48 protein-coding genes, 5 tRNA genes, 1 other RNA gene and 1 pseudogene (1 of these 55 cut by a window edge) are annotated in these 48,210 nt (G+C 64.6%); 34 read left to right on the top strand and 21 right to left on the bottom strand.

Annotation, left to right across the window (positions count from 1 at the left end):
- Positions 1 to 473 (bottom strand): annotated as a pseudogene (locus CXQ88_RS16645) (pyruvate dehydrogenase (acetyl-transferring), homodimeric type); the annotation flags it as partial.
- Between the two features lie 428 nt (positions 474 to 901).
- Between CXQ88_RS16645 and CXQ88_RS16640 the strand changes: the two are divergent.
- The 5 genes from CXQ88_RS16640 to CXQ88_RS16620 all read left to right on the top strand — a co-directional run bounded on the left by CXQ88_RS16640 (position 902) and on the right by CXQ88_RS16620 (position 3,317).
- Entirely contained in the window at positions 902 to 1,321 is a 420-nt protein-coding gene (locus tag CXQ88_RS16640) for a DUF3052 domain-containing protein (RefSeq protein ID WP_104045256.1), read from the top strand.
- Positions 1,318 to 1,812, top strand: a complete 495-nt coding sequence (locus CXQ88_RS16635) for a peroxiredoxin (protein ID WP_104045244.1) — start codon at positions 1,318 to 1,320, stop codon at positions 1,810 to 1,812. Before CXQ88_RS16640 ends, CXQ88_RS16635 begins: the two co-directional genes overlap by 4 nt.
- A gap of 6 nt (positions 1,813 to 1,818) precedes the next feature.
- Entirely contained in the window at positions 1,819 to 2,739 is a 921-nt protein-coding gene (locus CXQ88_RS16630) for an NAD-dependent protein deacetylase (protein WP_104045243.1), read from the top strand.
- Positions 2,740 to 2,849: 110 nt separating this feature from the next.
- Positions 2,850 to 2,922, top strand: a tRNA-Val gene (locus CXQ88_RS16625).
- A 104-nt stretch (positions 2,923 to 3,026) separates the two neighbouring features.
- Positions 3,027 to 3,317, top strand: a complete 291-nt coding sequence (locus CXQ88_RS16620) for a hypothetical protein (protein WP_181037572.1) — start codon at positions 3,027 to 3,029, stop codon at positions 3,315 to 3,317.
- Positions 3,318 to 3,527: 210 nt separating this feature from the next.
- Here CXQ88_RS16620 and CXQ88_RS16615 read toward each other — a convergent pair whose 3' ends face one another.
- Positions 3,528 to 4,253, bottom strand: a complete 726-nt coding sequence (locus CXQ88_RS16615) for a FadR/GntR family transcriptional regulator (RefSeq protein WP_104045241.1) — start codon at positions 4,251 to 4,253, stop codon at positions 3,528 to 3,530.
- Positions 4,254 to 4,454: 201 nt separating this feature from the next.
- Here CXQ88_RS16615 and gndA point away from each other — a divergent pair, with 201 nt between their 5' ends.
- Positions 4,455 to 5,891 (top strand): NADP-dependent phosphogluconate dehydrogenase, encoded by a 1,437-nt coding sequence (gene gndA, locus CXQ88_RS16610; RefSeq protein WP_104045240.1) that lies wholly within the window; start codon positions 4,455 to 4,457, stop codon positions 5,889 to 5,891.
- A 91-nt stretch (positions 5,892 to 5,982) separates the two neighbouring features.
- On the opposite strand, the gene epsC is transcribed toward gndA, so the two are convergent.
- The 3 genes from epsC to msrA all read right to left on the bottom strand — a co-directional run bounded on the left by epsC (position 5,983) and on the right by msrA (position 8,133).
- On the bottom strand, positions 5,983 to 6,567 hold the full coding sequence (epsC, locus tag CXQ88_RS16605) for a serine O-acetyltransferase EpsC (protein WP_104045239.1): 585 nt from the start codon (positions 6,565 to 6,567) through the stop codon (positions 5,983 to 5,985).
- 40 nt (positions 6,568 to 6,607) lie between these two features.
- The gene (cysK, locus tag CXQ88_RS16600) at positions 6,608 to 7,543 is read right to left on the bottom strand and encodes a cysteine synthase A (protein WP_104045255.1); all 936 of its coding nucleotides are present in this window, start codon (positions 7,541 to 7,543) and stop codon (positions 6,608 to 6,610) included.
- Positions 7,544 to 7,608: 65 nt separating this feature from the next.
- Positions 7,609 to 8,133 carry a peptide-methionine (S)-S-oxide reductase MsrA gene (gene msrA, locus CXQ88_RS16595; RefSeq protein ID WP_104045254.1) on the bottom strand — a complete coding sequence of 175 codons (525 nt, stop codon included), beginning with the start codon at positions 8,131 to 8,133 and terminating at the stop codon, positions 7,609 to 7,611.
- A gap of 101 nt (positions 8,134 to 8,234) precedes the next feature.
- Between msrA and CXQ88_RS16590 the strand changes: the two genes are divergently transcribed.
- Positions 8,235 to 9,158 (top strand): Nif3-like dinuclear metal center hexameric protein, encoded by a 924-nt coding sequence (locus CXQ88_RS16590; RefSeq protein WP_181037571.1) that lies wholly within the window; start codon positions 8,235 to 8,237, stop codon positions 9,156 to 9,158.
- Positions 9,159 to 9,318: 160 nt separating this feature from the next.
- Positions 9,319 to 10,056, top strand: a complete 738-nt coding sequence (locus CXQ88_RS16585) for a zinc ribbon domain-containing protein (RefSeq protein ID WP_104045237.1) — start codon at positions 9,319 to 9,321, stop codon at positions 10,054 to 10,056.
- A 79-nt stretch (positions 10,057 to 10,135) separates the two neighbouring features.
- On the opposite strand, the gene CXQ88_RS16580 is transcribed toward CXQ88_RS16585, so the two are convergent.
- The gene (locus CXQ88_RS16580; protein ID WP_104045236.1) at positions 10,136 to 10,900 is read right to left on the bottom strand and encodes a YaaA family protein; all 765 of its coding nucleotides are present in this window, start codon (positions 10,898 to 10,900) and stop codon (positions 10,136 to 10,138) included.
- A gap of 56 nt (positions 10,901 to 10,956) precedes the next feature.
- On the opposite strand from CXQ88_RS16580, the gene rnpB reads away from it, so the two are divergent.
- From rnpB to CXQ88_RS16555, 5 genes are all read left to right on the top strand, one after another.
- Positions 10,957 to 11,348, top strand: an RNA gene (gene rnpB, locus CXQ88_RS16575) — RNase P RNA component class A.
- 42 nt (positions 11,349 to 11,390) lie between these two features.
- A complete protein-coding gene (locus CXQ88_RS16570) occupies positions 11,391 to 11,930 on the top strand; it encodes a TspO/MBR family protein (RefSeq protein ID WP_104045253.1) in 540 nt (179 codons plus the stop codon).
- Between the two features lie 267 nt (positions 11,931 to 12,197).
- Positions 12,198 to 13,676 (top strand): glyceraldehyde-3-phosphate dehydrogenase, encoded by a 1,479-nt coding sequence (locus CXQ88_RS16565; RefSeq protein WP_104045235.1) that lies wholly within the window; start codon positions 12,198 to 12,200, stop codon positions 13,674 to 13,676.
- 75 nt (positions 13,677 to 13,751) lie between these two features.
- Positions 13,752 to 13,961 carry a hypothetical protein gene (locus CXQ88_RS16560; RefSeq protein WP_104045234.1) on the top strand — a complete coding sequence of 70 codons (210 nt, stop codon included), beginning with the start codon at positions 13,752 to 13,754 and terminating at the stop codon, positions 13,959 to 13,961.
- A 111-nt stretch (positions 13,962 to 14,072) separates the two neighbouring features.
- The gene (locus tag CXQ88_RS16555) at positions 14,073 to 14,870 is read left to right on the top strand and encodes an HNH endonuclease family protein (protein ID WP_104045233.1); all 798 of its coding nucleotides are present in this window, start codon (positions 14,073 to 14,075) and stop codon (positions 14,868 to 14,870) included.
- Between the two features lie 52 nt (positions 14,871 to 14,922).
- Here CXQ88_RS16555 and def read toward each other — a convergent pair whose 3' ends face one another.
- From def to orn, 3 genes are all read right to left on the bottom strand, one after another.
- Entirely contained in the window at positions 14,923 to 15,495 is a 573-nt protein-coding gene (gene def / locus CXQ88_RS16550) for a peptide deformylase (RefSeq protein ID WP_104045232.1), read from the bottom strand.
- A 102-nt stretch (positions 15,496 to 15,597) separates the two neighbouring features.
- Positions 15,598 to 15,670: transfer RNA gene (locus tag CXQ88_RS16545), tRNA-His, on the bottom strand.
- Positions 15,671 to 15,799: 129 nt separating this feature from the next.
- A complete protein-coding gene (gene orn / locus CXQ88_RS16540) occupies positions 15,800 to 16,429 on the bottom strand; it encodes an oligoribonuclease (protein WP_104045231.1) in 630 nt (209 codons plus the stop codon).
- A gap of 167 nt (positions 16,430 to 16,596) precedes the next feature.
- Here orn and mptB point away from each other — a divergent pair, with 167 nt between their 5' ends.
- Positions 16,597 to 18,153, top strand: coding sequence for a polyprenol phosphomannose-dependent alpha 1,6 mannosyltransferase MptB (mptB, locus tag CXQ88_RS16535; protein ID WP_181037575.1), 1,557 nt, complete (start codon positions 16,597 to 16,599; stop codon positions 18,151 to 18,153).
- On the opposite strand, the gene CXQ88_RS16530 is transcribed toward mptB, so the two are convergent.
- The 3 genes from CXQ88_RS16530 to CXQ88_RS16520 are packed head-to-tail and all read right to left on the bottom strand — an operon-like array spanning position 18,146 to position 20,744.
- Positions 18,146 to 18,829 (bottom strand): DNA alkylation repair protein, encoded by a 684-nt coding sequence (locus tag CXQ88_RS16530; protein ID WP_104045251.1) that lies wholly within the window; start codon positions 18,827 to 18,829, stop codon positions 18,146 to 18,148. The genes mptB and CXQ88_RS16530 overlap by 8 nt on opposite strands.
- Positions 18,830 to 18,837: 8 nt before the next feature.
- Positions 18,838 to 19,587 (bottom strand): alpha/beta hydrolase, encoded by a 750-nt coding sequence (locus tag CXQ88_RS16525; RefSeq protein WP_104045230.1) that lies wholly within the window; start codon positions 19,585 to 19,587, stop codon positions 18,838 to 18,840.
- Positions 19,588 to 19,589: 2 nt separating this feature from the next.
- Positions 19,590 to 20,744: a LacI family DNA-binding transcriptional regulator gene (locus CXQ88_RS16520; RefSeq protein ID WP_104045229.1), complete on the bottom strand. Its 1,155-nt coding sequence runs from the start codon at positions 20,742 to 20,744 to the stop codon at positions 19,590 to 19,592.
- A gap of 172 nt (positions 20,745 to 20,916) precedes the next feature.
- On the opposite strand from CXQ88_RS16520, the gene CXQ88_RS16515 reads away from it, so the two are divergent.
- From CXQ88_RS16515 to CXQ88_RS16505, 3 genes are read left to right on the top strand one after another with little or no spacing between them, the layout of a single operon-like run.
- Positions 20,917 to 22,086: a Gfo/Idh/MocA family protein gene (locus CXQ88_RS16515; RefSeq protein WP_104045228.1), complete on the top strand. Its 1,170-nt coding sequence runs from the start codon at positions 20,917 to 20,919 to the stop codon at positions 22,084 to 22,086.
- Entirely contained in the window at positions 22,086 to 23,300 is a 1,215-nt protein-coding gene (locus tag CXQ88_RS16510; protein WP_104045227.1) for a dihydrodipicolinate synthase family protein, read from the top strand. The genes CXQ88_RS16515 and CXQ88_RS16510 overlap by 1 nt, the downstream gene beginning before the upstream one ends.
- Positions 23,297 to 24,136 (top strand): sugar phosphate isomerase/epimerase family protein, encoded by an 840-nt coding sequence (locus CXQ88_RS16505; protein ID WP_104045226.1) that lies wholly within the window; start codon positions 23,297 to 23,299, stop codon positions 24,134 to 24,136. The genes CXQ88_RS16510 and CXQ88_RS16505 overlap by 4 nt, the downstream gene beginning before the upstream one ends.
- A gap of 120 nt (positions 24,137 to 24,256) precedes the next feature.
- Here CXQ88_RS16505 and xylB read toward each other — a convergent pair whose 3' ends face one another.
- The gene (gene xylB / locus CXQ88_RS16500) at positions 24,257 to 25,675 is read right to left on the bottom strand and encodes a xylulokinase (RefSeq protein WP_104045225.1); all 1,419 of its coding nucleotides are present in this window, start codon (positions 25,673 to 25,675) and stop codon (positions 24,257 to 24,259) included.
- A 3-nt stretch (positions 25,676 to 25,678) separates the two neighbouring features.
- Positions 25,679 to 26,866: a xylose isomerase gene (xylA, locus tag CXQ88_RS16495; protein ID WP_104045224.1), complete on the bottom strand. Its 1,188-nt coding sequence runs from the start codon at positions 26,864 to 26,866 to the stop codon at positions 25,679 to 25,681.
- Positions 26,867 to 27,004: 138 nt separating this feature from the next.
- Here xylA and CXQ88_RS16490 point away from each other — a divergent pair, with 138 nt between their 5' ends.
- The 3 genes from CXQ88_RS16490 (at position 27,005) to CXQ88_RS16480 (ending at position 29,865) form a co-directional block, all read left to right on the top strand.
- Positions 27,005 to 28,234: an ROK family protein gene (locus CXQ88_RS16490; protein ID WP_104045223.1), complete on the top strand. Its 1,230-nt coding sequence runs from the start codon at positions 27,005 to 27,007 to the stop codon at positions 28,232 to 28,234.
- Positions 28,235 to 28,423: 189 nt separating this feature from the next.
- On the top strand, positions 28,424 to 29,131 hold the full coding sequence (locus CXQ88_RS16485) for a CPBP family intramembrane glutamic endopeptidase (protein WP_181037570.1): 708 nt from the start codon (positions 28,424 to 28,426) through the stop codon (positions 29,129 to 29,131).
- 89 nt (positions 29,132 to 29,220) lie between these two features.
- Positions 29,221 to 29,865: a hypothetical protein gene (locus tag CXQ88_RS16480; protein WP_104045221.1), complete on the top strand. Its 645-nt coding sequence runs from the start codon at positions 29,221 to 29,223 to the stop codon at positions 29,863 to 29,865.
- A gap of 60 nt (positions 29,866 to 29,925) precedes the next feature.
- Here the strand turns inward: CXQ88_RS16480 and CXQ88_RS16475 are convergent.
- Positions 29,926 to 29,998: transfer RNA gene (locus CXQ88_RS16475), tRNA-Arg, on the bottom strand.
- A gap of 208 nt (positions 29,999 to 30,206) precedes the next feature.
- Between CXQ88_RS16475 and CXQ88_RS16470 the strand changes: the two genes are divergently transcribed.
- The 3 genes from CXQ88_RS16470 (at position 30,207) to ettA (ending at position 33,217) form a co-directional block, all read left to right on the top strand.
- Positions 30,207 to 30,770 (top strand): single-stranded DNA-binding protein, encoded by a 564-nt coding sequence (locus tag CXQ88_RS16470; protein WP_104045220.1) that lies wholly within the window; start codon positions 30,207 to 30,209, stop codon positions 30,768 to 30,770.
- A 121-nt stretch (positions 30,771 to 30,891) separates the two neighbouring features.
- Complete coding sequence (locus tag CXQ88_RS16465) at positions 30,892 to 31,482, top strand: DUF6993 domain-containing protein (RefSeq protein WP_104045219.1); 591 nt, start codon at positions 30,892 to 30,894, stop codon at positions 31,480 to 31,482.
- Positions 31,483 to 31,534: 52 nt separating this feature from the next.
- The gene (gene ettA / locus CXQ88_RS16460; RefSeq protein WP_104045218.1) at positions 31,535 to 33,217 is read left to right on the top strand and encodes an energy-dependent translational throttle protein EttA; all 1,683 of its coding nucleotides are present in this window, start codon (positions 31,535 to 31,537) and stop codon (positions 33,215 to 33,217) included.
- A 137-nt stretch (positions 33,218 to 33,354) separates the two neighbouring features.
- Here the strand turns inward: ettA and CXQ88_RS16455 are convergent, their stop codons facing one another.
- A complete protein-coding gene (locus CXQ88_RS16455) occupies positions 33,355 to 34,335 on the bottom strand; it encodes an acyl-CoA thioesterase (RefSeq protein ID WP_104045217.1) in 981 nt (326 codons plus the stop codon).
- Positions 34,336 to 34,398: 63 nt separating this feature from the next.
- On the opposite strand from CXQ88_RS16455, the gene CXQ88_RS16450 reads away from it, so the two are divergent.
- Positions 34,399 to 35,058 (top strand): hypothetical protein, encoded by a 660-nt coding sequence (locus tag CXQ88_RS16450; RefSeq protein ID WP_104045216.1) that lies wholly within the window; start codon positions 34,399 to 34,401, stop codon positions 35,056 to 35,058.
- Positions 35,059 to 35,109: 51 nt separating this feature from the next.
- Here CXQ88_RS16450 and CXQ88_RS16445 read toward each other — a convergent pair whose 3' ends face one another.
- Together CXQ88_RS16445 and CXQ88_RS16440 are read right to left on the bottom strand one after the other, a co-directional pair.
- The gene (locus tag CXQ88_RS16445; protein WP_104045215.1) at positions 35,110 to 35,559 is read right to left on the bottom strand and encodes a globin; all 450 of its coding nucleotides are present in this window, start codon (positions 35,557 to 35,559) and stop codon (positions 35,110 to 35,112) included.
- 2 nt (positions 35,560 to 35,561) lie between these two features.
- Entirely contained in the window at positions 35,562 to 36,248 is a 687-nt protein-coding gene (locus CXQ88_RS16440) for a mechanosensitive ion channel family protein (RefSeq protein WP_104045214.1), read from the bottom strand.
- 119 nt (positions 36,249 to 36,367) lie between these two features.
- On the opposite strand from CXQ88_RS16440, the gene CXQ88_RS16435 reads away from it, so the two are divergent.
- Positions 36,368 to 37,363 (top strand): epimerase, encoded by a 996-nt coding sequence (locus tag CXQ88_RS16435; protein ID WP_104045213.1) that lies wholly within the window; start codon positions 36,368 to 36,370, stop codon positions 37,361 to 37,363.
- A 33-nt stretch (positions 37,364 to 37,396) separates the two neighbouring features.
- Here CXQ88_RS16435 and CXQ88_RS16430 read toward each other — a convergent pair whose 3' ends face one another.
- Complete coding sequence (locus tag CXQ88_RS16430; RefSeq protein WP_104045212.1) at positions 37,397 to 37,870, bottom strand: OsmC family protein; 474 nt, start codon at positions 37,868 to 37,870, stop codon at positions 37,397 to 37,399.
- On the bottom strand, positions 37,867 to 40,446 hold the full coding sequence (gene pepN, locus CXQ88_RS16425) for an aminopeptidase N (protein ID WP_104045211.1): 2,580 nt from the start codon (positions 40,444 to 40,446) through the stop codon (positions 37,867 to 37,869). Before pepN ends, CXQ88_RS16430 begins: the two co-directional genes overlap by 4 nt.
- 168 nt (positions 40,447 to 40,614) lie before the next feature.
- Here pepN and CXQ88_RS16420 point away from each other — a divergent pair, with 168 nt between their 5' ends.
- The 3 genes from CXQ88_RS16420 to CXQ88_RS16410 all read left to right on the top strand — a co-directional run bounded on the left by CXQ88_RS16420 (position 40,615) and on the right by CXQ88_RS16410 (position 43,147).
- The gene (locus CXQ88_RS16420) at positions 40,615 to 41,631 is read left to right on the top strand and encodes a hypothetical protein (protein WP_104045210.1); all 1,017 of its coding nucleotides are present in this window, start codon (positions 40,615 to 40,617) and stop codon (positions 41,629 to 41,631) included.
- Positions 41,632 to 41,708: 77 nt separating this feature from the next.
- Complete coding sequence (locus tag CXQ88_RS16415; protein WP_104045250.1) at positions 41,709 to 42,203, top strand: ribose-5-phosphate isomerase; 495 nt, start codon at positions 41,709 to 41,711, stop codon at positions 42,201 to 42,203.
- Complete coding sequence (locus tag CXQ88_RS16410) at positions 42,203 to 43,147, top strand: Fpg/Nei family DNA glycosylase (RefSeq protein WP_104045209.1); 945 nt, start codon at positions 42,203 to 42,205, stop codon at positions 43,145 to 43,147. The genes CXQ88_RS16415 and CXQ88_RS16410 overlap by 1 nt, the downstream gene beginning before the upstream one ends.
- 76 nt (positions 43,148 to 43,223) lie before the next feature.
- Here the strand turns inward: CXQ88_RS16410 and CXQ88_RS16405 are convergent.
- Positions 43,224 to 43,297 (bottom strand) — tRNA-Gly (locus CXQ88_RS16405).
- A 152-nt stretch (positions 43,298 to 43,449) separates the two neighbouring features.
- On the opposite strand from CXQ88_RS16405, the gene CXQ88_RS16400 reads away from it, so the two are divergent.
- The 6 genes from CXQ88_RS16400 to CXQ88_RS16375 form a co-directional block, all read left to right on the top strand.
- A tRNA-Pro gene (locus CXQ88_RS16400) sits at positions 43,450 to 43,524 on the top strand.
- Between the two features lie 82 nt (positions 43,525 to 43,606).
- A complete protein-coding gene (gene tig / locus CXQ88_RS16395) occupies positions 43,607 to 44,989 on the top strand; it encodes a trigger factor (protein ID WP_104045208.1) in 1,383 nt (460 codons plus the stop codon).
- Positions 44,990 to 45,248: 259 nt separating this feature from the next.
- Positions 45,249 to 45,872 carry an ATP-dependent Clp protease proteolytic subunit gene (locus CXQ88_RS16390; RefSeq protein ID WP_104045207.1) on the top strand — a complete coding sequence of 208 codons (624 nt, stop codon included), beginning with the start codon at positions 45,249 to 45,251 and terminating at the stop codon, positions 45,870 to 45,872.
- Between the two features lie 36 nt (positions 45,873 to 45,908).
- The gene (locus tag CXQ88_RS16385; protein ID WP_104045206.1) at positions 45,909 to 46,568 is read left to right on the top strand and encodes an ATP-dependent Clp protease proteolytic subunit; all 660 of its coding nucleotides are present in this window, start codon (positions 45,909 to 45,911) and stop codon (positions 46,566 to 46,568) included.
- Positions 46,569 to 46,743: 175 nt separating this feature from the next.
- Positions 46,744 to 48,024: an ATP-dependent Clp protease ATP-binding subunit ClpX gene (gene clpX / locus CXQ88_RS16380; protein ID WP_104045205.1), complete on the top strand. Its 1,281-nt coding sequence runs from the start codon at positions 46,744 to 46,746 to the stop codon at positions 48,022 to 48,024.
- A gap of 94 nt (positions 48,025 to 48,118) precedes the next feature.
- Positions 48,119 to 48,210, top strand: partial view of a mycothiol-dependent nitroreductase Rv2466c family protein gene (locus tag CXQ88_RS16375; protein ID WP_104045204.1) — the start only. It continues 541 nt past the right edge of the window; only the first 92 of its 633 coding nucleotides appear in the window; the start codon lies at positions 48,119 to 48,121; the stop codon falls past the right edge of the window.

Here is a 48,210-nt window from a genome sequence, read left to right as displayed (position 1 = left end):
CCGGGGGAGGCGTGGCCCTGGAAGAAGACCTGGTCCCCGCCGCCCGGGTGGTCCTTGCCGCGGAAGAAGTGGTTGAAACCCACTTCATAAAGGGTGGCAGCGCCGGCATAGGTGGAGATGTGCCCGCCCACCCCGATATTCGCCTTCTGCGCCCGGTGCACCATGATCGCGGCGTTCCACCGCATGTAGGCCCGGTAACGGCGCTCATATTCCTCGTTGCCGGGGAACGGCGCTTCCTGGTCCACCGGGATGGTGTTCACGTAATCGGTGGTGGTCACCATCGGCACCCCGACGCTCTGCGCACCGGCACGCTGCAGCAGGCTCCGCATGATGTATTGGGCACGCTCGGTGCCCTGTTCCCTGATCAAAGAATCCAGGGACTCAACCCACTCGGCGGTCTCTTCCGGATCACGATCAGGCAGCTGGTTAGTCAACCCGCTGAGGATATGGGAGGTATCTTCTCCTGCAGCCACGTCCAACCTCTCTTTGCGCGCATTTGATGGCGCACTCAGGCCGGGCAGGGTGACCGCCCGGCGTATATACGCCGTGTGCGACGTATCGGTTACAACAGCCCGGTCATGTGTGCCGGGCAGGGTCCTAGCATTCCTACATCTGCATTGGAGTTACAGGGTTGTTGCCCCGCAGGCATAGTTGTCACCTGCCACTCTAACTCTCACGCCAGCGCGATGCGTAGCCGCGGCTTTGGCGGCTCTGCTGTATTTCGCCGTCATACTGGTTGTGTGACGAAAAGCCGCTGCGCGGCGGGCTGGTCTCATCAGGTGTGACGCAGAATATGCGCCATGCCAGGGGCGTCAGCTTGAAGCGCAGGCACAAAGGGTGTTGGCTTGGGAGTAATGGAAATCACTATGCGCATTGCATGTACTAGGCATTGGAGGAACACGTGAGCGAGGCCGACGCCGCCACTTCGGTAAATGTGGCGGAAAAATTGGGTTTCAAGAACGGGGATCTGATTCAGGAGTTCGGTTACGACGACGACGTCGATTTCGACTTGCGTGACGACATTGAAGACTTCACGGGTTCAGAGCTGCTGGATGAGGACGACCACGAGGTGGCGGATGCCGTTATCCTCTGGTGGCGTGACGGCGACGGTGACCTGGTGGACAGCCTGATGGATTCACTGACCACGCTGAGCGAAACCGGTGTTGTCTGGGTCCTGACTCCGAAGTCCGGAAGGACCGGGTACGTATCACCGGCTGACATCCAGGAGGCCGCACCGACGGCCGGCCTGCACGTCACAACCTCGGCAGGCGTCTCCAAGGACTGGAGCGCAGCCCGTCTGGTGAGCAGGAAAAACAAGTGACGGCAGCGCTTGACGCTGCCACTCACGCTGTGCCCGCGGTCGGCGGGCAGGCACCTGACTTTGAACTCGCCAACCAGTTCGGCGAACCGGTCCGGCTGTCCTCCTTCCGCGGCCAGAATGTGGTCTTGGTGTTTTATCCGTTCGCTTTCTCCGGCATCTGCACGGGTGAGCTGTGCGAGATTCGGGACAACCTGGCCATGTTCGAGGACGCCAATGCCACCGTTCTGGCTGTCTCCGTTGACAGCAAGTTCAGCCTTCGCGCGTACGCCACCCAGGAAGGGTACGGCTTTGACCTGCTGGCTGACTTCTGGCCGCACGGTGCGGTAGCTGCCGCCTACGGCGTCTTTGATGCGGACAGCGGCATGGCAGAGCGGGGCACATTTATCATCGATGCCGCCGGAACTGTCCGGTATTCCGTGGTGAACCCGCGCGGCCAGGCCCGGGACCTTCAGGAATACCGCGCGGCTTTGGCCGGCCTCGGGCAGCCCTGACCGCCCATGGAACAGCGGCGGGCGGGTGTTGGCCTGACAGGCTTCGCCAGCATGCCGCCCGTGGCCGCAGCGCGGCCTTCCCCGGACGAGCTTGAGGTCCTGCTCCGGATTAGGGGCGTTCTCGCCGGCAACCGCTTTGCCCTGCTGACGGGCGCTGGGCTGAGTACTGATTCGGGTATCCCGGACTACCGTGGACCGGGGTCGCCTCCGCGGACTCCCATGACGTACCAGGAGTTCATCAAGGACGCTGCCAACAGGCAGCGTTATTGGGCCCGGAACCACATCGGCTGGTCCCACCTCCGCCACGCCGATCCCAACCAGGGCCATCACGCTTCCGCGGAACTTGAGCGGCGGGGCTACCTCACCGGCTTGATCACGCAGAACGTTGACCGCCTGCATGAGGACGCCGGGAGTGTCAACGTTGTTGACCTGCACGGCAGGTATGACCAGGTGGTGTGCCTGGACTGCCGCCGAACGTATTCCAGGCGCCTGCTGGCGGGAGTGCTGGAGGAGCTGAACCCGGACTTCCTGTCCCGGGCAGCGGAAACAGGCCTGGTGGAAATGGCGCCGGACGCGGACGCCACGGTTGAAGACCAGGCGCTGATCAGCAGCTTTGTGGTTGCTGTCTGCCCTGCGTGCGGCGGAACGTTAAAGCCCGACTTCGTGTATTTCGGTGAGAACGTGCCCAAAGAGCGGGTTGAACGCTCGTACGCGATGGTTGACGACGCCGGTGCGCTGGTTGTGGCGGGATCGTCACTGACGGTAATGAGCGGACTGCGTTTCGTTCGGCACGCTGCCAGGGACGGGAAGCCGGTGATCATCATCAACCGGGGGCAGACGCGCGGCGATGACAAAGCCACGATAAAGCTTGAAGCGGGCGTCAGTGAAGCCCTGAACTGGCTTGCCGCTGAGCTCCCGCCCCTCTGACAGGACGCTGCACAGGGGCGCCGGCAGCGCCGATTCGCGTTTCTCGGCCTGCGTCCGGTAGAGTCTATGTTCGTTGGTTGCGGCGCTCATGCGCCGGATTCAGCGGTTAAGGGTCTTTAGCTCAGCTGGTAGAGCGCCACGTTTACACCGTGGATGTCATCGGTTCGATCCCGGTAGGACCCACAAGGAAACCCTGTTGTTTTCGCCTCAAGGCGGAAACAACAGGGTTTTTGCGTTGCCCGGCATTCGCCGGCCGAATTGTCGGTGCCCCGCCGTAGGTTGCAGGCATGGAACACGTAATGGTGCGGACGGGAAGCAATGGCACGCCGTCGGCGGTAGTGAGCAACGGCAGGGAATGGACTGTGGGTGCCGAGCCAGTCCGCTGGTTTGAGCGGGTCAACTGGTGGGAAGTCAACCGGAGGATGCCGAAGGGCCACAGCCGGGTGGACGTCGAAGTCCTGCAGGTGCAAGTGAGGCTTGGGGGCAATAACGGCTCCGCGCTGACCACAATGCTGCTGGAAAGGGACGGTGCGGGCGGCGGGTGGCGCCTGCGCGAAGCAGTCGCGGACGCTGCCTGACAGGCCGTTTTAAGGTGGAGCCGGGCATTGGAAAACCCTCCACCGCGACTATTGGGGGATGCCGCGGTGGAGGGCCTGAGATGAATATACCGTGAACTGCCGGAAACAGGAAAGTTGTCCCCGGCGCGTGTCGGCGCTCTGCCGCGGAAACCTCTGGCGACTCAATCGACAAGGGTCCGGCCCGGGCAGTGCGTCCTGGCCGGGCGGTGTTCAGTGGCGAACCGGAATAAAAACGCGCGGCTGCTCCGTCCAGGTATCCGACATCTGGGACATGGTCCGGCGCATGATCCGGTCCGAGGCATCCCGCGCCGCGGCAGCGTCGCCTCTGGCAATGGCCTCCGCCACGTCGACGTGCCACTGCAGGGCGGCCTCGTGCGGGTGGTCCGGCATCAGGCCATGGACGGTACGTCCGGTGAGGGTCTCGGCCACCTGCCCCATCAGGTTGGCGAACATCTCGTTGCCCGAGCCGGAGAGCAAGAGGGAATGGAACTGGATGTCCAACTCCAGGAAACGGGGCACCTCGCCGTTGTGTCCGGCGTCGCGCATTGCGTAGGCGACGTCCACGAGTTCCAGACGCAGCGGCGCGGGGGCGTTCTCGGCCGCGAGTTCCGCAGCGGCGGGCTCGACGGCGGCACGCAGCTCCGCGAGTGAGCGCAGCTGCGCGCCACGTGCGTCGCTGGCCAGGCGCCACCTGATCACCTGTGGGTCGAAAGGGTTCCAGCGGCTGGGCGGCAGGACCCTGATGCCCACCCGCTTGGTGGTTTCCACCAGGCCCAGCGACTGCAGGACGCGGACGGCCTCGCGGATGACCGACCGGGACACCTTCAGCTCATCCTCCAACTGCTCCGCCAGCATCACGTGGCCGGCGGGCAGGTTGCCCCCGACGATTCGGGTGCCAAGATTCTCGATGGCACGGTGGTGCAGGCTGGTGGTCATGCTGCTAAGCCTAGTGCTGGCCGGTGCCCTGCCTGCCTCCCGTCCTGGACGGGCAGCGACACAAAGGGTTCCAATAGGTGGGCGTTACTTTCCCGTGACCCGTCGAATATATATGCTTTAATCGGACCCTCGGTCTGCAACCGTGCTTCCGCGCAAAGGGAGCCACTGCACATCCAACGCACAGTATGAATTGGAGTTTTGATGTCTGCACACATCGGTGTCACCGGCCTCGCGGTCATGGGTGCCAACCTGGCTCGCAACCTCGCGCGGAACGGCTTCACGGTCGCACTGCACAACAGGTCGGTGGAGAAGACCGACGCCCTGCTCGAAAAGCACGGCACGGACGGCGACTTTGTCCGGACCGAAACCCTCCAGGAACTGGTGGACTCCCTGGAAAAGCCCCGCCGCGTCCTTATCATGGTGAAGGCCGGCAAGCCCGTTGACTCCGTCATCGAGCAGCTGGAACCGCTGCTGGAAGCCGGCGACATCATCATCGACGCCGGAAACTCCCACTACGAGGACACCCGCCGCCGCGAAGCCGCACTGGCCAAGAAGGACCTGCACTTCGTGGGTGTCGGTGTATCCGGCGGTGAAGAAGGCGCCCTGAACGGCCCCTCCATCATGCCCGGCGGTTCCAAGGAGTCCTACGAGGCACTCGGCCCGCTGCTGGAAAAGATCTCCGCGAAGGTCGACGGCGAACCGTGCTGCGCCTGGGTGGGAACTGACGGCGCCGGCCACTTCGTCAAGATGGTCCACAACGGAATTGAATACGCGGACATGCAGGTCATCGGTGAGGCGTTCGACCTGCTGCGCTCCGGTGCAGGCATCGAGCCCGCAGAGCAGTCCAAGATCTTCTCCGAGTGGAACAAGGGCGAGCTCTCCTCCTTCCTGATCGAAATCTCCGCTGAGGTCCTGGGCCACGTTGACGCCAAGACCGGCAAGCCGTTCGTCGACGTCGTGGTGGACGCCGCGGGCCAGAAGGGCACCGGCCGCTGGACGGTCATCTCCGCACTGGAATTGGGTTCCCCGGTCTCCGGCATCGCCGAATCCGTGTTCGCACGGGCTCTCTCCTCCCAGGCAGGCCAGCGCAAGCTCGGTCAGGAGCTCCTGGCCGGCAACGAGGCTTCGGTGGAAATCCCGGAGACCTTTGTCGAGGACGTCCGGCAGGCTCTCTACGCCTCCAAGCTGGTCTCCTACTCCCAGGGCCTGGACATGCTTACGTCCGCAGCCAAGGAATACGGCTGGGACCTGAAGCTGGACGAGATCGCTTCCCTGTGGCGCGCCGGCTGCATCATTCGTGCCGAGCTGCTCAAGGACATCACCAAGGCCTACGCTGCGGATGAGAAGCCCGCCAACCTGCTCTTCGCCCCGGCCTTCACCAAGGCCATCGCGGAGGCTGTTCCCGCGTGGCGCCGCGTGGTTGCCACGGCTGTCCAGCTGGGTATTCCGGTGCCCGTGTTCTCCTCCTCGCTGGCCTACTACGACGGCCTGCGCCGCAAGCGCGTTGCTGCCGCCCTGATCCAGGGCCAGCGCGACCTCTTCGGCGCCCACACCTACGGGCGCGTCGACGCCGAGGGCACTTTCCACACCCTCTGGGGCGAGGACAAGTCCGAGATCGAGGCAGTGGACACCCACTAGCAGCCGCCATCAGGTAAGCGAAAGGCCGGCAGTTCCAGGATTCACCTGGAACTGCCGGCCTTTCGCGTGTCCGGCTTGTGACCTTGCGGGGTCAGATCCGGTATTCGATATCGTATTCAGCCGGATCCACTGCGGGCTTGGTTTCCCGCTGTGCGTCACGGTGGCGCCATTTGGCGGGAACGCCGGTGACAATCGATTCCGGCGGGGCGTCCTTGACCACCACGGCGTTGGCGCCCACGGCGCTGTCCCGTCCGATAGTGATCGGTCCAAGGATTTTGGCGCCCGCGCCGATGGTTACGCGGTCGCCGATGGTGGGGTGCCGTTTTATCCTGGCCAGGGAGCGGCCGCCGAGCGTAACGCCGTGGTAGATCATCACGTCCTCGCCAATCTCGGCGGTCTCACCAATGACCACACCCATGCCGTGGTCAATAAAGAACCTGCGGCCGATGGTGGCACCTGGATGGATCTCGATTCCGGTCAGGAAACGGCCCGCCTGGGAAATCAGACGTGCCGGGAAGCGCATGCCTGGAGTTTCCCACAGCCGGTGTGTCAGGCGGTGGATCCAGATGGCATGGAGGCCGGAATAGGCGAAAAAGTTCTCAAAAGAACCTCGAGCCGCCGGGTCGTGGGACCGGGCAGCGTCGAGGTCTTCCTTCAGTCTTGCAATAAAGCCCACAAAGTTCTTTCTACAGGAAACGGGCGGACGGCGGTTCTAATCAGCCGCGGATGTCGTCATAGAGCACCGTGGAGATGTAACGCTCACCAAAGTCGCACACCACGGCAACGATCAGCTTGCCGGCGTTCTCCGGGCGCTTTGCCAGTTCCAACGCGGCCCATACGATGGCGCCGGAGGAGATGCCGCCCAGGATGCCTTCCTTGACACCGAGCTCGCGGGCTACACGGACAGAGTCTTCAAGGGTGGCGTCCAGGACTTCGTCATAGACGTTGGTGTCCAAGATTTCGGGGACGAAGTTCGCGCCGATTCCCTGGATCTTGTGCGGGCCGGGTGCGCCGCCGTTGAGGATCGCGGAGTCCTTGGGCTCCACGGCCACGATCTGGACGCCGGGCTTGCGTTCCTTCAGGACCTGTCCGACGCCGGTGACGGTTCCGCCGGTGCCGACGCCGGCGACGAAGATGTCCACGGCGCCGTCGGTGTCAGCCCAGATTTCTTCGGCCGTGGTGTTGCGGTGGACCTCCGGGTTGGCCTCATTGGCGAACTGCTGGGCCCAGATGGAGTTCTCGGTGTTGGCGACGATTTCCTGGGCCTTCTCGACGGCGCCGCGCATGCCCTCCGAGCCGGGCGTCAGGACGATTTCCGCGCCGAAAGCACGCAGCATGACCCGGCGCTCGGTGGACATGGTCTCCGGCATAGTGAGGATGACCTTGTAGCCGCGGGCAGCGCCCACCATGGCGAGGGCGATGCCGGTGTTGCCGGACGTGCCTTCAACGATGGTTCCGCCGGGCTTGAGGGCGCCGGACTTTTCCGCTGCGTCCACGATGGCCACGCCGATGCGGTCCTTGACACTGTTGGCCGGATTGTAGAACTCGAGCTTGACGGCAACGGTTGCGTCCAGCCCCTCGCTGAGCCGGTTGAGCTTGACCAGCGGTGTGCCGCCGACAAGCTGGGTTACATCGTCATAGATCCGTGCCATGTACATACGCCTATTCTTTGAGGGGTGAATACTGAGGTCAGCCTAACGAGGCCGCGTAACACCCGCTAAGCGTTAAGCCATGCAGAGTAATATTTCCTGGCCTTGGCGAGCTTCGGGTTGATGATCACCTGGCAGTACCCCTGCTCCGGATGCTTGGCGTAGTAGTTCTGGTGGAATTCCTCGGCAACGTAGAACCGGGGGAACCGGCTGACCTCAGTGACAATGGGGTTCGCCCACAGGGCCTGGTTCCGGTCGATGGCTTCCTCAAACAGGATCTTCTCTTCGGTGGTCTCGTAGAACATGGACGAGCGGTACTGAGTGCCGACGTCGTATCCCTGCCGGTTAGGCGTGGTGGGATCGTGCAGGGCGAAGAACATGTCCAGGATGACCTCCGCCGGAATCACGTCCTCGTCAAAGGTCACCGCCACCACCTCGGCGTGTCCGGTGGTCCCGTTGCAGACCGAGTAGTAGTCCGGGTGGGGATCGTGGCCCCCGGTGTAGCCGGACACCACTGAGGTGACGCCCTTGGTCTTCTGGTAGACGGCGTCGAGGCACCAGAAGCAGCCTCCGCCTAAAACAAAAGTTTTCATGACCTCTTCAATGGTTCGCGGCATGGGATGATTCCCCGGCCAGTTTGCTGCGCCGCTTCAAACATGGGGTCCCGGCGGCGTGATGGGGTAAAACTAAGACTATGGAACCTGTGGACACTGACGTTACCGGCCATAAGAATCAAGATGCCGACGCCCCCTCCGGCGAGGAGGACGCGGGCGGCCGGCCCCAGGCTCCCACCCTCGGCGAGCTGCTCCTGGCAGTTGAGGAATTGTGGCCCGAGTCCCTGGCCGAGGAGTGGGACGAGGTGGGACTGGTGGCAGGGCACCCCTCCGCTCCGGTGGCCCGTGTGATGTTTGCCGTGGATCCCACGCTCGAGGTCATCGAAGAAGCAGTGGAATGGGGCGCAGAACTCCTGATTACCCATCACCCACTGCTCCTGAAGGGCGTCACCACTGTCGCTGCCACCACGCCTAAGGGCCGGGCCGTCCACCGGCTCATTGAGTCCGGCACCGCCCTCCTGACCGTACACACCAACGGTGACTCCGCCGTCGGGGGCGTATCCGATGTACTTGCCGACGCCTTGGGCCTGCAGGACGTCGCCCCGCTCACGGTGGCCGCTAACGGGCTCCCGGAAGAGGGGATCGGGCGCGTAGGTGACCTGGCAGATGCCATGACCCTCGGGGATTTCGCAGCGCGTGTCTTCGGCATCCTGCCCTCCGTGGCGGGGGGAGTGCGGGTCTCCGGGGACAAGGACGGGCTGGTGCGCAGGATTGCAGTCTGCGGCGGTGCAGGGGATTCGTTGTTCAACGAGGTGCGTGCCAGTAACGCGGACGTCTATGTCACCGCTGACCTGCGCCACCACCCGGCGTCCGAGGCGCGGGAGGCGTCCCTGAACGGCCGGCCCTACCTGGTGGACGTATCGCACTTTGCCAGCGAGTGGCTGTGGTTGCCGGCAGCTGCCGCAGCACTGGGCAACGTCCTCGCCGACCAGGGCCACGACGTCGAAATCCAGGTCAGCACCACCAACAGCGATCCCTGGGACTTCATCTTGACTCCGGGGTAAGCCTGGCGTGCGAGGTCCGTCGCAGGACCCACGCCGAGCGCAGCGAGGTTTGGGAGCCGGTGGGGACGGAGCGAGGCAGGGGAGCAGGCCAGGCGCTAGAGTCGAGGAAGCGCCGTTCAGGTGCCCGGCCCCGGCCGGAAGGGATCAAACGGAGGTAACAGTGGCGAAGGCAGCACCGGCGGAACAGTTGAAGTTGCTTGACCTGCAGGGGCTTGACGCCCGCCTCAGGTCACTCGCCAACCGCCGCCGCTTGCTGGAGAACGATCCCAGGATCAAGGACCTCGAAGCTGCGCTTTCCGTAGCGAACGGCGAGCTGGGCTCCGCTAAGGTGGCTGTGCACGATGCCGAGGCCGAACTGAAGCGCGCCGAGGCGGACGTGGAGCAGGTGGCCTCGCGCATCGAACGGGATGAGGCAAAGCTCAACAGCGGGACGGGCCTGTCCAAGGACCTCGTCGCATTGCAGAAAGACATCGCCTCCCTGAACAAGCGGCGCTCGGACCTGGAGGACGTGGAACTTGAGGTTCTGGAGCGGCTCGACTCGCTCCGGGCACGGCAGGCGAAACAGCAGGCGATCGTGGACGATATCCAGGGATCCTTCGGCAGCATCAGGGCCGAGCTGGATGCAGCCCTGGCCGAAGTTGAGGCGGAAGCCGGCGGGCTCCGTACCCAGCGCGCCGAATTCGCCGCCGCGCTCGACGCCGGGATGCTGGCCGTGTACGAAAAGACCCTGGCCAAGCGCGGAGTAGGCGCCGCGAGGCTGTTCCACGGCACGTCCGAAGCCTCCGGAATGAAGCTGAGCCCAGGCGACCTCGCCGAAATCAAAGCAGCTTCCGCCGACGACATCGTGTTCTGCCCGGACTCCGGCGCCATCCTGGTCCGCTCCGACGAGTGGGCCTGACCCAACTGACTGGCACTTAACGTCGCCAAATCGCGTTTTTGGCTGCGTTATCTGCGAGTCAGTTGGGGAACGCGGGGTGTCAGCCCGGCAGGATGATGTTCAGCGCGTGCGGCTTCCGCGCTGAACCCGCCACGAGTTCGGCCTCCCACTTTTCGCGGCTGGCCTTGAGGAGCTGCGACGGCGTCTCCGGAGCTTTGCCCCGCCGGGACACGAGGTGCCGCGCCAGCTCACCGCGGGTGTGCTTGGCGAAGTGGCTGACCACCTTCCGGACTCCGTTGACTTCGGTAAATACGTTGACGGCAACAGTTTGCTCAGCCGGGGGAGCCCACGCTGCCGCGTAAGAGCTCGACCGGCAGTCCACCAGCAGATGCCCGGACGCGGCTTCCGCCAGCGCCTCGGCGAGCTGCGGCTTCCAGAAAGAGGCGAGGCGGCCGACGTCGGGCAGTGCAGTTCCCATGGACAGCCGGTACGCCGGCACGCTGTCCCCGAAGCGGATGGCGCCCCAAAGTGCCGAAATGACGAGTACCGACTCGTCCGCCCTGCGGCGTTGAACGGCGGTAAGTGTTTTGTAGCCCAGGGCGTCGTAAAGCACCCCTGAATAAATCCGGTGCGCCGGAGCCGCAGGTTCTGCATGGAGCCGGGTGTTGCGGTCGACGTCGTCCTTCAGGGACGCCCCAACCCCCAGCAACGCGAGGGCGTCCTCGTGCGCGCTCACTGAACCCAACGCGTCCAGGACTTTCGCCCGGTAGGAGTTCAGCTGCGGGAAGCTCAGGGAAGGCCAGTCGACGGCGGAACCGCGGACCGCGGGCGTCTTGCCTTCAGAGGGGGGAAGCAGAATCAGCACCGTCCGATCCTACCGGCGGCGTGAAAGCGGCACGGCGCCGGTAGACTGGAGCCGGATGGGTTGACCAGGCGGTCGCGCGTCACGCAAGTGGCTCGAGGAACGTCCGGGCTCCGCAGGGCAGGGTGGTGGGTAACGCCCACTCGGGGTAACCCGCAGGCCAGTGCCACAGAGAACAGACCGCCCGGGTCGCGCCGTTTTGAAAGCGGCACGAACCAGGTAAGGGTGAAACGGTGGTGTAAGAGACCACCAGCTTCCCGGGTGACCGGGAAGGCTAGGTAAACCCCACCCGGAGCAAGGCCAGACAGGACACGTTTGAGGGCTGCCCGCCCGAGTGTCCGGGTAGGCCGCTGGAGGGCGCCGGCAACGGCGTTCGTAGATGGATGGCCGCTACTCCCGCACTGGCAACGGAGCGGGAACACAGAACCCGGCGTATCGGTCAACCCATCCACTAAACCCGTTTGACCTTGACGCTGCGTTGGGATGCTGGACCGTGCCCGCTGATACTGATGGACAATCTGCCCCGAACGCCGCGTGGCGGATTCCTTCCCCGGGCAGGCAAGTGGCTGCCCTTGTTGGTTTCCTTGCTCTTTCGTATGCCGTGTGCATGCTTGCCTCCGTCCCGATCATCCTCAATTCCAACGGTTGGTTTGCCACCTCCACCAAGGCTCCGTGGATGCCCGAAGGCTGGATGTTCCGGAGTGTGTGGATCGCGCTCTACGCCTGCAGTGCAGCGGCTGCGTGGCTGGTCTGGCGCAAAGGTGCCCTGGCTGGCCGGGCCGGAAGGACCTACGGCCTGCAGTTGCTGCTGAACCTGGCATGGCCGTTCACGTTTTTTGCGTTGTACCCCCTGCTCGGCACCGCTGCGCTGTGGATTGCCTTCGCCGTCATCTGTGCCCTGGCAATTGTTTTGATGCTGCTAATCCTGGAGTTCGGGCCGGTTCACACGGGGGCCGGGCTGCTGGTGCTGCCCTACTTCTCGTGGGTGGTTTTCTCCGCGAGCCTCAACCTCTACTCCGCCATTCACAACTGAAGCGGCCACACAGGCGAATCGACCGGAAACTGCTATGTGAGTGATTTCACGCAGCCCAAGCATCCCCGGGGCAGTCTGCCAATTTAGAATGGATAACGGACGCAGGAGTTCTTCCGCCGGAGTTGCGTTCGCGACCGGCGGTTTTCTTTTGCACACATCCAGGCGCCTGGGGGCCAAATCCCGCAGGTGCCGGCGCCCCTGGACATCATCAGGTGGCCGACATTCGTGTACGAGGACGTACGCGGCTGAACCGAGGAAGGTATTTCTGTGAGCCAGACGTCAGATTCTTGTCTTGATACGTGGATGGGCCGGGAGGCCCTCGCCGAGGCCATGATTCCGGTGATCGGCCGGCTGTACCGCGAAAACAACGTGGTGACCAGCATCCATGGCCGGAGCCTGATCAATAAGTCGACCATGAACATCCTCAAGGCGCACCGCTTCGCGCGCAGGATGAGCAAGGACGAACTGCTGCTGGAAGAAACTGCCCCGCTCCTGAACACCCTGGCGGGACTGGAGCTCGGCGCGGCAGCGATCGACATCGCCCGGCTGAACCAGAAGTTCAAGGAAGAAGGCGGCGACGCCACCCTGGAGGAATTCCTTCGCGCCGAACTGGCGGACGTGGTGGGCAAGCGCGGAGGCGACGACCGGACCAGCACCGACGTCGTGCTGTATGGCTTTGGCCGCATCGGCCGGCTCCTGGCCCGGCTCCTGATCGAAAAGGCCGGTGGAGGCCATGGCCTGCGGCTGCGGGCCATCGTGGTGCGGCGGGGTTCGGACAATGACCTGGCCAAGCGTGCCAGCCTGCTGCGCCGGGACTCCGTGCACGGTTCGTTCGAAGGCACCATCCGCGTCGATGAGGCTGCCAACACCATCACCGCCAACGGTGTCCAGGTGCAGGTCATCTACTCGGACAACCCCGCCACCATCGACTACACCGCCTATGGCATCAACAACGCCCTGGTGGTGGACAACACCGGCCGCTGGCGCGACGCTGAAGGGCTCTCCCAGCACCTGCAGAGCAAGGGCGTGGCGCGGGTGCTGCTGACCGCCCCCGGCAAGGGCGAACTGAAGAACATCGTCCACGGCATCAACCACCGCACCATCGAGGACACCGACCAGATCGTGTCCGCTGCCTCCTGCACCACCAACGCCATCACTCCGGTGCTGAAGGCCATCAACGACAAGTTCGGGGTAGTCCACGGCCACGTCGAGACCGTGCACTCGTTCACGAACGACCAGAACCTGATCGACAACTTCCACAAAGGCGACCGCCGTGGCCGTTCGGCAGCGCTCAACATGGTGATCACCGAGACCGGTGCGGCCAAGGCCGTGGCGAAGGCCCTGCCGGAACTGCTGGGCAAGCTCACCGGCAGCTCCATCCGGGTCCCCACCCCGGACGTTTCGCTGGCCATCCTGAACCTGAGCCTGGAAAACGGGACCACCAAGGACGAGGTCAACGAATACCTGCGGGAGATGTCGCTGCACTCGGACCTGCGCAAGCAGATTGACTACATCGACTCACCCGAGGTGGTCTCCACGGACTTCGTGGGCTCCCGCCGTGCGGGGATCGTTGACGGCCTGGCCACGATCTCCAACGAGAAGAACCTGGTGCTCTACGTCTGGTATGACAACGAGTTCGGTTACAGCTGCCAGGTGGTCCGCGTTATGGAGGAAATGGCCGGTGTGAACCCGCCGTCCTTCCCCGCCAAGGAAACGGCTTCCGCCCTGGCCGCAATTTCCGTCTGATCCAAGCACAGTCCCCTCCGGATTTCCCGGCTGATTTCTCTGGAATCAGCCGGGAAACGGGACCACACTTGTGCCATGGATAAAGATTCGACGCTCCAGCACGAAACCACCCTGGAACACGCCCTGGACCTGGCAAAGGCCAACCACAAGGAGGCCGTACGGCTGCTTGAGGGCGCCCGCGCCGGCTACCAGACGGGCGACGTCTCCCAAGACCGGGTGCGGCAGCTTGAGGGACTCCTGGCCATTGCCGAGGAGGACCTCCGGCGGGTGATGCGGGAGCAATAGCCCCCGGTGTTACCTTTCACTCGCCCTCCACAGTGTGGATATCGGCGGGCATGACAGGCGGCTGTCCTAGGCTCTTCTGGTGCATGACATTACCGGAAGGCCAGGAACTCCATGACCGTGAGCTGGTCCGCGTACCGGCGCGCCCGCCGTCGTTCCCGTCAGGCGTGGGGAGTCCTGGCGGTTGCCGCCGTCTCGGCACTCGGTGCGCTGTTTTGGTTCTTTACCGCCGGCCAGTTTGCGGTAGCGGAGCCCACCGCTGCCGGGCCCACAGAAGCTCCCGTTTTCGATCCCGCGTGGATGAAGCCCGTAGTGCCGGTGCACCCGGTGCCTTCAGGCACCGCCCTCTCCGCACTGGACGGACTTGCCGTGAAGGGGCGGGCCGCCAAGGATAACTACGACCGTGAGGCTTTCGGCCAGGCCTGGCAGGACGCGGACCGCAACGGCTGCGATACCCGCAACGACATCCTGCGGCGTGACCTCACCGGCGTGGTCTTTATGGAAGGCTCCAAGTGCCGGGTGGCCGGCGGTTCCTTCCATGAGCCCTACCTCGGACAGCTCCTGGACTTCCGCAGGGGCGCCGAAAGCAGCCGGGCGGTCCAGATAGACCACGTGGTTCCCTTGGCGGACGCGTGGCAGAAAGGTGCCCAGGCGCTTACGGTGGCACAGCGTCAGCGCCTCGCCAACGACCCGCTGAACCTCATTGCTGCGGATGGGCCGGTTAATGGCGAGAAGGGCGCGAGCGACGCCGCCACCTGGCTCCCCAAAAACAAATCAATCCGCTGCCACTACGTGGCGCGCCAAATCTCCGTCAAGGCCTCGTACGGCCTATGGGTCACCGAGGCGGAGAAGGAGGCCATGAAACGTGTACTCGGGTCCTGCCCGGACCAGCAGACCATTTCAGCCAACTGATCTTCACGGCGGTGCCGCATGAAGGCAGTCCGGCAGCGTACCGCCGTCGGACCTAGTGGCCGAAGGGGTCCGGGTCCACGCCCGGCATCCACGTCAGCCCGGGAACGCCCCAGCCGTTTTTCTTGGCCTGCTTCATGGCCTTGCGCGCGTAGCGGTCCATCAGCCGGTTGACATAGAGCTTGCCGTCAAGGTGGTCGTACTCATGCTGCAGTACGCGGGCGAACCAGCCCGTCGCCTCGAACTTGACCGGTTGCCCAAAGCCGTCAAAGCCTTCCACACGGGCCCACTCGGCGCGCTTCAGCGGGTACTGCCCGCTGGGGAACGACAGGCAGCCTTCCTCTTCCTCGTCGGGGTCGGGGACAGCCCCGGAAATTTTCGACAGAGTGAGGACCGGGTTAACCAGCACACCGGTGGGGGGAGCGCCGTCGTCGTTGGCGTACTTGTAAACAAAGATCCGCTTGCCAACGCCCACTTGCGGGGCGGCGAGGCCCACGCCGTTGGCTGCGTCGTTCGTTTCGAACATGTCGGCTATAAGGGTCCGCAATTCGTCGTCGAACACTTCTACCTCGGTTGCCCTGCGGTGCAGGACGGGCTCTCCCCAGATGGTGATTGGCAGAACAGTCATCTCACGGTCCTTCGGCGATATCTTTGTGCAAAACAAAGGAGGCCGCACCGGGTAATCCGGTGCGGCCTCCTTGCTGGACGGCTGTCAATACCATCCTGTGAGGGTGAGCTACGGGGGTTGAACCCGCGACCTCCTGGACCACAACCAGGCGCTCTGCCAACTGAGCTAAGCCCACCATGCGCCCTGCAGATTTACCGGCGAACCGGCTCTCTGGAAAGGCAACTCAAATAGCTTACCTGCTCTTGAGGGGTGCTTCGTCCACTTTTACGGATTTCATTGAAATTTCCCGCAAACGTGGCGCAAATTACTCTTTCGGCTGCTGCGCATCGCCAGCCGCGGCGATGCGCTTAGCGATCTGCTGTGCTGTGGCGCTGTCCGGGCCCGGCGTCGGGACAAACACAGCCGCACGGTAGTAGCGGAGCTCATCGATGGAATCCTTGATGTCTCCCAGGGCGCGGTGGCCACCCTTTTTGGCCGGCGACTGGAAGTAGGCCCTGGCGAACCAGCGGCGGGAAAGCTCCTTGATGGTGCTCACGTCAATCACGCGGTAATGCAAGTGCTCCACCACGGAAGGCATGTCGCGCGAAAGGAACACGCGGTCGGTGCCTACCGAGTTGCCTCCCAGGGGTGCCTTGCGCGGATCCGGTACCCACTTTTCGATGTACTCCATGACTGCGGCTTCTGCTTCGGCCATGGTGATGCCGTGCGGGAGTTCCTTGAGCAGCCCCGACTTGGTGTGCATGTCCCGGACGAAGTCGTTCATCTGGGCCAGGGCGGCATCGTCGGGTTTGATCACTACGTCCACCCCGTCTCCGAGGATGTTCAGTTCGGAGTCCGTCACCAGGGCTGCCACCTCGATCAAGGCGTCATTCTTGATGTCCAGACCAGTCATTTCACAGTCGATCCAGACGATTCGTTCGTTAGATATAGGCACCGGACCAGCCTACCGTTACACCTCCCGGCTGCTTGCCGGTGCTAGGATTTCGGGTACGCGGCGGGACAAATTGCTGTCGTTGTAACCGCCCTGGCCTGCCATGCAGCCCACCGGGCGGAACCGCGCAAACCCAAGAGCGCAGACCCAAGAGATTGGACGATCCTGAGATGACGGCGCGTGTGCCTGCAGCCAGGGAACTGGCGGCCGCGGACACTGCTGCAGCAGTGGGGGCCGAAGTCGACAATCCCCGCTCGCCGCTCCTGGCCGGATTTGCGGGCTCAATGTTTATGCTGATCGGCTCCCTGGGAGTGGGGTGGCTGGCCCCTGTCTCGGAACTCCGCCGGATGCCGCTGTTCATCTGGATGCGGGCGGAAGCGGCGGGCGTAGCCCTGTCCATCGTTCTGCTGGCCGTAGGCGGGATGCTCCTGGTCCGCGCCTGGCTCCGGCTGGGCCAGCGTGTCCGCGTCTGGGGAGAAGAGGCCCGAAAGGCCACCCTGATGGCAGTGGTCGCCTGGGGGCTGCCCATGATGTTCAGCGTGCCGCTGTTCAGCCGCGACGTCTATGCGTACATCGGCCAGGGCCGCCTGATGGTGGAGGGCTTCAACCCGTACGAAAACGGCATTTCGGCGTTATCCAACTACTTCCAGCTGGGCGCGGACAAAATGTGGACCGAGGCCCCCGTTCCGTACGGACAGTTGTTCCTTTGGATCGAACAGTTCATCGTGTGGGCCACCAACGTCCAACCTGAAGCAAGCGTGATGCTGTTCCGGCTGGTGGCGCTGGCCGGAGTGGTCCTCTGCGTGATCTATGTGCCCAAACTTGCCGAACTGCACGGGGTCAACCCCAACCGGGCCCTGTGGCTGACGGCGGCCAACCCCCTCTTCCTGACCAACTTCATCGCCAGCGTCCACAACGATGCCCTCATGATTGGGCTGGCCCTGGCCGGCCTCTACTACTCAGCGACCCACCGCGTGGTACGTGGCATCGTCCTGGTGACACTCTCCATCGCCGTCAAACCCATCACCATTGTTTTCCTGCCCTTCATCGGGCTGCTGTGGGCCGGAAAAAACGCAAGCTGGCTGCGCAAGTTCTCCTACTGGGGCCTGACGGCAGCTTTGAGCCTGGGGCTCCTGGTTCTCATGAGTCTGGTTAACGGTTTTGGGTTCGGCTGGATCAGCGGGCTCTCGGCCCCGGGCAGCATCTTCATCTGGTATGCGCCGGTGGGGCTTATCGGACTGGTGGTCGCCTCACTGGCCAACTCGTTCGGGCTGGACGGCTGGACCCTCGCCGGCTGGGTGTTCGACGCCGGGAAGCTGCTGGCGGTGGGCATCGTCGCCTGGCTGATTTTCAGGGGTGAGCACGACCGCCTGATCCGCCGGCTGACTCTTGCGTTCGCGACGATCGTCGTGCTGGCGCCCATGATCCAGTCCTGGTACGTGGTGTGGCTCATTCCGCTGTTTGCCGTGACCGGCATCCGCAATGACTGGCAGGTCAAGGCACTCTACTTCGTGGTCTCGTTCTTTATGATTTACGCAATTTCCGACCAACTGGAGGTTTTCCCGTACCTGCAGACCGCTGACCTTGGCCTGGCGCTGGTCCTGGCCAGGGTCGCCGCTGCCGTTACGGGCCTGCTGTTCGGCCTCTACCTGATTTTCTGGGATCCCCGCACGAGGAGCCTCTTCCGGAAGAGTCCCGAACCGGTAGTTGAACGGCCGGTCATTTAGCCAGGTTTTTCAGCGCCTCCCGGCGTGACAGCGGGCTGATTCTGTCCTCGTGCGCGGCAACAAAAGCCGCCACCCATTCCGGCGCTGTCTTCGCGTACTCCCGCAGGGCCCAGCCGACCGCTTTCCTGATGAAAAACTCGGGGTCTGCAAGGTTCGCCTCGATCACGCGGCGCAGGAGCTCTGTGTCGGTGTCCGCCTTGGCCTTGATCTGCGCGGTGATTGAAGCCCGCCTGACCCAAAAGTCCGGGTCGGTGCTCCACCGCAGAATGACCGCTGACATTTCTGCACGGTGTGCCTGAAGGAGTGCGCAGATGCGGCCGGCAACCCCGTCAGCAAAGTCCCACCAGGCACCCTGGCGAATCATTTCCTCATAGACCGGGAGCATGGTGAGATCCGCCGCCACCAGCCTGCCGCCGGTCAGGTCGATTGCCGCATACCGCTCCTCGCGGAACTCCGCAGTGCGCCACAGTTCAAGCACGCTGGCCCGCAGCTGGTCCGGGGAGTCAAACGGATACCTGGTAACCACCGCCGCCGCCAGCCGTCGCACCTCCGGTACCCGGACGCCCAGGGACGGTATGGCGGATTTCATGTACGCCTGGGCACCGGCAGCACGCACCGGGTCCGCCAGCTCACGCAGCCCGGTGCGGATGGCATGGATCGCTTTCCGGTTCACCATGCTCAGGGTCAGGACGGTCCCGGTGCGGGGTGTGTCCAGCCCGCACGATCCAGCCAGGCCGCACACAGCGAGCTCCACTGATCGGGCCCGGGCTCGCCGTCGGCAAGGCCCAAACCGTGGCGTCCGTTGGGGAAGACGTGCAGCTCAGCGGGAACGCCTGCGCTGAGCAGCGCGCCCGCGTAGCCCAGGCTATGGCTCACCGGTACGGCGGCGTCGTCGGCCGTGTGCCAAAGGAACGCCGGGGGCGTTTCGGCGGTAACCTGCTGTTCCGCTGACAGTTCCGCCAGGATGTCCGACGGCGGCGCGTCGCCCAGGAGGTTGTCCACCGAGCCCTGGTGCACCTCCCGGGTGTAGGACACCACCGGATAGCACAGCACGGTGAGGTCAGGGACCGCCTGGGGGACATCGAGGTCAACGCTGCCGGTGGCCACCGCGGTGGAGAGCGTCGCTGCAAGGTGACCGCCTGCGGAGAAGCCCAGTACCCCCACGCGTCCGTGGTCAACTGCGAGGCCGTGCGCACTGCTGCGGATGTGGAGCATGGCCTGTTTCGCATCCTCGAGGGGCGCCGGGTGCCGGTCCGGCGCAACCCGGTACCGCAGGACAAAAGCGTGAATCCCCAACCCGGCGAGCCATTCGGCAACAGGCTCCGCCTCGTGGTCAGCCTGCCGGGCGTATCCGCCCCCGGGGAGGACCAGGACCGCGGGCCGGTCTCCGGGCGAGCCGGTACGGGACGGGACGGCTGTCAGCCGGGGCGCCACGGTCAGGCAGCCGTCTCGGTGCTGCGCCGAAGCGTAACTTCGCCGGTGATCGGATGCGGCCCCACGCCGTCGGCCGCTGCCTCTTCCGCATCTGCGCCGCGGATTCCTGAAGCGTTGGATTCGGCGCCGTCCGGTCCTTCCCCGGCGGAAGCAGTTCCCGGCGCCGTTGCGCGGGTGGCGAGGCGCCCGATCTCTTCGAGCGGGAGGCGGACCGTGGAGAGCGCCGGGCGGAAGTCACGGAGCGTTTCGATGTCGTCAAACCCGGCGATGATGGCATCGCGCGGAATGCGGAGCCCCTCTGAACGCAGTGCCGCGGTCGCACCAATGGCCATCACGTCGTTGACGGCAAAGATGCACAGCTTCCTGCCGGCAGGCCCTTCCGCGGCCTCCGCCTGGCGGGCCTTAATCAGGCCGGCGAGCTTGAGGCCGGCCTCGTAGCCGCCGGCGCGGTTGAAGGTGGTGCGTACGATGTCTGCAGGTTCACGCCCGGCGGCCGCGAGGCCCTCCTGGAAGCCGCGGACCCTGTCGTCGGAAGTGAAAAGTCCCTTGGGACCGCCGATGATCACAAAGTCACCGTTCCAGCCCGATGCGAGTTTGCCCGCCAGCGCTGCGGCGAGTTCCTGGTTCGGCACGGCCACCACGTAGTAGCCCTCCGGCGCCTCCGCACCCACCACGGGGTGGCCCACTACCGCCACTCTGCCGCCGTTGCGGCAGTACCTGTCCAGCTCGGCGGCCAGTTCAGCGTTGCCTTCCTGGTTTTCCGGCTGGGCAGAGCGGGAGCCGGCAATCACGATTGAATCGGCCCGTCGGGCGGCGAATGCAGCAACTGCTTCCTTTTCCTCTGCCGGAGCTCCGCCGGTGGTGGCCAGCAGGACCATTTTGCGCTGCTCGCGTGCAGCTTCCTGTACGCCCCTGGCGATGGCAGCGAAGTAGGGGTCCGCGATGTCGTGGACGATCAGGCCGATCAGGCCTGAGCTGGACTTTGCAAGGCCCTGGGCCTGGGCGTTCGGAATGTATCCCAGCGAGTCGGCGGCCTGGCGGACCCTGTCCGCTATGTCTTGGCCGGGCTTGCGGGCGCTGCCATTCAAGACGCGCGAGGCTGTAGCCGGTGATACGCCGGCCAGCCGCGCCACCTCAGTAAGGGTACTTGCAGCCACAGCGTCTCCTGGTTGGCTTTGTAGGTCATTAAGCGTAAGCACAGTATGGCAGTTATGGGTTGCTTTCGGAAAGCGCTTGCCAACTCGGTGTGGCCGGTGCATCATTGACGTAGTGGGAATGCGCTTTCCCGATTCAGCTTGAGTAAAACTGCTCACTCACCGTGGAGGACACATGGGCTTCGAAACAAAAACGATCCGTATCGCCATGAACGGCATCACCGGCCGGATGGGTTACCGCCAGCACTTGCTGCGCTCCATCCTTCCCATCCGGGACGCCGGCGGCTTCACCCTGGAGGACGGCACCCGCATCCAGGTTGAGCCCATCCTGGTAGGCCGCAACGAAGCCAAGATCCGGGAACTCGCCGAAAAGCACAAGGTCGCTGAATGGAGCACCGACCTTGACGCCGTGATCAACGATCCCACCGTCGACATCATTTTTGACGCCTCCATGACCAGCCTTCGCGCAGCCACCCTCAAGAAGGCCATGCTCGCCGGCAAGCACATCTTCACGGAGAAGCCCACGGCTGAGACCCTCGAGGAAGCCATCGAGCTGGCCCGCATCGGCAAGGAAGCCGGCGTGACCGCAGGCGTCGTCCACGACAAGCTGTACTTGCCCGGCCTGGTCAAGCTCCGCCGCCTGGTGGACGAAGGCTTCTTCGGCCGCATCCTCTCCATCCGCGGCGAATTCGGCTACTGGGTCTTCGAGGGCGATGTCCAGGCTGCCCAGCGCCCGTCCTGGAACTACCGCAAGGAAGACGGCGGTGGAATGACCACGGACATGTTCTGCCACTGGAACTACGTCCTTGAGGGCATCATCGGCAAGGTCAAGAGCGTCAACGCCAAGACCGCCACCCACATCCCTGCCCGCTGGGACGAGGCAGGCAAGGAATACAAGGCCACCGCCGACGACGCCTCCTACGGCATCTTCGAACTCGAGACCCCGGCCGGGGAGCAGGTCATCGGCCAGATCAACTCCTCCTGGGCCGTCCGCGTCTACCGCGACGAGCTGGTGGAGTTCCAGATCGACGGCACGCACGGCTCCGCCGTTGCCGGGCTGAACAAGTGCGTTGCCCAGCAGCGCGCACACACCCCCAAGCCGGTCTGGAACCCTGACCTGCCCGTCACCGAATCCTTCCGTGACCAGTGGCAGGAAGTCCCCGCCAACGCTGAGCTGGACAACGGCTTCAAGCTGCAGTGGGAAGAATTCCTCCGCGACGTTGTTGCCGGCCGCGAGCACCGCTTTGGCCTGCTGTCCGCCGCCCGCGGCGTCCAGCTCGCCGAGCTGGGCCTGCAGTCCAACGACGAACGCCGCACCATCGACATCCCGGAGATCACGCTCTAATGACCTCTCTTATCCTTCCCTCCCATGACGGTGGCACCAGGGAATACCGGCTCCAGGGTGCTATGTCCTGGGCCCGCCCCACCGCCCCGCTGACAGCCCGCCGCGCCTACGCGGCAGCCCACGTCATCCCCGAGGTCCTGGCAGACAACACCCCCGGTGCGCCTGCCCGGCTCGACTGGGAAGCCACCATGGCCTACCGCCACGAGCTGTGGTCCTATGGCCTCGGTGTTGCCGATGCCATGGATACCGCCCAGCGCGGGATGGGCCTGGACTGGGCCGCCACGCAGCAGCTCATCAAGCGCACCGGCGTCGAAGCCGCCTCCGTGGTTTCGGCCGGCAACGCAGCCACTGCGGGCAAGACCGTCCGGGACCTCGTGTCCTGCGGAGCGGGCACTGACCAGCTGGACATCGACTCACTTCCCGTCGGCGAAGCCGGCCTCAAGGCCGTCCTCGAGGCGTACCGCGAGCAGATTGCCGTGATCACCGAGGCCGGACCCAAGGTCATCATCATGGCCTCGCGTGCCCTGGCCAAGGTGGCCAGCGGCCCCGAGGACTACCTGAAGGTGTACTCCACCCTGCTGCAGGAAGTGGACCAGCCGGTAATCCTGCACTGGCTCGGCACCATGTTCGATCCTGCCCTCGCCGGTTACTGGGGTTCGGATGACGTCGCGACGGCCACCGATACCTTCCTGGGGCTCATCAAGGACAATGCGGCCAAGGTGGACGGCGTCAAGGTCTCCCTGCTCGATGCCAGCCATGAAGTTGCCCTCCGTGCTGCCCTGCCCGAAGGCGTCCGCCTCTACACCGGCGACGACTTCAACTACCCGGAACTGATCGACGGTGACAGCAGTCACCACTCTGACGCCCTGCTGGGCATTTTCGCCGCCATCTACCCGGCAGCTTCGGTGGCCCTGCAGAACTACGACGCCGGCAACGCAGCCAGGGCACGGGAAATCCTGGACTCCACCCGGGAACTGGGCAAGCACATATTCAGTGCCCCCACGTTTTACTACAAGACCGGGATCGCGTTTATGTCCTGGCTCAACGGCAAGCAGCAGGGCTTCCAGATGGTGGGCGGCCTGCACTCCGGCCGCTCGGTGTGCCACCTGGCCAAGACGTTCGAACTGGCAGATCAGGCCGGACTGCTCCGGGACCCGGCACTCGCCGCCTTCCGGATGTCCGACTACCTGCGCATCAACGGGGTAGGGGTATGAGCGACTTTTCCCGCCTCGCGATCAACAGCGCCACCACCAAGAAGTGGACCCTGGCCCAGGTTGTCGAGGGCTGCGTCAACGCGGGGATCCCGTCCATGGGGCCGTGGCGTGACCGGGTGGAGGAAGCCGGCCTGGACAAGGCTGCCCGCCTGATCAAGGATGCGGGCCTGCGGGTCTCCTCCCTGTGCCGTGGTGGGTTCCTCACCGCTGCCGACGCCGAAGGGCAGGCCGCCGCACTGGCTGACAACCGCGCGGCCATCCTGGAGGCGGTGGCCCTTGGTACCAGGGAACTGTTCCTCGTTGTTGGCGGGTTGGCGCCGGGGGAGAAGGACGTAGTGGCCGCACGCCGGCGCGTCGCGGACCGCCTCGCCGACTTGGTCCCCTTCGCCGAGGAAAACGGTGTCCGCCTGGTCCTTGAGCCGCTGCACCCGATGTACGCCGCCGACCGTGCCCTGATTTCGACCCTGGGGCAGGCCCTCGACCTCGCAGCGCCGTTCGACGCATCCACGGTGGGTGTCGCCGTCGATACCTTCCATGTCTGGTGGGACCCCGAGCTCAAGGCGCAGATCGAACGTGCCGGCCGCGAAAACCGCATCGCCTCTTACCAGGTGTGCGACTTCAACATGCCCATCGCTGCTGATCCGCTGCTGTCCCGCGGATACATGGGCGACGGCGTGGTGGACTTCGCCACCATCGGCACCTGGGTGCGCGACGCCGGGTACACCGGGGACATTGAGGTTGAAATCTTCAATCAGGACATCTGGGATACGGACGGCAACACCGTCCTTGCCACAGTGAAGGAGCGCTACGCGGAGCTCGTCCTCCCGTACGCCTGACCTGATCCAGGCCGCGGGCTCCCGCCACGCTTTCCCAACATGGCTGCCGGGAGCCCGCGCACCACATACAGAAGGACCCGGACCGCAATGGCGGTCCGGGTCCTTCTGTCTAAAGGATGCCTAGGCGTACAGCGCAGCGCACCGGCGGTAGCGGGAGAGCACTCCGGCGTCGTCTTGCCCCGCTGCAAGGTCGACGGCGTCCAGCGCCCACTGCGGAAATGTTCCGGTGAGGGCAGCGGCGGCCTGCCGGGCGGCACCGTCGGCCACGTACTCGCCGGGACGCGGCACGGTGACCTCCTTTCCCAACAGCTGGGCCGCTGCCTCCTGCACAGCCCTGGACTGGGCTCCGCCGCCCACCAGGATGATCCGTCTGGCGTCGACTCCCTGTTCCTGAAGGGCTGCGAGTCCATCCGCCAGGGAACAGACCACGCCCTCGACGGCGGCCCGCGCCAGGTTCGCCGGCGTGTAGTTCCCGCGGGTGATGCCGTGCAGGGAACCCGTGGCGTCGGGCAGGTTTGGGGTGCGCTCGCCATCAAAGTACGGCACCAGGGTCAAGCCGCCGGCGCCGCTTTCGGCTGACAGCGCCAGCTCGCTGAACTCCGCCAGGCTGACGTCCAGAAGTGCCGCGGTGGCGTCAAAAACCCGGGTTGCGTTCAGTGTGCAGACCAGCGGGAGGTAATTCCCGGCGGCGTCGGCGAACCCTGCCACCAGCCCGGACGGATCGGCGGCCGGAGTGCCGGACACAGCGAAGACCGTTCCGGAGGTGCCCAGCGACATCACCACATCACCGATGCCGGCCCCCACGCCCAGCGCCGCTGCCGCGTTGTCCCCGGCGCCTGCGGCCACCAGGGCACCGGCAGGAGTCTTCCCGGCGGCATCCAGCGGACCCAGTACATCGGGCAACAGCGGGACGTGCCCGAGCGATGACACCAGGACGTCCGGCAGGTACGTACCGGCCGCCGCCGAGTAGTAGCCCGTTCCGGACGCGTCCGAACGGTCTGTGGTCAGGGCCTCGAGGTTTCCGGGGCCGCTATTCTCGCCGTAGCCCAGGAGCCGCCACGTCAGCCAGTCGTGCGGCAGGCAGACGGCCGCCACCGCCGCCGCGTTCTCCGGCTCATTGGCTGCCAGCCAGTGCAGCTTCGTGAGGGTCAGCGATGCTACCGGGACGGTGCCTGTGGCACCGGCCCAGTAGCGGGCACCGGCAGCAGTGTCGCCGTCGCCCGCGGTCCTGATGAGCTCCAGGGCGGCACCGGAACTGCGGGTGTCATTCCACAGGAGTGCCGGCCTGATGACCCGGCCGTCGGCGTCCAGGCAGACCATGCCGTGTTGCTGGCCCCCGACAGATATTGCTGCCACATCATTCAGGCCGCCGGCCTGTTGTATTGCTTCCTGAAGGGCAGTCCACCAGTGGTCCGGATGGATTTCGCTGCCCTCCGGGTGGTTTGCCCGCCCGGAGCGCACCAGTGCTCCGGTGTCCGCATCGCGGACCACCACTTTGCAGGACTGGGTAGAGCTGTCGATGCCTGCTACGAGTGCCATGGGTCAGCGGGCGTTGAGGAGGTGTTCGATGGCGAGTTGGTTGAGGCGGATGAACGCGAAGGAGCGTTCGGCTGCCTTGTTGGCGTCGAAGTCCTCGAAGGCGGTGGTGTCTTTGAGCAGGTCGGTGGCGGTTTCGCCGGCGGTGAGGGTGGTTTCGCCGAGTTCGAAGACGCCGGAGGCGGCGAGGGCTTCCTGGACCTGGGGGTCGGCGCGGAAGGCCAGGGCGCGTTCCTTCAGGAGCAGGTACATGCTCATGTTGGCTTTGGCTGATTCCCAGACGCCGTCGTAGCCGTCGGTGCGGGAGGGCTTGTAGTCGAAGTGGCGCGGTCCTTCGTAGCGGGGTCCGCCGTTGGGGAACCCGTTTTCGAGCAGGTCGACGGTGAAAAAGGCGCTGGTGAGGTCGCCGTGGCCGAAAACGAGGTCCTGGTCGTACTTGATGCCGCGCTGGCCGTTGAGGTCGATGTGGAAGAGTTTGCCGGCCCAGAGGGCCTGGGCGATGCCGTGGGTGAAGTTCAGCCCGGCCATTTGCTCGTGCCCGGTTTCGGGGTTCAGGCCCACGATGTCGCCGTGCTCGAGCTGGGCGATGAACGCCAGGGCGTGGCCGATAGTGGGCAGGAAGATGTCGCCGCGGGGTTCGTTGGGCTTGGGTTCGAGCGCGATACGCAGGTTGTAGCCCTTGTCCTTGATGTACGCCGCAGCGGTGTCCACGCCTTCGCGCATCCGGTCCAGAGCCGCGGCGAGGTCCTTGGAGCCGTCGTATTCGCTGCCTTCGCGTCCGCCCCACATCACAAAGGTTTCGGCACCGAACTCGGCGGCGGAATCGATGTTGCGCAGGACCTTGGACAGGGCGAAGCGGCGGATGGAGCGGTCGTTGGAGGTAAAACCGCCGTCCTTGAACACCGGGTGGCTGAACAGGTTCGTGGTGACCATCGGGACCTTCAGGCCGGTCTCGGCCAGGGCTGCCTTGAAGTTCTTCAGGATCAGGTCCCGCTCCGAGGCCGTGGCATCGAAGGGGATCAGGTCGTTGTCGTGGAACGTGATGCCGTACGCGCCAAGCTCGGCCAGCCGGTGCACCGCCTCCACCGGGTCCAGCTCCGCGCGGGTGGCGACACCAAACGGGTCAGCGCCGGTCCAGCCAACAGTCCAAAGACCAAACGTGAACTTATCAGCGGGCGTGGGGGAAAGAGTCATGATGCGTCCTTGCACTAGTCTTTTGCGGCTGGTCGGGCTAGTTAGTTTATTGCTTGAACTATATAAGCGTGACTAGGCTAGGGTCAAGAGCAAGGGGAACGCAAGAACGGTCCCGCACCGACTACGAGGAGACCGGCCATGGCGTACACGGCAGGCGCACCTGCCCAGACCGACGCCGGCACACCGGGGAGTATGGGGGATGTGCGCAGGAGCAACCTTGCGCTCGTCCTGGGCACGGTGGCACAGTCTCCAGCTGGTATCCACCTGACCCGCGCGCAGATTGCCGCTTCCACCGGGCTGACCAAGGCGTCGGTATCGAGCATCGTCCTGGACCTCCTTGACGCAGGCATTCTGCGTGAACTCGGCCTGAACCCCCAAGGGGAGCGCGGCCGGCCGGGGATGGGCTTGGAAATGAATCCGGCGCGCGGCGTGATGGGCATGGAAATCAACGTCGACTACATTGCTGCAGGCGTGACTGATCTTTCCGGCACCGTGGTGGTGCAGGAAATTCTTGAACGGGACAATCGGGACAGTGCCAGTGCGCCGGTGATGACCGCCCTTTCCGCGTTGGCCGCCGAGGTGCGGGCGGCGGCCGCGGCGAAAGGTGTTGAAATCCTGGGCGGAGGGCTCGCTGTTCCTGGACTTGTGGATGACGGCAGCTCAACTGTCATCACTGCCCCCAACCTGGGCTGGCGGGACGTAAAGCTTGACGTCACCGGTCTGCTCCCCGGCCTGCCGTTGGGGGTCACACTCTTCAACGAAGCCAATGCGGCGGCCCTGGCGGAACTGGCCCGCGGACCCAGCGGCGGAAAGGACTTCCTCTTCATTTCCGGCGAGGTGGGCGTCGGTGGCGGACTCGTCATCAAGTCGGAACTCTTCACCGGCCCCGAAGGCCATGCGGGGGAGGTGGGCCACGTCGTTGTCGACCCCGACGGCCGCCCCTGCTCCTGCGGCGGAACGGGCTGCCTGGAGACGATCGCCGGGCAGGACGCCATCTTTTCTGCCGCCGGAGTGGCAGACAAGCGGCAAACGAGATCGGAAAGCATGTCCGCCCTAACAAGCGCGCTCACCGACGAGGAACCTGCCTCGCTGCTCGCCGTCCAGCGGGCTGGTCGGTCCTTGGGCGTGGCGGTTGCGTCCACGTCCCGGATAGTGGACATCAAAACGGTGGTGCTCGGCGGGCACTTCGCCGTCCTCGAACGTTGGCTGCGCCCGCCCTTGCTGGACAGCCTCAGCAGGTACGCGCCGGGAAAGTTCCTGCCTGAGCACATCACCACCGCTGTCGCCGGAGAAAACGGCGCCCTGCTGGGGGCTGCCGGCAGCGTGCTCCGGTCGCTGGTGGAAGCACCCCACCGGCTGCACTCTTAGCGTCCTGCGGCAGCACTGGCGCGGACGCTTCCAGGGGCGGACAATTGAAGCACCTTGCAGTGTCTGTTTGGAGCCATCATGCGTTCCACCGGCTGGCTAAAACGTCACAGGCTACAGGCCTTCTTCATTCTGACCTACGCGATTTCCTGGGCATCGTGGCCTGCTTACGCATCAGGGCTTATTCCGCGCATGGAATTTCTGCCCATAGGCCCGCTTGCTGCAGCAATTATCGTCATCGCCCTGACCGAAGGCCGGGCAGGCTTCCGCGCCTGGGGACGACGACTTATCCGGTGGCGCGTCGGATGGATCTGGTACGCCGTCGCGATTCTCCTCCCGGTCCTCCTTGTCCTGGTCTCGGGGGTTATCACCATGGTGCTCGGGGCCGCCGCCCCGGGCCTCGCACAGCTGACGTGGAGCGGCATGCTGACCGTCTTCGCCGTGCGGCTGGTCAATCCGCTGGACGGGCCGCTGGGCGAGGAGCCCGGTTTCCGCGGCTATGCCCTCCCGCTGCTTCAGACGTCCCGCTCTCCGCTGGTGTCCGCGGCTATCCTCGGCGTCCTCGTGGCCCTGTGGCACCTGCCGCTGGTCCTTTTTGGCGGGCTTAGCGTGACCGGCCTGCCGACGACGTTCGCCATCACCTTCCTCTACGTCTGGCTTTTCAACCGCACGGACGGCAGCGTCCTGCTGACGCTCCTGTTCCACAACAGCCAGGGCACCTTCACCATGGGTTCCTTTGGCTTCACCGGCGCCGACGCCGTCCGCGTGGAGCTGGTCTACTTCATGGTCGTGGTCCTCGCCGTCCTGGGCACTATTGCCCTGGACCGGCAGGCCTGGCAGAAGGCACCCCGCCGGGCCACCGCCGTCGCAGCATTTTCCTTCGGGAGGCTTCCCCTGTGAACGACGGCGGCAGGGAAGCCGCCGGGCGAGCGGCGCCCTGGCTTCCGGTGAAGGAGCCGCCGTCAACCCCATCCACGTCAGGAGGAAAAGTGACCTCACCACTGGCTAAAGCTGCCGGCCCCATCGCGATGGTGTCAGGCATCGTCTTCGCCGCCGTGGATGTGGCGCGCCTGCTCGCGGCCGACCGGAGCCTCGACCGGATAGAGATGATGAGGCAGGTGCCTTTCCAGGTAACAAACGCCCTGTACTGGGTGGTGTTCACCGGGCTTGTCCTTGCCTTGGTGTCCGTGTACTTCAGGCTCGGCGGCCGGGCCGGAGCGCTTGGCGCAGTGGCATTCTGTTTCGCGCTCGCAGGCACCCTGGACATGGCCGGCAACATGTGGTTCGACGGCTTCGCCGGCCCCTGGATCGCCGATGTGGCCCCCGGCGCCATCCTTGCCGGCGGGTCCGGCATGCTGGCGATCGGAGGGCTGTCCAGTTACGTGCTTTTCGCCCTCGGCTGGATGGTCTTTGGCATCGCCGGCTGGCGTTCACGCATGTTCCCCGCATGGCTCGGCGTGCTGTTCGTGGTGGCAGGCGTCCTCGGCTACAACGCGGGCCTGCCGCCGTACGGGATCCCTATAGGTCTGGTGGTGGCAACACTTGGCTGGTGGGTCATCCGCACTGGAGCCCCGGCGGCGCATCCCGCCACATCAGGTGTATCCAGGCAGTCATCAGGTCCGCCGGAAACATAGCCTGAAGGCCTGGAAGCGGCTTTGGCCTGCATCCCGCATACCAAAGCCGCCTCTCCAAAGTGCCCCAGGAGGGAATCGAACCCCCGACCGGCGGATTAGAAGGCCGCTGCTCTATCCCCTGAGCTACTGAGGCAATGGCCTCCGGACCTGAATTCCGGCGCCTCAAAAAGTTTACATTGCCGGAAGTGCGGGCGCTTTCACCGACGTGCAGCGGCTTTTCCTCCACAGGCACATCAAGGTGCCCGTTGTGCACATAGCGAAAGCGCTGCCTACCCAGCGGAAGGCCGGGGCGTGATGCTGGTCTTGCCTGCTAGGGCATCACTAGAAGACAGGACGTAAAGATGAGCGACATGATAACGATCCGGGGATTCGTTGCCACCGAGATCAAGAGCTCCACCACAACAGGGGGAGTGGCCACCGCTTCCTTCCGCATCGGATCCAATTCCCGCCGGTACGACAAGGAATCCGGCACGTGGTCGGACGGCCACACGAACTGGTTCTCGGTCCAGGGCTACCGGCACCTGGCGGGAAGCATGGGCTGCAGCATCAGGAAAGGCCAGCCTGTCATCGTGGTGGGCAAGCTGAAGATCCGCAGTTGGGAAAAGGACGGCAGGGTCTACTACTCACACACCATCGATGCCGACGCCGTGGGTCATGACCTCACATGGGGCACCGCCAACTTCACCAGATCCTCCACCAAACCACTCCTCTCGCTCGTGGAGCAGGAACCGGGCCTCGACGGAGATCCCGGTGCCGGCATCAATGGACCTCTCGACGACCCGGAGGACAACGAAGAAGACCTGCCCGGCGACGGCGATCCAGCCGCAGCCTACGTCGAGGACAGCAACGGCAACCTTGTCGCCCTGGACCTGGAGACGGGGGAACTCGCCGAATCCGGAGTCTAGGAATCCCCAATATCAACGTCCCCTGGTTTCCTGGGCGGGCAGGACCGCGGCACCCCCCCCGGCCGCGCCCTGACCGCCCAGGTTGTGAGGCCGCTACCGGACCACATGGCAGAATGACACCATGCGGACCACCCCTGACCACCGGCAGAACCTTACGGCCGGGGCATCATCGGCTGCTCCTTCAGCGTCCGGCCGGGCTGCACGCCGCTTCGTGGCAGCCGTGGCCGGAGCCGCCCTGGCGGCCGCTTTGTCAGGATGCATGGGCGGGATGCCGTCGGTTGTCCAGCCGGGGGCAACCGAGCCCGCAACTGCAGCCTCATCCGCAATCGGCGCGGGGACAAACCCGGTCACAGCGGAAACGCGTCCGGGAGGACCGCTGGTGAATCCATCCGCAGGGCAATCGACAGCTGGCCCCGAGGCCGCCGCCACTAAAACGGTCCGGAAGACTGTGACGGACGCCCTACGACGACTGGCCGCAGGATCGCCCAAGCCCGCCACGGCGCAGGTGACAGAGGCCCTGATCGGAGCGGGCATCGCACCGTCAGCATTGCAGGTATCTCAGAGCCGGACCCCCACCGGTCTGGAAGCCGATGCCATCGAAGCCTCCGTGCTCCAGGGCAGTGACTGTGTCATCGGCCAGGTCCGCGACGGTGCCGTAGCAGTGACGGTCCTTCCGGTACTGGCCACCGGCACGTGCTTTGTAGGCTCCTGATCCGGGCGCACCGAATGTGAGTTATGCCCGCCAACCCACTAGATTTGGAACCATGGCGGAATTTATCTACACAATGACCAAGGCCCGCAAGGCCGTTGGCGAAAAACTCATTCTTGACGACGTAAGCATGTCCTTCTTTCCTGGCGCCAAGATCGGTGTTGTGGGCCCGAACGGTGCCGGTAAGTCCACCATCCTGAAAATCATGGCCGGACTGGACACCCCCTCCAACGGCGAGGCCCGGCTCAGCCCCGGCTACACAGTGGGAATCCTCCTGCAGGAACCACCCCTGAACGAAGAAAAAACGGTCCTGGGCAACGTCCAGGAAGGTGTAGGCGAGATCTACGGCAAGATCCAGCGCTTCAACGAAATTTCCGAGGAAATGGCCAGCCCCGATGCTGACTACGACACCCTCCTCGAGGAAATGGGACACCTGCAGGAAGCCATCGACGCTGCAGACGCCTGGGACCTCGATTCCCAGCTGGAGCAGGCCATGGACGCGCTCCGCTGCCCGCCGGCAGACGCCGACGTCACCAACCTCTCCGGTGGTGAGCGCCGCCGCGTGGCCCTCTGCAAGCTGCTCCTGCAGAAGCCGGACCTGCTGCTTTTGGACGAGCCCACCAACCACCTGGACGCCGAGAGCGTGCTGTGGCTGGAGCAGCACCTCTCCAGCTACGCCGGCGCAGTCCTGGCCGTCACCCACGACCGCTACTTCCTGGACCACGTGGCCCAATGGATCGCGGAAGTGGACCGCGGCCACCTGTACCCCTACGAGGGCAACTACTCCACCTATCTGGAGAAGAAGCGGGCGCGCCTGGAAGTCCAGGGCAAAAAGGACGCCAAGCAGGCCAAGCGCCTCAGCGAGGAACTGGAATGGGTCCGCTCCAACGCCAAGGGCCGCCAGACCAAGTCCAAGGCCCGCCTCGCCCGTTATGAGGAAATGGCCGCAGAGGCAGACCGCACCCGCAAGCTTGACTTCGAGGAAATCCAGATCCCGCCGGGACCCCGCCTGGGTGGCCTGGTGCTGGAAGCCAAGAACCTGCAGAAGGGCTTCGAGGACCGGACACTGATCGACGGACTGTCCTTCACCCTGCCCCGCAACGGCATCGTGGGTGTTATCGGCCCTAACGGCGTCGGCAAGACCACGCTGTTCAAGACCATCGTCGGGCTGGAGCCGCTCGACGGCGGCGACCTGAAGATCGGCGACTCCGTCAAGATCTCCTACGCGGATCAGAGCCGCGGCGGCATCGACCCCAACAAGACCCTGTGGGAAGTTGTCTCGGACGGCCTGGACTTCATCCAGGTGGGCCACGTGGAAATGCCCTCCAGGGCCTATGTTGCGGCCTTCGGGTTCAAGGGCCCGGACCAGCAGAAGAAGGCAGGTGTGCTCTCCGGTGGTGAACGCAACCGCCTGAACCTGGCCTTGACCCTCAAGCAGGGCGGCAACCTGCTGCTCCTCGATGAGCCCACCAACGACCTCGACGTCGAAACCCTCAGCAGCCTGGAAAACGCGCTGCTGGAGTTCCCGGGCTGCGCCGTGGTGGTCTCGCACGACCGCTGGTTCCTGGACCGGGTGGCCACGCACATCCTGGCCTACGAAGGCGACGAGGAAAACCCCTCCAAGTGGTACTGGTTCGAGGGCAACTTCGAATCGTACGAGGAGAACAAGGTGGAGCGGCTGGGTCCGGATGCGGCCAAGCCGCACCGCGTCACGCACCGTCGCCTGACCCGCGACTGATACCGCGGACGCCGCGGACGCAACAACGTTAGCGGCGACAAGCAAAAACAGGCCGGCACCCTTGGGGTGCCGGCCTGTTGGCGTTCATGCCCGGGACACAGCCCTGGACCCAGCCCGGGGGGACACCCCCCGGAAGGCTAGTCCCGGCCGGCCTTGCGGATCTGATGCTCCATCACCTTCGACTGGAAAGCACCTACCACCTTGTTCTTCAGGTCGGTGGGCACACGAACCATGCCTTCCTGCGCCACGGAGGCCACGTGCTGGCCTGCCTGGTTGAAGATTTTGCCGGTCGCCAGCCCGCGGGCACCCTGGGCGCTCGGCGACTCCTGGACGTACAGCAGCCACTCGTCAACCCGGGCGGGACGGTGCCACCACATGGCGTGGTCCAGGCTGGCAACATTCATCCCGGGAGTGATCCAGCTCAGCCCGTGGCGCCGAAGGATCGACTCCAGCAGGGTGTAGTCGCTGGCGTACGCCAGGGCCGCACGGTGCAGGTTGGGATTGTCCGGCATGGGGCCGAAGGTCTTCATCCATACGGCATTGCGTGCTTCCCGTTCACCTTTTGCCGAGACGTACAGCGGCGGATCAACGTGCCGGATGTCGAAGGGCCGCTCGTAGGCCCAGTGCCGCGCCACGGGGTGGTCGAACTCTCCCAGCAGGTCCGCAGTGCTGGGCAGCGACTCGGGGTCGGGTATTCCGCTGGGCATCACGGACTCGTGCTCTACGCCCTCGTCCTCGCCCTGGAAGGAGGCGATCATCGACAGGATGGGCACGCCTTCCTGGTAGGCATGGACGCGCCGGGCGGAAAAGGACCTGCCGTCACGGAGTCGCTGCACACCGAAGGTGATGGGCTTGTTCGCATCACCCGGGCGGAGGAAGTAGCCGTGCATGGAGTGGACAAAACGGCCCGGGTCCACCGTCCTGATGGAGGCAATCAGTGACTGCGCCAGCACCTGGCCGCCGAACACGCGGTGGTGGGGCTGCTGCTGCGACGGACCCAGGAAGATGTCCTCGTCAGTCCGGGCTCCCTCCAGCTCACCAAGATCAAGAAGGGAGATGAGCGATGAGGTGGGGTCTTCGGTGGGGAGCGCCAGGATTTCCGCGTCGGCTTCAGTCATGGTTCGACTTTAGACGGCGCCCCGGCACTGCTCAACAAAGGTGCAGCCGGTAGTGTTCTTGGTGTGTCTGATCTACTCACCTCGTCCTTCCGTTTCGCCGATCCGCAGGATCTCGCCGACCTGAAAACCTTCGCCACGCGCGCCAAAACAATTGACGACGGCGCCATTCGGCTTCAGGCGGCAGGTTCCGTTCTCGCCGCGTACGTCTGCGTGCTGCGGCCACGGGTGCTGGGTGAATCGACGCCCACCATCCTGGGGCTGCGCACCATGGCACTGGCGAAGCCGTCCGGGACGGACGTCACCGTTCCGCTGGCGGCGGTGCTGGACCGGCTAGCACGGGCGGGTGAGGACGACGTCGAACTGCCGGTACCGCCGTCCACCGTCACCGAGTCATGGACCGGCGTCGGCGCCCCAAGGAGCGGATGGGAACTGCTGGGTTCGCGGAGCGACGCAGCGCTGCGGGAGGCCGCAGAGGCCGGCATCGCTGAGGTGGCCGGAATTGTGCCGGACAAGCCCGGCGCGCTGATCGTGAACAACGCCCGGGCCGCCGTGTGGGGCAGGGAACTTGATGAATCCGGCCTTCCGGCAGGCGCCGCCTTCGCCGCACTGGCCCTTGGATTCCTCGCGGACGGCGATCAGAAGCTTTACCGTGCCGGCCGCTGGTTCCGCCTGACCGGTCCGCGCGGACACGTCCTTGCGCGGACGGGAAGCGGACTTCTCTAACGGCAGGCCGCTGCCCTTAGGGCAGCCGCCGCTGAGTCAGCCCGCAACGGGCTAACCGGCCGGGCTGTTTACCATCGAGAGGGCTGCGCGCTCCATGTAGTCCCAGAGGGTTCCCTCATACAGGGGCGGGAGTTCCAACGCGTCCACAGCCGTCCGCATGTGGAAGAGCCAGCGGTCCTTGGCCTCCGGCGTCACCGTGAAGGGCATGTGGCGCATGCGCAGCCGGGGATGGCCGCGCTCTTCCCCGTAGGTGGTGGGGCCGCCCCAGTACTGCTCCAGGAACATCAGGAAGCGCCGCTTGGCGGGTGCCAGGTCCTCTTCCGGGTACATCGGCCGCAGCAGCGGATCCGTTGCCACGCCGTCGTAAAAGACATCAATCAGCTTGACGAACGTTTCGTGGCCACCCACAGCGTCATAGAAGTTGTCGGTGTAACCGGGCTGGCTGAACGGATCATTCTGCATCAGCTGCCGGGGCTTCTGCGGTTCGATGGGGATAGTCATTGCTAGTCTCCGGCCTTTTGGTCAGTCTTTTTGGTTTCGGCACCGTGATCGCTCGCCTGGTCCGTTGTCCCGTCCGGTGACTCGTGCAGGGGCACGTAATTGCCCTGCGAACGGTTGCCTACGCGGAGGATCTCGCCGTTTCGGAGGTACCAGATGGCGCCGTCGTCGGACCGTACGCGGGTGATCCGCAGCCCCATGGACTCCACGACACCAACAACCTCGCTGGTTTCGATCACATCGCCGATTCCGTACTGGTCTTCAATGGTAATAAAAATTCCGGCCAGGAAGTCGCGGATCAGCTGCTGGGCACCGAAACCGATGGCTACACCCAAAATACCCACACTGGTCAGGAGCGGCGCGATGTTGATGTCCAGGTTCTGCAGAACGTACATGCTGGTGATGACCACCACTAGCACGCCGACGATGCTGTTCAGCAGCGAACCGATGGTTTCCGCGCGCTGGACCCGCCGTTCGTGGTCCAAGGCGCGCAGCGCCGGTGCCGCCCATTTGAAGGTGGGCCGCTTGAAAAAGTTGCTGCCTGCCGCCACGCGGCTGGTGATGCGCGAGATAGCGAAGGTGGCAGCGAGCCAAATGGCAACGCCCACGCCGAGGCTGATCACGATGCCCGTGATGCTGATGCCGTCCGGCTCGGTGGCGGCGGAAGGAAGGATCGACAACATGCTGACCATAAAGGGGGATTACTCCTGGGGTTCCCCGGCAGCGCCGGGATACGGGGGGCCGGAGCGCCGGTTACGCCCGGCGCGGAAGGCTCTGTTCTCCTTCAACCCTAGCGCCGTAGCGTTGCGTCATGCGCATTCTCGTCCTGGGCGGAACCGCCTTCCTGTCCGCAGAAATCGTCCGCCAGGCAGTCGCCGAAGGGCATAAGGTCACCTGCCTTGCCCGTGGCTCCGCCGATGACCCGCCAGCGGGTGCCGTGTGGCTGAGAGCGGACCGCTCGCTGGGCGCAACGGCTTACGACGGCGTTGAGGGGGAGTGGGACGAGGTCGTCGACGTCGCCCGCGATCCGGTGCCCGCAACCGAGGCGCTGGACGCCCTCGCGCACCGCACCGCCCACTGGACCTTCGTCTCCAGCTGCTCCGTTTATGCCGATGCCTCCCTTCCCGGAGCCACTGAGGACGCCGACCTCCTCCCGGCGCTTGCACCGGGTACTCCTTCGACGCCGGAAAACTACGGCGAATCCAAAGTCGCCATCGAGGAGGCAACCCTCAAAGCGGCGGGCGGGAAGGCCCACCTGTGCCGTGCCGGCCTGATCGGCGGACCAGGGGACGGCTCGGACCGCTACGGGTACTGGCCGGCCCGCTTTGCCAGGGACAACAGCCCCGCCATCGTTCCCACTATCGATAGCCACGCCAGCCAGGTCATTGATGTACGGGACCTGGCCGCCTGGATCCTGCTGGCGGCAGAGCAGGGAACCACCGGGGCATTGAATGCGCTGGGGGACCAGGTACCGTTCGGGGAGTACATCAGCGCGTCCCGGCAGGCGGCAGATCATCACGGCGAAGTGGTCCCTGCGGCCGAGGACTGGCTTGCGGACCAGGGCGTCGGCTACTGGGCGGGGCGCGATTCGCTGCCGCTGTGGCTCCCACCCGGGCATGACGGATTTATGGCCAGAAGCAACAAGGCCGCCGTGAATGCGGGCCTGCGGATCCTACCGTGGCAGGAAACGCTGGCCGACACGCTGGCTGACGAACGTCGCCGCGGACTGGACCGGCCCCGCAAAGCCGGGCTGACGCCGGAGACGGAGGCGCGGCTGGTCGCCATGCTGGAAGACGGAACGAACTGACCCGCCGCGGCACCTGAGGCAGCAGCCACAGGGCTAGGCAACCACCGTCACCGGAACGTGTTCCACCGGGAAGTTCACGCTGCGGGCGATAAAGCACACTTGGTTGGCCTCGTGGTGCAGCTGCGCGGCCAGCGCCACGTGCTGTTCGTCCGCCACCGTCACCCGGGGGCGCAGCGTCACACGTTCGAACTGGCCGCTGCCGTCCCGGTTGAGCTTCAGCAGCCCGGTGGCCTCGTCCCGGTAGTCCGTTACCACCACGCCGTGCTTCACCGCCACATGCAGGAAGGAAAGCATGTGGCACTGGGCAAGGGCAGCCAGAAGCAGCTGCTCCGGGTTGTAGCGCTCCCGGTCGCCATGGAAGGTTGGATCAGCCGAGCCCTTGAGGACCGGCAGCCCGGGAATCAGGATGTCGTGGTCCCGCGAGAAGCCGCGGTACGACGACGTCCCTCCGCCCAGGTTGCCCGTCCACTCCACCGTCAGGGCATAGCGGTGCTCACCCAGGGTCACAACCCGGGCCCTGCTTCACCGGGAAGGACGTCAGCGGCGCGCGCCCGCAACGCCCGGGCAACGCCGTCGCGGTTTTCCAGCATCATCCGCCCCAGCGCGGCACTTTGCGGCGGGAGCGCCGCCAGGAAACCGTCCGTGCGGTCGACTGTGGCCTGGGTGGTCAGCAATGCCGGGTAGAGCCCGACGACGATCTGCTGGGCAAGTGCGTTCGTCCGGGTCTCCACAATGGCCCGTACCGCCTGGAAGTACTTCTCCGCGTACGGCTCCAGCAGGGACCGGTCCAGTACGCGCATAAAGCCGTTGACGGCCGACCCCTGGAGGGCGTTGGAGAGCTCGCCCTTCACCACAATCGCTTCCCAGGCTGCCGCTTTTGCCTCGGGGGTGGGAATGGCCGCCTTTGCCTGGGCAGCGGCGTTCTGTCCACTGGAGGTGTGGTCCCGTGCAAGCTCGGCATCGATGCCGAGCTGCGCCAGCCGGCCGCCCACCACCAGCGAAGTGACAAGCTCCCAGCGCAGGTCCTGGTCAACAGCCAGCCCGTCCAGGACCATTGAACCATCAAGGAGGTCCGCCACTGTGTCCAGCTGAGCTCCACTCGTCGCCAACAAGGCGAACGACTTAACGAACTGCAGCTGGGCGTCAGAGCCGCCGGGCACCTCGGAGGCCAGCTCCCACAGCCGGTCGGCCGCGGCCACGGCCGTCGTTTCCCGGTGCTCCTCGGCCACGTAGAAGTTCAAGGTGGTGGCCAGTTGGCGGAGCTGGACCAGGATCACCGAGGAATCGGACTCGGCAGCCACGTTGGCCAGGATCAGTTCCACGTACCGCCGGGCAGGCGTCTCGCCATCGCGGGCGGCGTCCCACGCGGAGTTCCACACCAGGGTCCGCGGCAGGCTCTGGCTGAAGTCCTTCAGGTGTGCCGTGGCGGTAGCAAGCGACTTCTCATCCAGCCGGACCTTGGCGTAGGCGAGGTCGTCGTCGTTCACCAGGATAAGGTCCGGCTGCGACATCCCTGCCAAGGCGGGTACCTCCGTGCGGACGCCGTCGACGTCGAGTTCTTCGCGGTGCACCCGCTCAAGCTTCCCGGCGTCGTTCAGGTTGTAGAACCCCACCGCCAGCCGGTGCGGACGGAGGGTGGGCCACTCCTCGACGGCGGACTGCAGAATCGCGAACGAGGTCAGCCGGCCGTCGCTGCCCACTTCCAGCTCCGGCTTGAGGGTGTTGACCCCCGCGGTCTCCAGCCATTGCCGGCCCCATTCGTCCAGGTCGCGGCCGCTGGCCTTCTCCAGTTCCACCATGAGGTCGCTCAGCTCTGTGTTCTGCCAGGAATGCTTCGCGAAGTACTCCCGCACGCCGGACATGAACTGGTCCGGTCCCACCCACGCCACCAGCTGGCGGAGGACAGAGGCCCCCTTGGCGTACGTGATGCCGTCGAAGTTCACCTCCACGTCCTGGAGATCGTTGATCTCGGCGAAAATCGGATGGGTAGTGGGCAGCTGGTCCTGGCGGTACGCCCAGGATTTTTCCACCGACGCGAAGGTGGTCCAGGCGCTGGTGAAGTCCGTTGCCTCGACGGCGGCAAGGTGGGACATGTACTCGGCGAAGGACTCGTTGAGCCACAGGTCGTTCCACCAGCGCATGGTTACCAGGTCCCCGAACCACATGTGCGCGAGCTCGTGGAGGACAGTGATGGCCCGGCGTTCGATCTGCGCGCCTGTGACCTTGCTGCGGAAAACATAACCCTCGAGGATGGTTACCGCTCCGGCATTTTCCATGGCGCCGGCATTGAATTCCGGCACGAAGAGCTGGTCGTATTTCTCGAACGGGTAGGGGCAGCCGAACTGCGCCTCGAAAAATTCAAAACCCTGCCGGGTCAGCTCGAAGATGTTCTCGGCGTCGAGGTACTGCATCAGCGACTTCCTGGCGAAGACCCCCAGCGGAATGACCCGGCCGTCGGAGCTCTTTACCTCGCTGCGCACGGACTGGTAGGGGCCGGCGATCAGGGCGGTGACATAGGAGGACAGCCGCGGAGTGGGGGAGAAGGACCAAACGGAGCGGGCGCCGCCGTCGTCCCCGGGAGTGGTTTCCACGGGCAGCGGGGTGGGGGAGTTGGAGATGACGTCCCAGTGCGAGGGCGCAGTGACCGTGAACGTAAAGGCAGCCTTCAGGTCCGGCTGCTCGAACACCGCGAACATCCTGCGTGAATCGGGGACCTCGAACTGCGTGTAGAGGTAGACCTCGTTGTCCACCGGGTCCACGAAGCGGTGCAGGCCTTCGCCGGTATTCATGTAGGGAGCATCCGCCACGATAGTGACCTCGTTGTCCTCCCCAAGCTCCTGCAGCTGAATCCTGACGCCGTCAGCCACGGTGTCCGGCTCAAGGCTGCGGCCGTTGAGCGTGACACTGTGAACGGCGGCAGTGACGGCGTCAATGAAGGTGGAGGATCCGGGCTTCGCGCTGAATTTTACTGTGGTGGTGCTGCCGAACACCTTCCCGCCGCGCGTCAGGTCCAGGCTGACATCGTAGGACTCGACGGTGATCAGTTCGGCACGTTCGCGGGCTTCAGCGCGCGTCAGATTCATACCTGGCAAAGTGGGGCCTCCAGAATAATTGCGTCTGCCGGCTGGCGATGCCCAGCGGCGGCACTGATCATTCTTGCATTCCTTTACCCCGGAACAAGTAGCGCAGCTCACAGTGGGTATGGAGACAGGTACCAAGTCACTGACCGGCGGCGGGAGTAGCGTTAAATCATGGGGAAGTTCATGGAGTCGGTGGACACGAAGGCCCTGCGTTTTGTGGCGGGGTTCCCGGTGGTGCTCGCGGCGGCTTTTGTGGTGTGCGCTTTTTTGCTTCGGCCGGACCTTCCTGAGCCGCTCGCCATCCGCTGGACGGACGACGGCGGCGCCGCCTTTGCGTCCTTTGCCGCCTACGTCACCGGGGGCGCCCTGATGATTGTGGCTGCCGGCTGGCTGGTTCTTTCCCAGGCCTTGCCGGTCAGCAGGCCGGTGCCCATGCGCCGGATCATGATGGGCACCGGACTGTTTCTGTGCCTTTTCGTCGCCACCGCGCTCGCTGCCGGCCTCGTTGGCCAGACCGGCCTGGCGGACGCCCGTGAGTCCAGGGTGGACTTCACTGTGCTTGCGCTCGGAAGCGGAGCCGCCGTGTCCCTTGGGGTGGTTATGGGCTTCGTGTACAAGGCGGACCAGCAATGGTCGCCCAACGACGACAGGGCCCTCCAGCTTGCCATCGCCAGGGAACTGGACCCTGACCTGGCACGGGACAGCATGCGGCTCTGGGTCCATGCCCGCAGCTCGGTTTTCGTTATGATCGGCATAGCCTCGCTGTTTCCGTCTGCGCTGATTGCCATCGCTGTGCCCTGGCTTGGAGGGCTGCTTGTAGCCCTGGCTGTCATAGGCGCGGCATTTCTCTGTGCCAGGATCAAGGCGGACCGGCGCGGCCTGAAAGTCCTGCTGGCCGGCGTCGTCCCCGTGATGGATGTTCCGGCAGTCGCCATCTCGGCAGCCAGCGCAGCGGACGTCCGCGCTGCCGACTACGGTGGGTGGGGCTACCGGCACCACAGCGGAACTGCCGCCATGCTCGTCAGCAGCGGCCCCGCCGTCGTTGTGAAAAAGACCGATGGCCAGAGCCTGGCAGTGAGCAGCGGAAGCCAGGATTCCGCTGCGCAGCTGGCCGAGGTCCTCACCAGGGTGGCTGCACGGGCCCACCGCGGCGGCGGTCCAGCCGCGGCCGGCCCGCCCGAGTCCTAGTATTCTTATGGTGTTGTTGCCCCCGGCCTGCACCCTCCGTGCCGGCCGCCAGCGCCCACACCGAACGGATTTTGCTTGTGACTTCTTCCCCTGCCTTCCCGCGGGTCCACATTGCCACCGACCACGCAGGCATGGAACTCAGTGCACACCTGGTTTCCCACCTGACCGCCAAGGGCTATGACGTGGTGGACCACGGTCCCAAGGTCTACGACGCCCTGGATGACTACCCGTCGTTCTGCATCAACGCCGCCCTCGCGGTGGTGGCGGACCAGCAGGCCGGCGTCCACGCCCTCGGCATCGTACTGGGGGGCTCCGGCAACGGCGAGCAAATTGCGGCCAACAAGGTTAAGGGCGTCCGGGCAGCCCTGGCATGGAACCACTCCACCGCCACCCTCGCCCGCGAGCACAACGACGCCAACGTGGTGGCCGTGGGCGGCCGCCAGCACACCGTGGAGGAAGCAACGGAGCTGATTGAGGCTTTCCTGGCCGAACCCTTCAGCAACGATGAGCGGCACGTCCGCCGGATCGGCAAAATCGCTGCCTATGAGACTACCGGCGAGGTCATTGAGTAGTGCCTGAAGGGCATACACTCCGGCGCCTGGCACGGCAGTTCGGGGACGTCTTCGGCGGCCAGCGGCTCATGGTGTCCAGTCCCCAGGGCCGGTTCGTTGGCGGAGCTGCCATGCTGGACGGGCACACCCTTGTGGCTGCAGAGGCCCACGGGAAACACCTGTTCCTGCACTTTGACCACTCGCTGGTGCTGCACATCCACCTGGGCCTCTACGGTGCCTGGAGCTTCGGCGGCGACAGCACCTTTGCCGGGTCCTCCAGCATCGGTGCCCCGCGCCGGGTGGGGGAGCAGGAAACCTTCGGTGATGGCGACGGCGATGAGCCCGGCGGGTACGCCGGTCCGCCCGCGCCGGTCGGGGCTGTGCGCGTCCGCATTGTCGGCAGCAATGGCTGGGCGGACCTGCGCGGGGCAACCACGTGCGAAACCATCACCGGTGCCGAAGCCGACGCCGTGCTGGCCCGGCTGGGTCCCGATCCACTGGTCAACCGGCGCGGGGACGCCGGCCGGTTTGCTGCGGGCCTTCAAAGCCGTAAAGCGCCGGTGGCTGCGTTGCTTATGGACCAGAAGGTCATTGCCGGTGTGGGAAACGTGTACCGTGCGGAGGTCCTTTTCCGGCGGCGGCTCGATCCCTGGCTGCCCGGCAGCGACGTTCCGGACACCGAGGCACGCAAGCTGTGGCGCGACGTCGTCTCTGTTATGAACGACGGTGTGGCGGACGGCCGGATCATCACCACAACGCCCAGGTACTGGTCGGGAAACGGCAGGACGGCCAGGGCTGCGGCGGAGAACGCCGCGCTCAAGAGCGACACCTTCCCGGCCAGGGAGAATGCCCACTTTGTCTATAAACGCAACGGCCTGCCCTGCCGGGTGTGCGGCACCCAGGTGCTGATCGCCGAACTGGTGGCACGCAAGCTGTGTTGGTGCCCGTACTGCCAGCGGTCGTAGCAACATGAAGAGGCAACTTGAGGCACAAGGCGCCGCAAAACAAAAAGGCCCCTCAAATGAGGGGCCTTTTTATCCTTGGAGGGGACGACGGGAATCGAACCCGCGTAATCAGTTTGGAAAACTGAGGCTTTACCATTAAGCTACGTCCCCGAAAGAAGATCCTTCTGCAGTGCTGGAAGGCGCTGGCAGACTGGCAACTTCGGGCTGACTGTTCAAGCCGGATATAACTAAACCTAATTCATGGCCTACGTGTCAAATGTGCAAAGACGGCGCGTATCACCGTAGACTTGCCTGTGCACTTACGGGGTGTAGCTCAGCTTGGCTAGAGCGCCTGCTTTGGGAGCAGGAAGTCGCAGGTTCAAATCCTGTCACCCCGACTCTGCGGCCCGGACCATTTGGACCGGGCAGGAACATTGCGTTTGCAGAAACCCATCCCACAAACCCAGGAGTACTTAGACCGTGAAGAGCGCTGTCGAGAACCTCACCCCCACGCGGGTCAAGCTCAATGTTGAGGTCCCCTTTGAGGAATTGAAGCCCAGCATCGACGAGGCCTACAAGACCGTTGCTTCGCAGATCCAGGTCCCTGGTTTCCGTAAGGGCAAGGTACCGGCCAAGCTCATCGACCAGCGCGTCGGCCGCGGCTACGTCCTTGAGACCGCCATTAACGAAGGCCTCAACGGCTGGTACCAGTCAGCTGTGCAGGAATCCGGTATCCGTCCCCTGAGCCGTCCCGAGGTTGAAATTACCGAGGTTCCGGACCCCACCTCCACCGACGGTGAACTGAAGTTCCACGCCGAGGTTGACGTCCGCCCCGAAATCGAGCTCCCGGACTACGCCGGCATCCAGGTTGAGGTTGCTGCAGCCCAGTCCTCCGATGAGGACGTTGACAAGGCCCTTGACGAACTGCGCGGCCGCTTCGGCACGCTGAAGTCCGTAGACCGTCCCGCTGCCGACGGCGACTTCCTCACCATCGACATCAACGCCACCATCGACGGCGAAGAGGTCGACTCCGCCGCAGGCCTGTCCTACCAGGTGGGCGCCGGCACCATGCTTGAGGGCCTGGACGAAGCTGTCACCGGCCTCAGCGCCGAGGAAGACGCCATCTTCAGCACCACCCTCGTGGGCGGCGACCACGCCGGTGAAGCATCCCAGGTCAAGGTAGTGGTCAAGGCCGTCAAGGAGCGCGAACTCCCCGAGGCCAACGACGACTTCGCCCAGCTGGCTTCCGAGTTCGACACCCTTGCCGAGCTCCGCGAAGACCTCGCCAAGCAGGCCGCCGACTCCAAGATCGTTGAGCAGGGCGTCGAAGCCCGCGACAAGGTCCTGGACAAGCTCGTTGAGCTGGTGGAGGTTCCCGTTCCGGACTCAGTGGTCGAAGAGCAGCTCGAAGCCCACTTCAAGGAGGGCAGCGGCCACGGTGAAGGCGAGCACGACACCGAGGAGCACCGTGAAGAGGTCCGGGCCAATACCGCCCGCGCTTTCCAGAATGAAATAATCCTCGACGCCATTGCGGAGAAGGAAGAAGTCAACGTCAGCCAGAACGAGCTGATCGACTACATCGTCACCACCGCCAGCCAGTACGGCATGGATCCCAACCAGTTCGCCCAGATCATCGATCAGAGCGGCCAGGTCCCCATGATGGTTTCCGAGGTCCGCCGCCGCAAGGCACTGGCTGTTGTCCTTGGCCAGGCCACGGTGACCGACACCGAGGGCAAGACTGTTGACCTCACCGACTTCGTCAGCCCCGGCGGGGAAGAGGAAGCTCCCGCATTGGACGCCGACGAAGCAGCAGCTGAGGCACCCGAGGCTGTTGAGGAAGACAAGGCAGAGGCCAAGGCCTAGTAAACCTCGCTGTCAACGCATTACTTGCCGTAAGGCAGATTTGAACGGCCCCCGGATCCATTGATCCGGGGGCCGTTTGTGTTGGATCGGGGCACGCTTCCGTAAGGCGCGCGCCGATCGTGCGCCGTCAGCGAACAGCCCACGGTGTGCGACCAAAACGTCGGTGAAACCGGTTAGTGTCCAAGTAGAGATTTTCAGTGATGTCACCGTCACCAGTGAGAGGTAAGTACACATGTCACAGCACGCAGAGGCCCCCCGGATGGCTACTGTCGATCCTGCAGCCCAGGACAACTACATCTACAACCGCCTCCTCAAGGAGCGGATCATCTGGCTGGGCTCAGAGGTGCGTGACGAGAACGCCAACGCCATCTGCTCACAGCTCCTCCTCCTCTCTGCGGAGAACCCGCAAAAGGACATCTACCTTTACATCAACTCTCCCGGCGGTTCCGTCACGGCAGGCATGGCGATCTACGACACCATGCAGTTCATCCCGAACGACGTCGTCACCGTGGCCACCGGACTTGCCGCCTCCATGGGGCAGTTCCTGCTTTCCTCAGGCACCAAGGGCAAGCGGTACGCCACCCCGAACGCGCGCGTCCTGATGCACCAGCCCTCCGGCGGCATCGGCGGCACGGCCTCGGACATCAAGATCCAGGCCGAACTCATCCTTCACATGAAGAAGGTCATGGCTGAGCTGACCGCCGACCAGACCGGCCAGTCCGTGGAAACCATCCTCAAGGACAACGACCGCGACAAGTGGTTCACCGCCACGGAGGCCCTCGAATACGGTTTCTTCGACAAGATCGCTGCCCACGCAGGATCGGTTGCCGGCGGCGGCGGGACGTCGAACGGCACCTCGGGCGAATCCGCCTCCGAGAACTAACCGGCACAAGAACACTCAGATCAGGAGCAACAGAAAATGAACTACAACTTCGGGTGGTCCGCCGGTAATCTTCCGTCCAGCCGCTACGTCCTGCCCCAGTTTGAGGAGCGCACGCCCTACGGCTTCAAGCGCCAGGACCCCTACACCAAGCTCTTCGAGGACCGCATCATCTTCCTCGGCGTCCAGGTGGACGACGCTTCCGCTGACGACGTCATGGCGCAGCTGCTGGTCCTGGAGTCCACGGATCCGGACCGCGACATCACCCTTTACATCAATTCGCCGGGCGGATCCTTCACGGCCATGACGGCGATCTACGACACCATGCAGTACATCCGGCCTGAAATCCAGACCGTGTGCCTGGGCCAGGCGGCCAGTGCCGCTGCTGTCCTGCTGGCAGCCGGCACGCCTGGCAAACGCCTGGCCCTGCCGAACGCACGGGTCCTGATCCACCAGCCGGCGCTGTCCGGCGGCCAGGGTGGCCAGGCCTCCGACCTGGAGATCCAGGCCGCCGAGGTCATGCGCATGCGTTCCTGGCTTGAGGACACGCTGGCGCACCACTCCGGACGGACATCGGAGCAGGTCAACAACGACATTGAGCGAGACAAGATCCTGACCGCGGAAGAAGCCCAGACGTACGGCCTGATCGACCAGGTCCTGGATTCACGCAAGATCAAACCGCAGGCCATCACCAGGTAGCGGTAAAGGAAAGCGCCGGTGGCGCCAATCATTTGGCTCCACCGGCCTTTTCCTTCCACCCTCGGAAGCGAATGTGACCTAGAGTGGATGTTGTCACGACCGGTCCAAGCAGGCTGGTGGAGATTCCAGCAACGGTGCAAGGCTGCCTGGCAGCAAGATACTAAGGGGTTCACATATGGCTCGGATTGGCGAGAGCACGGATCTGCTGAAGTGCTCTTTCTGCGGAAAGAGCCAGAAGCAGGTTCGCAAGCTCATTGCCGGGCCCGGTGTCTACATCTGTGATGAATGCATTGAGCTTTGCAACGAAATCATCGAAGAGGAACTTGCGGAGGTTGCCGATCTTGGCAGCTTCGAGCTTCCCAAGCCGCGCGAAATCTTCGACTTCCTGCAGGAATACGTCATCGGCCAGGAGCCTGCCAAACGCTCCCTCGCCGTCGCCGTCTACAACCACTACAAGCGGATCCAGGCCGGCCACGCGCCGAAGTCCGGAAGCCTGGCTGAGGGTGTCCACCACGACGACGTCGAGATCGCCAAGTCCAACATCCTCCTTATCGGACCCACCGGCTGCGGAAAGACCTACCTTGCCCAGACGCTCGCCCGACGCCTGAACGTACCTTTCGCTGTAGCAGACGCCACCGCCCTGACCGAGGCCGGCTATGTCGGTGAGGACGTGGAGAACATCCTCCTCAAGCTCATCCAGGCCGCGGACTACGACGTCAAAAAAGCTGAGCAGGGCATCATCTACATCGACGAGATCGATAAAATCTCCCGCAAGAGCGAAAACCCCTCCATCACCCGGGATGTCTCCGGCGAGGGCGTCCAGCAGGCGCTCCTGAAGATCCTGGAGGGCACTGTTGCCTCCGTTCCTCCGCAGGGCGGCCGGAAGCACCCGCACCAGGAATTCATTCAGATCGACACCACCAACGTTCTGTTCATCGTGGCCGGAGCCTTTGCCGGGCTCGAGGAAATCATCGGTTCGCGGTCGGGCCGGAAGGGGATTGGCTTCGGCGCACCCCTGAACGAGGCCAGCAAGAAGATCGACTCCTACGGTGAAGTGATGCCGGAGGACCTGCTGAAGTTCGGACTCATCCCCGAGTTCATCGGCCGGCTCCCCGTCATCACCACTGTGTCCAACCTGGACCGGGATGCCTTGATCCAGATCCTCTCCACGCCCAAGAACGCCCTGGTGAAGCAGTACCAGAAGATGTTCCAGATTGACGGCGTGGAGCTGGTGTTTGACGACACCGCCCTGGACGCCATCGCCGAGCAGGCACTGGAACGCGGCACCGGTGCCCGTGGTTTGCGCGCCATCATGGAGGAAGTGCTGCTCCCCGTGATGTTCGATCTCCCGAGCCGCGAAGACGTGGCCAGTGTGGTTGTCACCGAGGACGTCGTCCTGAACGGCGCGGAGCCGACCATGATCCCGCACGTCACCAAGCGCCGGAAGTCGGCCTGATCCGGGACCTGCCCGGAGCCCAGTTGCCTGACGCGCTGTATCGCCACTCCCGTTGGCTGCCTTCTGCGCAGCCAGCCACCCGGAAGGATTCCCCATGACTGAAGCTCCTGCCAATACTGAAACTGCACGGAACAAGGCAGATTTTTGGTTCGATCCGCTGTGCCCGTTCGCCTGGATCACCTCCCG

Source organism: Arthrobacter sp. ZGTC412 (genome assembly GCF_002929215.1).
Lineage (GTDB): Bacteria > Actinomycetota > Actinomycetes > Actinomycetales > Micrococcaceae > Arthrobacter.
This window is presented reverse-complemented; position numbering and strand designations above follow the sequence as displayed.

Bases quoted from the DNA above. Each gene is read 5' to 3' on its own strand.
- CXQ88_RS16470 (WP_104045220.1), top strand. From the start codon at position 30,207: ATGAGCGACATGATAACGATCCGGGGATTCGTTGCCACCGAGATCAAG.
- CXQ88_RS16420 (WP_104045210.1), top strand. From the start codon at position 40,615: ATGGGGAAGTTCATGGAGTCGGTGGACACGAAGGCCCTGCGTTTTGTG.
- CXQ88_RS16630 (WP_104045243.1), top strand. From the start codon at position 1,819: ATGGAACAGCGGCGGGCGGGTGTTGGCCTGACAGGCTTCGCCAGCATG.
- msrA (WP_104045254.1), bottom strand. From the start codon at position 8,133: ATGAAAACTTTTGTTTTAGGCGGAGGCTGCTTCTGGTGCCTCGACGCC.
- ettA (WP_104045218.1), top strand. From the start codon at position 31,535: ATGGCGGAATTTATCTACACAATGACCAAGGCCCGCAAGGCCGTTGGC.
- CXQ88_RS16505 (WP_104045226.1), top strand. From the start codon at position 23,297: ATGAGCGACTTTTCCCGCCTCGCGATCAACAGCGCCACCACCAAGAAG.
- CXQ88_RS16515 (WP_104045228.1), top strand. From the start codon at position 20,917: ATGGGCTTCGAAACAAAAACGATCCGTATCGCCATGAACGGCATCACC.
- CXQ88_RS16590 (WP_181037571.1), top strand. From the start codon at position 8,235: ATGGAACCTGTGGACACTGACGTTACCGGCCATAAGAATCAAGATGCC.
- CXQ88_RS16510 (WP_104045227.1), top strand. From the start codon at position 22,086: ATGACCTCTCTTATCCTTCCCTCCCATGACGGTGGCACCAGGGAATAC.
- CXQ88_RS16445 (WP_104045215.1), bottom strand. From the start codon at position 35,559: ATGACTATCCCCATCGAACCGCAGAAGCCCCGGCAGCTGATGCAGAAT.
- CXQ88_RS16620 (WP_181037572.1), top strand. From the start codon at position 3,027: ATGGAACACGTAATGGTGCGGACGGGAAGCAATGGCACGCCGTCGGCG.
- clpX (WP_104045205.1), top strand. From the start codon at position 46,744: ATGGCTCGGATTGGCGAGAGCACGGATCTGCTGAAGTGCTCTTTCTGC.
- CXQ88_RS16440 (WP_104045214.1), bottom strand. From the start codon at position 36,248: ATGGTCAGCATGTTGTCGATCCTTCCTTCCGCCGCCACCGAGCCGGAC.
- xylA (WP_104045224.1), bottom strand. From the start codon at position 26,866: ATGACTCTTTCCCCCACGCCCGCTGATAAGTTCACGTTTGGTCTTTGG.
- xylB (WP_104045225.1), bottom strand. From the start codon at position 25,675: ATGGCACTCGTAGCAGGCATCGACAGCTCTACCCAGTCCTGCAAAGTG.
- CXQ88_RS16435 (WP_104045213.1), top strand. From the start codon at position 36,368: ATGCGCATTCTCGTCCTGGGCGGAACCGCCTTCCTGTCCGCAGAAATC.
- def (WP_104045232.1), bottom strand. From the start codon at position 15,495: ATGACTGTTCTGCCAATCACCATCTGGGGAGAGCCCGTCCTGCACCGC.
- CXQ88_RS16615 (WP_104045241.1), bottom strand. From the start codon at position 4,253: ATGACCACCAGCCTGCACCACCGTGCCATCGAGAATCTTGGCACCCGA.
- CXQ88_RS16385 (WP_104045206.1), top strand. From the start codon at position 45,909: ATGAACTACAACTTCGGGTGGTCCGCCGGTAATCTTCCGTCCAGCCGC.
- cysK (WP_104045255.1), bottom strand. From the start codon at position 7,543: ATGGCACGGATCTATGACGATGTAACCCAGCTTGTCGGCGGCACACCG.
- pepN (WP_104045211.1), bottom strand. From the start codon at position 40,446: ATGAATCTGACGCGCGCTGAAGCCCGCGAACGTGCCGAACTGATCACC.
- CXQ88_RS16560 (WP_104045234.1), top strand. From the start codon at position 13,752: ATGGATAAAGATTCGACGCTCCAGCACGAAACCACCCTGGAACACGCC.
- mptB (WP_181037575.1), top strand. From the start codon at position 16,597: ATGACGGCGCGTGTGCCTGCAGCCAGGGAACTGGCGGCCGCGGACACT.
- CXQ88_RS16530 (WP_104045251.1), bottom strand. From the start codon at position 18,829: ATGGTGAACCGGAAAGCGATCCATGCCATCCGCACCGGGCTGCGTGAG.
- CXQ88_RS16485 (WP_181037570.1), top strand. From the start codon at position 28,424: ATGGAATTTCTGCCCATAGGCCCGCTTGCTGCAGCAATTATCGTCATC.
- CXQ88_RS16465 (WP_104045219.1), top strand. From the start codon at position 30,892: ATGCGGACCACCCCTGACCACCGGCAGAACCTTACGGCCGGGGCATCA.
- gndA (WP_104045240.1), top strand. From the start codon at position 4,455: ATGTCTGCACACATCGGTGTCACCGGCCTCGCGGTCATGGGTGCCAAC.
- CXQ88_RS16455 (WP_104045217.1), bottom strand. From the start codon at position 34,335: ATGACTGAAGCCGACGCGGAAATCCTGGCGCTCCCCACCGAAGACCCC.
- CXQ88_RS16390 (WP_104045207.1), top strand. From the start codon at position 45,249: ATGGCTACTGTCGATCCTGCAGCCCAGGACAACTACATCTACAACCGC.
- CXQ88_RS16555 (WP_104045233.1), top strand. From the start codon at position 14,073: ATGACCGTGAGCTGGTCCGCGTACCGGCGCGCCCGCCGTCGTTCCCGT.
- CXQ88_RS16490 (WP_104045223.1), top strand. From the start codon at position 27,005: ATGGCGTACACGGCAGGCGCACCTGCCCAGACCGACGCCGGCACACCG.